Raw genomic sequence first — 57,671 nt, forward strand, 5'->3', positions numbered from 1 at the left:
CAGGGTCTTCTGGTGACCTCCATCGATTTTTGAGGTCTGCGACCCCATTGATACCGCCTTGGGGTATCGCCGTATAAAAACGGATGGTGTTCAATACTTCATTGCCTTCAACCCCTTGCAACGCTATGCTCAAATCAACGTTTTTATACTTGAACGATGTGGAAAAGCCATAGGTGAAGTCTGGCTGGTAGTCTCCGATGACCTGTCTATCATCATCATTGATACGACCATCTCCGTTGACATCTTCAAACCTAAAGTCACCGGGCCGGGAAGTACCGCTATCGGTAGACAAGTGTTGGTTGATTTCATCTTCAGTATTGTATATGCCTTCTACCTTAAGTCCGTAATACGACCCTATCGGCCTACCGATTTCTGTAATGAAGGCAAGGCCCCTTCCACCATTTGCAAAAATGGGATCCCCTTCAGGCCCGAGTTCCAATACTTCATTCTTATTGGTCGAAAAGTTGAAAGAAGATTGCCATTCAAAGTCTCCGAAATCTTTCTGGAGCCCCAACGTAAATTCAAAGCCCTTGTTTTCTACCCTGCCAATGTTCTGCAACTGGTTGGTAAACCCAGAGACACTGGGCACATTTACATTTAACAAAAGGTCTGATGTCTCGCTTCGATAATAGTCGGCTTCCAATGTGACAAAATTGTTGAAGAGACTTGCATTTAAACCAATGTCAAATGTCTCCGTACGCTCCCAACTCAAATCGTTGTTAGCCGATGTAGTCTGGCTCAACCCGCCAACTATATTATTATTGCCGGTGACGTAACTTGCTTGATCCAAAAGCCCTATGGAGCCATAGTTGGGAATTTGGAAGTTACCCGTCACACCGTAACTCGCCCTTAATTTCAGTTCGTTAATGGTCTTGTTTTCCCTTAAAAAGTTCTCTTGTGAAAGTCTCCACCCGAGTGAGGCCGATGGAAAGGTTCCCCATTTATTGCCGCTTCCAAATCTAGACGAACCATCACTTCGAACGGTAACCGTTGCAAAATATTTATTGTCATAGGCGTATTGGGCCCTGAACAAAACTGAAAGCAACGACCATTCTTCCTCAAAGGTTTCAGAAGCCGTGATGCTGGCCGCACTAATAGTGGGCACCAAATCATTGGCAAAGCCCCTTCCTTCAGAATTTGTCAACTTGATACTTTCCATTTGCGCCGTATAACCTCCCAATAGGTTAAGGCTATGTTTGCCAAAAAGATTATTGTACGTCAAGGTGTTTTCAATAAGCCAGTTTGTCGAGCTTGTCGATACCGAAACGGCATCGGGGCTGAACCGTAAAAAGAATGGGGTGGCTTCTAAGGCCAAGGGGCGATAAAAATCCCTCCTGCTCTCATTTGATTCCGCCCCCGCGGTGATCCTGTAGGTAAGGTTGGGCAAGAATTCGAAATCAAGAAAACCATTCCCCAAAATTCTAGTGGTGACTTGTTCATCACTGATCTGATCGGCAATTGCCACTGGGTTCCCCACAAATTCTGACGAAACGTTTCTACTTAAAAAAGTCCAATCAAGAATTCCAATGTTGAACGTATCATCAGGATTTCTCACAGGAAAGATAGGAGCTTGTGCCAAAGCTGAGGCAACTACCCCTTCGTTAAAGATAAATCCGGCGGTATTGACCAAATCTTGATTGATTCTTGATGGGTTCAAACGAATGCCGTACTTGATCTTTTCCGATAGATTGCCATTAATGTTCAATCTTCCCGAAAAACGTTCAAATTCAGACCCTATCACAATACCTTCTTGTTTGTTGTAATTCAATGATGAAAAATAGCTTGCTTTTGAAGACCCCCCTTGTATGGTCAAGGTATAATTCTGGTTCAGGGCGTTTCTGAAGATCTCATCTTGCCAGTCTGTATCGGTAAGCCCTTCAACACCTTGCAAGTAGGGCTCAAGTTCTTCGGGAATCCTTAATTGGGGCTGCCCATTGGCCAATCGTGTGGCATTGTCATCGGTAATGCTGGCGCCTGGCACCAAATCTAAATAGGCATTGTTCTTGGCATCTGCGTGCAATTCAGCAAATTCATAGGCATTCAGCAAGTCGATTTTGTTTATGACCGAACTAAAACCGGCCCTTGTGGTCAATGACACACTGGGGTCACCCGACTTGCCCCGCTTTGTCGTTATGATCACCACGCCATTAGAACCCCTGGATCCGTATATGGCGGCAGCGGCAGCATCCTTTAAGACCTCGATCGATTCAATATCCTCTTGGTTGATCGAAGCCAGCGGATTTGTGGGTTGTTCCAAAACTCCATTTCGAGAACCACCGATCAAGGTTTGGGTATTCGTCTCGTCTGAGAGCGGCACACCGTCAACCACAAAGAGTGGATTGTTGCCAGCCGTTATGGAGGAAGCCCCCCTTACCCTTATATTTAAGTTTCCGCCGGGTTCACCCGTGGTCTGTCTTACGAGCACCCCTGCCAACTTACCGGCTATGGCCTCAGTAAAATTGGTCGTTGTCTCGTTTTGAATGGCCTCGGCCTTCAAGGACGCCACTGAAGTCGTGACATCTGATTTTCGCTGGGTACCGTACCCCACGACCACCACTTCATCCAGCTTCGAGGCGTCTTGGCTCAATCGAACATAAAGATCGGTTTGATTTCCAACGACGATCTCTTCGGTGGTATAGCCAATATACGTAATCGTCAAAACAGCTTCTGGCCCCGATATCCTAATCTCAAAATTGCCATCAAAATCGGTAGTCGTACCATTTGCGGTACCTTTTTCAACAATGGAAGCACCAGGCAATGGGACATCATTTTTATCGACGACCACACCTCTTACGCCAATGGTCTGAGCATTGACCAAATAAGCAAAAACCATTAAAAGGTAGGTTAAACCTAGAGTCTTGTCTTTCATTTCATAAAGTTTAAAATTTAATTTTAGAACAAACGTTTGCGCAAAAAAGTTTAAAAAAATCGCTTGATTCTTTGGTCAAACGTTTGTGCAAATTAGTTTAAATTTTGTACTTTCCAAAAAAAATTGCGGTTTAACTTTATTTTTTTCCCGTTTTAAATCAAAAAAAGTATAGATAAAAGCTAATATCTTTTTCATTAACCCCCATTACATTCAATGAGTAAAAAAGCTTCCACCATTCAATCGATCGCAGATGAACTGGGCGTCTCAGTTTCAACAGTTTCCAGGGTTCTCAACGGGGTCGGCAAAAAATATCGAATCAGTGAAAAAACCATTGATGCGGTACATGAAATGGCCATTAAACTAAATTATGTGCCCAATAACATTGCCAAAAGCCTTCGGCTTAAAAAGTCGTCGACCATTGGCCTTGTCATACCCGATATATCGAACCCATGGTTTGCAAAAATTGCCTCTAAAATCGAAAAAGAGACCCGAAACAAAGGCTACAACATTTTTTTGTGCAATAGTGATGATGATATTGAAATTGAAAAACGATCTCTCTCATTGCTCCAGAACTGGATGGTCGATGGTATCATTATCGTACCGATCGGTCTAGAACATGAACATATTCTAAAAGTATCAAAGGAAGGGACCCCAGTGGTGGTCATCGACCGTTTTTTTGAGAATGTAGATTTGCCCTATGTTTCCACAAATGACTTTGAGGGTGCCTATAAAGCTACCGAGCATCTAATCAAAAATGGCCATAGACGGATTGCCTGCCTACAAGGTATCATCGGCACCTCATCAAACAACCAAAGGGTCGGCGGCTATATCAAGGCCCTATCTGACCACGGCATTGCATTGGATGAGAATTTGATCATGGGCTCAGATTTTGGTTTTGATAATGGCTATACCCACGCCAAGCATATCATCAAGGACATTTCAAAAAATAAGATTACCGCAATCTTTTCTACAGGTAATCAAATTACCCTTGGCGTGCTCAAGGCATTCAAAGAAAAAAAAGTGAAAATACCAGGGCAAATATCCCTTGTTTCCTATGATGAAGAAGCCTATTCAGAACTTTTGTACACCCCTTTGTCAACAATCTCGCACTTAGAGGATGAAGATTTGGGCATTTTGGCGCTAAAACTCCTTTTTGATGAAATTAGCATTATATCATCGGCCGATACTCCAAAGGGAATATTGTTGCCTACCCAATTGATCAAAAGGGAATCTGTATTGAACATTTCAAAAAAAGTTCAATAAAAGACAAACAGATCTTGAAAGCGGTTCTACCTACTACAGTATTATTGTTTGGTTATAGTTGAGTTTACCGTTTCATCTGTTAAGGTTTCTGACACTTTTATTTCATCCGCATTCACAATCTCGGTAACCGTTAATCTGTCTAAACTGAAATGAACATTTGACGCATCTCTCAGGGCTTGGGCAGCATATTCAGCCGTGATATCGCGCTGCGGGTCTGCGAACATCTCATAGCCCACCATGAACTTTTTCACCGTCGCAGAGCGTAGAAGCGGAGGATAGAATGACATGTGAAAGTGCCATTCTTCATGTTCACTACCATCTGTCGGGGCTTGATGTATGCCCGAGGAATAGGGAAAGGAGGTCAGGAACAGATTGTCATATCTTGTCGTGATCTCTTTTATTATCTTGGCAAAATTCTTTTTTTCATCAGTTGACAGTTGACCGATGTTTTGATAGTGTTTTTTGGGGATTATCATTACCTCATAAGGCCATATCGCCCAAAAGGGCACCAAAGCCAAAAAATCTTTGTTTTCTACAACGATCCGCTCCTTTTTGTCCAATTCCTGTAACAGATAATCTTGAAGCAAGCTTCCGCCGGTTTTGTCCCAATATGATTTTTGTTGCCTCGTTTTTTTTTCTGCTTCACGCGGTATCGAAGACTGGGCCCATATCTGCCCATGCGGATGCGGGTTGCTGCATCCCATCATACCTCCCTTGTTCTCAAATATCTGTACATGGTTGATGTCTTCAATGGCCCCAAGGCCCAGGTACTCTTTTTGCCAAAGATCGATCACTTTTTCAATGGCCATGACATCCATCAAAGGCAGCGTCAGCGAATGGTCTGACGAGAAACAGATTACCTTGCAAATGCCCTTTTCACTTTTTGCCCTGAGCAGACCATCATTATATTCGGCCTTTTTGGTATCTGACAAGAGTGCCGAGAAATCATTGATGAAACTATAGGTCGATTCATAATTGGGATTCTTGACCCCGCTGGCCCGAACATTGTTGGGGCAGAGGTAACAGTGCTCGTCGTATTTCGTTCTGTCTAGTTGAGGTCGTTTTTCTTGTTTTCCCTGCCAAGGTCGTTTGGTTCGGTGTGGTGAGACCAATACCCACTCACCCGTCAGTATGTTATAACGTCTATGTGGAACGGTATTGATGTTCATTTTCAAAATTTCTTGAGAATATGGGTTCCATTGCTAAGCGAGGTCTGAAATGCAGAAAGTTCTATACCAAATCGTTCTTGGTAGGCCTTGGTCGCTTTTTCAACAAACGAGGCCATGCCATCTCCCTGTACAATGTTTAGGGTACAACCTCCAAAACCACCGCCTATCATACGCGCACCCAATACGCCCTCGTGCTCTTTGGCCAAGGCTACCAGAAAATCAAGCTCGACACAACTTACTTCATAATCTTCGCTCAACCCCCTATGGGTCTCAAACATCAATCGCCCCACTTCTTTCAGGTCATTTTTTTTCAAAGCATTTACCGCTTTGAGCACCCTTTCATTTTCTGAGACCACATAAGAGCACCTATTGTAAAGCAAAGGCCCCATTTCTTGCTTGCAATGCTCGAGCATCTCACTTGTCACGTGCCGAAGCGAGCTTTCTACTTGAAAGTGTTTTTGAACGATGGCAAGCCCTTCTTCACATTGCCTGCGTCTTGTGTTGTATTCGCCTGTGGCCAAATTGTGCGAAACATTGGTATTGAGCAGCAATAGCTTATAGGGTTCAATGTTCATCGATATATAATCAAAATCCAAGGTCTTGCAATCCAACAACATCACATGATCTTTTTTGCCCATTACCGAAGCAAACTGGTCCATAATGCCACATTTTGTGCCAACGAAATTATGCTCGGCCCGTTGTGAAAGTTTAATGATATCCCACTTTTCGAGCCCCAATTGAAAAAGCTCGTTGAGGCCAAAGGCCAGTCCGCACTCAAGGGCGGCAGATGAACTTATACCAGAACCCACGGGAACAAGGCTTTCTATATGACAGTGGAATCCCTTGACCTTATCGGTTTTCAATTTTATTTCATGAAGCACGCCGAGAATATAATTGTGCCATCCCTCGGTACTTTTCGAAATATGGTCTAAATCGATCACAAGTGTCTCATCATAGTCCATGCTCTGTACCGTACACCTATTTCGGGAACCGTTGCGGGAAAAACTGAAAATTATGGTCTTGTCGATCGCGGCCGGCAGTACATAGCCCTCGTTATAATCAGTGTGCTCGCCGATCAAGTTGATTCGGCCAGGTGAAGCTACTTGTAGATGTAAATCAAAAGAAAATCCTGATTTTTGTGTTTTAGTAATAGTTTTCTTATTCTTCAAGTCTTATTGATTGTTTTTCAAATATAATAAATGTAAATTATACATTTAAAATTATGGTGCCAAATAAAAAACCAACGATTGCCTTCCCGCCCAACGATTTTTATCGTCAAGACCACAAAATGTACGTAGCCACAGACTGTATAGTCTTCGGTTATGATTCAAATGATCTGAAACTACTTCTTTTTCAGCGAAAACTAAGTCCTTTCAAAGGAGAATGGTCGTTGATAGGCACCTTCGTGCACTTAGACGAAAGCATAGCCGTGGCGGCTGAAAGAGTACTTGAGCAGACCACTGGACTGACCGATATCTTCATGGAGCAAACCTTGGCCTACGGTGATGTCAAACGAGATCCGGGCTATAGATGTATTTCGATAGCCAAATATGCGCTTATCAGGCTTGATGAACACGATAAAAAGTCTGTGGAACAATATGGTGCCAAATGGTTTTCACTTGATGACCTGCCCCCAATGATACTCGATCACCAACAAATGATAAACGATGCTTTGGACATGCTCAAGGAAAAGGCAAAAAAGCAACCGGTGGGCTTTGAACTGCTACCCAAAAAATTTACACTGCCACAGCTTCAGCGACTCTATGAACTGATCTATCAAAAAGAGATCGACTCAAGAAACTTCAGAAAAAAAGTTTTGTCGCTCAACATTCTCATAAAATTGGAGGAAAAAGACAAATCAAACTCAAAAAAGGGAGCCTTTCTGTATAAGTTCAACAGTAGAAAATACAACCAATATTTTACGAACGGATTTAATTTTGATACCTGATGAAAACACATTCGAAAACGCTGATGATGATGGTGGCTTTGGTACCGATCTGCATTTTGTTGCTGTCGTGCCATGGAAAGACCGGGGAGAAAGATGACCTACAGGCCATAAAGCAGCTTTTAAGCATGCAAGAAGAAGCATGGTCAAACAACGATATTGACCGTTTTATGGAAGCCTATCAGCAATCAGACTCCATCACCTATTTTGGCAGTAGTGGTATACGAAGAGGATATCAGGCAATGCTCAACAGCTATAAGGAAAGATACCCCACCAAGGCCCATACCGGTACGTTGAAATTTACATTGCACGATATTTCAAAAATAAGCGAGGACGCCTATTGGGTGATGGGCGAATATCACTTGACCCGCGATGTCGGCGACACCAACGGCACTTTTATGATCGTATTGAAGCGCATCAACGGTGAGTGGAAAATTGTAGGGGATTCTTCATGTTGACATGGGCCTGTTCACGTACTTGAAAACTTGGCCCCCAACTATTTCTTGTTCGCTTTGATATAATTGTTGACCCGTTCTTCGAGAATGGGCAGTGTGACGGTGCCCTGTTCGAGCAGAATAGTATGAAAGGCCCTGATGTCAAATTCACCCCCCAACGCCAACTCAGACCTTTTACGCAATTCGCGAATCTTCATCTCGCCCATTTTATATGAGATAGCTTGACCCGGCCAAGCGATATAACGGTCAATTTCGGTATTCACCTCATGTACCGACAGGGCGGTATTGCCGAGCATATACTCAACCGCCCTTTGGCGTGTCCATCCCTTTGCATGTATGCCCGTATCGACCACCAAACGGCAGGCCCGCCACATTTCATAGGTCAACTTGCCAAACTCTTCGTAAGGGGTCGTATAGATACCCATTTCACTGCCCAAAAACTCGGTATACAGTGCCCACCCCTCACCATAGGCAGACAAAAAGAGATTTTTTCTGAATTGTGGAATACTGTCTCCCAATTCCCTGTTGAGTGCCCCTTGCAGGTGATGCCCCGGTACGGCCTCGTGAGCGGTCAAAGAGGGCAATACATACAGTGGGCGACTCTTTAGTTTAAATATATTCACCAAATAGTAGCCCGGTTGGTTGTCACCGGTTGGAGGGGAATAGCGACCTCCCGTGTATTTCGGGGCTATGGCATCAGGTACCTTCTTCACGCCATAGGGTCGTCTGGGCAGGGTACTAAAGAATTTTGGAAGCTCCGCATCCAGTTTTTTGGCAATATCACGGGCACGCATCAAAAGCTCTTCTCCCGTCTCGGCATAGAACTGCTCGTCTGTTCTTAAAAACGCCAGAAAGTCATCAAATGAACCTTTGAAATCGACCCTGGCAATAATGTCTTCCATTTCGGTGCGAATACGCGCTACTTCCTTCAAGCCGATTTGATGGATATCTTCGGCCGAATATTCATCGGTTGTCGTATAATAATCAATTCTATTTTGATAAAACTCAGCCCCTCTAGGGGTTTCTGAAACCCCTATGGCCTCGCGCGTGCTGGGAAGATATTCTTCTTCAAAGAAGTGCTTGATCTTCAAAAACGAGGGCACCACGCTTTTTTCTATCGCTCTTTTGGCGGCTTGTAAGATAGAATCTTTCTGACCGCTGGTAAGTACATCAGGCAATCGCTTGAACGGCGCATAGAACTGGCTATCGCGATAATCATTAACAATGTGCTGGTGATAGGTACTCCCGTAGCCCTCAAAAATGATTTTGGGTTGTGAAATTCCCATTTCAACCCCCTTGCGCATCAGCACAAAATGCTCTTCGACAAAACGGGGTATATCATTGAGCAAATTCAAATAAACCACAGCATCTTTGCGGCTCAAAATGGGCTTGATGCGGTAATTCAAGTTCAAATGAAAGCCCTGATCGGCCTGAATGGGGTTCAAGTGCATATTGAATTCATACGCATCAACTTGGTTCTGCAATTTGAATTGTAGCAATTGCCGGGAAATTTGATCCGTCTCAGAAAGTTGCGATGTATCGATATCTGCCAAATACCCCAAGGTTTCCTTGGCAAAAAGAGCTTGTCTCTGCTTTATGCTATCTGCACTGATACCCAATGGATATTCTTTACTATCATATAACGAAAAATCACCGACCGATTGAATGACCTCTGAGAGCCTCGTAGTGGCATCGTGCCCTACCCCTTGCCGGCATGAGTGTAAGGTCAACACCACCAAAATAATAATCTGCATACGGAAAAAAAGTGTCGATGTCAATCGCATGGTTCTAGATTTTTATGATGCTCCATTCACCGTTGATCAATCGATGGATGCCCAGTGGATTTTCATTCTGCAATTCAACCGGCAGCAGTTCATCGGGCCAGTCTTGATAACTTACAGGGCGCACCCATCTTTTTATGGCATCGATGCCCACCGCCGTAAACCGGCTATCGGTTGAAGCCGGATAGGGCCCCCCATGGGTCATCGAAGGGCACACCTCGACCCCTGTGGGCACCCCATTGAAAACCAATCTACCAACCCTGTTTTTGAGGGCCTCCACTACCCCATGATAGTTTTTTGCCTCACCACCCTCAGCGATGACGGTACCTACCAGTTGGCCTTCAAGTTTTGATAGAATCCCTTCCATTTGGGAGGCATCATTGCATTGCACCACCATTGAAAAAGGTCCGAATACTTCATGGTGCAACGTAGGGTTTTCCAAAAAGGCTTTGCCCTCAACGGTAATAATGGCCTGTCGGGCATGGTTCGCCCCTGCCTCGCCATCATAATCGACCACAAGGGTCGATTCTGGTTGCGCCATGGCCTGTGACTTACCGCTCTCATACGCTTCTACAATATTGGGGTGAAGCATGCACGAAGGTTCCATCTTTACAATTGCATTGCCCAATTGTTTGATAAAGTTGGCCAGCGCATCCCCTTTGATGCCAAGTAGAAGACCGGGATTGGTACAAAACTGTCCCGAACCCAATGTAATGGCACCAGCGTAGGCCTCTGCCCACCGATCGGCCTTCTTTCGCATTGCATCAGGAAGTACCACCACCGGATTGATGCTGCCCATCTCGGCAAAAACAGGAATAGGTTCTTCGCGTTTTGCAGCGAGATCGTAAAGGGCCCTGCCCCCACGTGTACTGCCCGTAAAACCTACCCCTTTCACGCCCGTATGCTGCACCAGCCGTTTGCCCACTTCAATGCCCGAGCTGTTCAAATTTGAAAAGACCCCATTTGGCATTCCCGTTTCTTCCACGGCTTTCACAATGGCCGAAGCGACCAATTCGCCCGTACCGGCATGCATCGGATGGGATTTTACCACGACCGGGCATCCGGCGGCGAGTGCAGACGCCGTATCACCACCGGCCGTTGAAAATGCCAAGGGAAAATTGCTTGCCCCAAATACCACTATGGGGCCAATGGGAATGTTCATTTTTCGCAAATCTGGTTTTGGTACCGGGGTTCTGCTTGGTAAGGCCGTATCTATCGCTGCTTCGACCCAACTGCCCCCTTCCACCAAATCGGCGAAACTTCGCAGCTGAAAGATGGTGCGCCCCCTTTCGCCCTCAGCACGCCCTTTAGGCAAACCCGTTTCGAAACAATAGGTCTCGATAAGATCATCGCCCAAGTCAAGAATGTTGTCTGCTATGGCCCTTATAAAAGCGGCCTTTTTTGGCCCGGGCACATTGCGGTACGTCTCAAAGGCCTTTTGGGCCAAGGCCACTGCCCCGTCTATTTCGTCTTCTGAAGCCTCTACAAAAACATGCTGATTTTCAAGATTCAATTTTGGGTTGAACGTTTTGTATGTTTTGCTTCCCTTGGCTGAAAGGTTGTTTCCTACATAGTTTTTTCCAGTAATCATATCCCTCAATTTTTTAATTTCACCTTTGGTCATTTTTTATCTTTCCCCAATCAGTGAAACAACACCAATGTCTGGGCTTTTAGCAAAGGCAGCAAGCGTGTTTTACATCATTGTTCAGGTTAGCTTCCATTTACGCATGGGGCTTTACCAGCGCTTTATAATTGGGCAGTTCAGGTCTTGACCTCAGTCCCTTTTCTATAACCTCCAGTACCCTTTTCCGTTCTGCCCCTTCCAGTTTTAACCGTGGGGGTCTGACATTCTCGGTACCTATGCCCGTAGCGACCTCTGCCAGCTTAATGTTTTGCACCAATTGTGGACTTATATCAAGTTCAAGTAGAGGAAGGAACCATCGATAGATTTCCGTGGCCTCTTTCACCTTTCCTACTTTCGCCAGCTCATAAATGGCCACGGTCTCTGCCGGAAAGGCGCATACCAAGCCCGCAACCCAGCCGTCGGCCCCAAGCAGTAGGCTCTCTAACGCCAAAGGGTCGACCCCGGTCAAGATTTTAAGGCGGTCACCAAATTTGTTTCGCAACCTGCCTATATTGATGACATCGCGTGTCGACTCTTTGACCGCACCGATGTTCTTCATTTCTAAAAGCTCTTCGAACATATCGGGCGTGACCTCGATCTTATAATCGACCGGATTGTTGTAGATCATTATCGGCAGATTTGTGTTCTTCGCTATTTCCTTGAAATAGACAATCGTTTCCCTATCTGTGGCCCTGTATCGCATCGGTGGTAAGACCATCAAACCATCAGCTCCGCTTTTTTCAGCACTTTGAACCGCTTTTATCGCCAGTTTGGTAGCTTGTTCGGCAATGGTCATTATCACCGGTATTCGGCCCGATACAATGGCAGCGGTCTCTTTGATCAGTCGTTCTTTTTCGTCTTCCATAAGGGTACTGGCCTCTCCAAGAGATCCCCCCAAAACAATTCCGTGAACACCTGCATCTAGCTGTGCCTTGATGTTCTTTTGAAACATTTTTACATCTAGTTTGTCGTCTTCGGTGAACTTGGTGGTTACCGCGGGCATCACGCCTTTCCATTGAAATTTCATAGTTAATGGTTTACATTATTTGCTTTAATATGTAGGTATGATGAAACAATTCAAACATCCATTTTGTTTTTGCGCTCTTGCAACAAAGCCTTATTCTTTTTTTAACGGTACTTCACGTACTCCTGTCTTTTCTGCCCAGGCAAAATAGGCCTTTTGCAATTCTTCGACCGACTCAGGTCGCTCATCGACCAAATTGTTCAGCTCAGTGGGATCTTCCCCAAGATGGTAGAGCTCCCAAGGTTGGGCGTTGACCGCGACCAATTTCCAGTCTCCCTTTCTTACCGCTCTATGTCCCAAATGCTCCCAGAAAATATACTGATGGCCTTCACGTTGATCATTCTCCAGCAGGGGCAGCAATGATTTTCCTTCTAGGGAGGTGATTTGGTTACCGTTGTACTGTTGGGGGTAGTCGGCCTCGGCCACTTCTACCAGGGTGGCCATAATATCGACTATATGCCCTGTATCGGTATTGATACCGCCCCCTGTCTGTATCTTCTTTGGCCAGTGGGCTATCAAAGGCGTGGCCGTACCCCCTTCGTGCGTATATCGTTTATAACGCCTAAAGGGAACATTGCTCACATTGGCCCATGCTTGCCCTTGGCTTACCGACCAACCGCTTTCTTCTTTCCATACCTCGTAATTGTGCCTCTTATATTTATCCCAATTCATGCCGAACATATCGGTCTCTGCAGAACAGCCATTGTCTGACAAGAACAAGATCAATGTGTTCTCGTATTCACCGATTTGCTTTAGGTGGGCCACCAGACGACCAATGTTCTGGTCCATCCGGTCAATTTGGGCGGCATAGATGGCCCGTCTGAAATCTAGGTTCTCCCTGTCTTCGATCGACAGTGAATCCCATTTGACATTATCGGGTGGTGACAGTATGGTATGTGGCGGAACAATGCCCATTTCTTTCATTCGCCTATGCTTTTCTTCACGAAGCTTATCCCATCCCTCCATATATCTTCCCTGATACTTGGCAATATCATCATCGGGTGCTTCGAGCGGAAAATGGGGCGCATTGTACGCCATATAGAGAAAGAACGGTCGGTCACCATCTTGTGCTTCGGCCACTTCTTGGTTCAAGAAGTGTATGCCGTAATCTGTGAACACATCGGTAGTGTACCAATCTTGTTCAGGATGTAAATCGTTCTTGGGATCATCGGTTGCGGGTATGTGCAGTTTTCCGTCTAAATACACATCGCAGTTTTTCAATACCTTCCAGTAGCTGTCTACATGGATGTTGATGCCATAAAATCGGTCAAAACCACGACCTGTCGGCCATTGCTGGGATTCTTTGTGCCCTACATGCCACTTGCCCGACATCATGGTCTTATACCCCGCTTCTTTCAACACTTCGGCCAAGGTCACAGAGGTTCTGTTCAAAAATCCTTGATAAGCGCCCCCATAATCGCCATAGACCATTCGACCTACCCCAGCCTGGTGTGGATAGACACCCGTCAACAAACTTGCCCGGGTCGGGCAACATCTGGCGGCATTGTAGAAATTGGTGAACCGTATGCCTCCATAGGCCAGACTATCTATATTAGGGGTGCTGATTTCGCCCCCATAGCTTCCCAGGTCTGAATAGCCCATATCATCGGCCAGTATCAATACTATGTTTGGCCGCCCAACAAATGCCTCGTCCGATTCTTTGTTTGACGTCTTGCAAGACAGCAACAAAATTAAAACCGCAAAAAAACAAGCTCTTCCCATGAATATTCGTTTTTAATCGTTATGTTCTTCCATCCCTTTTTTAGGATATACTCTTGCCCTCCATGCCCAGTCATTCCACTCTTTTTCCATTTTATCAACAATTTCCGGGAATCGGTGCGCTAGGTCGTTCTCTTCAACCGGGTCTTCATTAAGGTCGTAAAGCTCCCAAACCCCTGAACCGGTCATTACCAGTTTTAGGTTGCCTTCACGAATTGCCTTATTATTTGCATGCTCCCAATACATTTTTCGGGCAATGGATGTCTTGTCACCCTCAAGGGCCTTCACCATACTTACCCCTTTGGCGGGTATGATATTGTTACCCTTGTATTCATGGGGGTATTCGGCTCGGGCCACTTCAAGAAGCGTGGGCATCATATCAATAAGATAAAAAGGCTGCCGAACAATTTTACCGCTCCGTTTAATTCTGGTCGGCCAATGTACGATCAATGGGGTGGCCATACCTCCCTCCAAGGTGTAATGCTTGTACTTTCGAAACGGTGTGTTTTGAAGGTTTGCCCATGACTTTCCCACGCTTTGAAAAGTTCTTTCGGGGCCCGGCATCACTTTTGGGTCATTTGATACCAAAAGAGAATCACCTTGCCGCGTATAGCTGCCCCCAAACCGATCAGTCACGAAATTGTACCATTTCATTGTGATATTTTCTGCACATCCGCCGTTATCTGAGAGCAACATGATCAAGGTATTTTCATATACCCCCATGGCCTTCAGATTGGCGACAATTTTCCCAACGGCCCTATCCATATGGTATATTTGTGCAGCATAGACCTCCATACGTCTTAATTCCCATTCTTTGTTTGTTTCATCATTCCAAGATGGCACCTCTGGGTCTCTTTGGGAAAGCCTATGGTTCGTTCTGGTGATACCAAGCCGATTCATTCTCTCGAAGCGATTTTCCCGCAGCACATCCCAGCCTTCATCAAATTTCCCTTTGAACTTGGCAATGGACGAATCTGGCGCATGAAGTGGAAAATGCGGTGCAGTAAAGGCCGTGTACATAAAAAAGGGCACATTACCGTTATTATTTCTGTGCTGGGTCAAAAATTTATTGGTTTGGGCCGCTATTTCATCCGTATAGTAAAAATTCTCTCCTGCTTCAATCAATTCATTGCCCATGAGCAAGCCATTTGGATGGAAAAAATTTGCCCCTCCATTTATCGACCCAAAAAAATTATCGAAACCACGCTGTAAAGGCCAGTTCGTAGAGTCTTTCAAACGCCCTGTCAAATGCCATTTGCCAGTCATATAGTTTTTATAACCCGCCAATTTCAATGCCTCGGCCAAGGTCACGCAATTGTTCGATATCTCACCTTGGTATCCTGGATATTTGGTGATATGACCGGTCATGCCGCCCAATCCGGTCTGATGCGGGTGCAACCCTGTCAACAATGATGCCCTGGATGGGCAGCATCTGGCGGTGTTGTAGAACTGTACGAATCGAAGCCCGCCATAGGCAAGGCTATCAATATTGGGGGTGGGTATTTCACCTCCAAAACAACCCAGGTCAGAATAGCCCATGTCATCGGCCAAAATCAAAACAATATTGGGCCTTTCAGCAGATTCGGCAAACTCTTTTTTGACCTCTTGGCAGCTGAAGAAAAACAGGGAAAAAATAAAAACTAAGGGTCTTAACTTCACATTTGTTCTTTTTTTAGATCACCGCTTGTAGGCATAAGACATTCTTATTGCCCACCAATCAAGTCTTGCTTCAACCATTTTATCGAAATTTGCCGTAATGATGCTGTACTTGCCTAAAAATTCCAGCATATGGGGCCATAAATGGTCGCCATCGCATAAACGATGTCGGATCTTTTCTTTTTGGATTCTTCCCTTTTTGCAACCGTGCAAGAATGCCATACAACCATCGATGAGCTTAACAAGGGTAATCCTGAACTGAAATCCCATAATTTAAATCAGATTTTGTTTGTCAGTATTTTTTATGGATGTCCACTTCTGGAAACTGCGAAATACGCAGCGTTGTGCAACCATATGGTATCAACTCAATTTTTTCTTCTTCTGTACCCAATTCGCGATGGGGCCAAGGCGATTCAGGAAGCTTTCCTGTATTGCCATTGTACTCTTTCCAATGCGGGACCAATTTGGCCGTGGTATAGATTGAAATAGGGGCATTCTCTAAATTCCAGGGCATGTTACTTTCTAACCCCCGTACTTCAACGGTAAAGTCATTTTCCATCAACACCCGTTTTGGTATGCCATAATTCCAAGCAGATTTGGGGTACACCTCATAAAACGTATCTTCCCACCTGTCTTTTTTGATTTCTGCCCATTCTTCATCGATTTTCAAAGCATATAGCAGTGGGCCCCTTTCTATGGCTATGGAACGTTCATACCAACGTGAGGTCGTTACCTCCATAGGAAACTGAAGTACAACGGCATCTCCCTTTTTCCAAGCTCTTCTCAAAGTAACGGTTCCATTGTTTATGGTAAATTTTTGCGTCTTACCGTTGACCAGTATTTTTGGATTTGAACACCATTGCGGTACCCTAAGCTGAAAACCAAAAGTTACCTTTTTAGCAGGATTTACCACAAATCTGATCGTATCTTCAAAAGGATAGTTTGTGGTTTCCTCTATCTCGACCTCAACACCATCGCCCACTTTGACCATAGCACTTGAAGGTGCATAAACCAAGGCCGCAATGCCATTATCGGCAGTAGCATAAAACAGGTTCTGAACCAGTTTTGGCCAACCTTGGTGCATATTGGAGACACAACACGGATACCCTGTCAAGGTACCGTACAATGTACTGCTACCACCATACTCACAATCAAAATTGCGGTACTCATGGGTCACCTTGATCTGGTTGGGCTGTTGAAAGTATTGTTTTTTTGTAAAGTTGTCATCGTGTTGTGTCGGCAGCACATTGAAGGCGATCTTTTCAAGGTAATCGGCATAGTACATATTGCCCGTTATCGGAAGCATACTTTCAAAAGAGTACATAATCTCCACCGCCGAACAAAATTCTGACCCTTGGGTGGGGTCATTGCCGTGCAGTGCCTCATCTCCCCCATACATGCCGTTGGCAAAACCATGACCAGCTTTGAGCGACTCAAGCCCTTTATAGGGCGCCATCAAATGAACCGAATCTTTACTTTGTTGGTAGAAAATCACGGGCTCTTTGAGGCCTTGGGCCACATTCACACAGTGCAAGGGTGCATACGGATTTGATTGTACCAGCATATCACCCGAAAGGGTACCGGTCCAATCATAGGTCTGCCCGTGTATCAACTTACCGAGCTCCAACAGATAAGGTTCTTTACTGATATTGTACAACCAATAAACCACCTGAAGGTTATCGCCCCCCCTTCTACCGGCCCAATACGTATACTTATCTAAAGGCGTGTTGGGCAATTCTTTCAATTGATATTTAAAATACCTATGCATCAACGTAAGTGCCCGCTCATCGTTAGTTGCCGAATAGTACTGTTGCAACACTTTCAACATTACCATTTTGGGCCACCAATCTTCACTCATCTTTTGCTGTGTGCCTTTTATGATAGGTGTATCTTCTTTGAATGGAAATGGTCCAAAATATCCGTTATCACGTTGATTTTCAATGCTCCAATCGACCCATTTCCGTACTTTCGCCTTCAGTTTTTCATCGTTCAGCAAATAGGCCAACGGTGTGAGGCCGTCAAGCCAATAGGGGCCACGTTCCCAACTATCGCCCGTACCGCCCAACCAACCGTTGTTGTCACCAGCCACTACTGAATAGACACTGTCGAGGTTGCCGGTAAGCCCATCCCTTTGTAACTCCAACATCTTCAATAGCCAACCTTTGGGCTTGATGTCGCCAATGGGCAAGACCGAATACGGTTGCGCGACGAGCGGTTCTTGGTTGGTGATATAGTGGCTGTTTCGTGGTGCCTGCGCGCGAGCCGCAAAGATTGCAACAAAGCTCAAAAGGAATATGGTTTTCTGAAATATCGCCATGCTTCTTTGGTTAATTAACTTCCCATTCGTAAAGTCCTGCCTGTGTATCACCCTGTTCAATCTCTAAGCGCAATGCCGGAGTCTTTACTTTTCTAAAGGTGATGGTACTCGGTTCTCCATCCTGATTTATAGGATAATCTTTTACTTTGACCTCTTTCCAATCACCATTGGATCTGTAATACAGTTTATATGACTTTGGAAATTTGGTGCCCACTTTTTCGTACTTCCAATAAACCGTACTTTCTGATACCGTGGTGGGTCGATCAAAAGTCATATCGATCCATTCGGTTGAATTTTTTAACGGCCAGAAATTAAAATGGGTGGCCTCAATCGAACTGGACATATCGGGTTTGTATGAATCATTGACCACGTACAAAGAGCCGGTTCTGACCGTTTTTGAAGTGGTCAACTTGGCCCTGTTGGCCTTGGTGGCAATGGGTTCTGGAAATACCGCTTGTTTTTCATTCGGAATCCATACCATCATTTCGCTTCCGCCACGGTTGGCCCATGCATAGTAAGGAATGGCCTTGAAAGGTATCTTTTCTTCCTTAAGTCCTGAAGATTCTGTTGCTTCAAAATATGTTGCCTCTCCATTGATCGTTGTTACACCGTTTAGCAAGTTCTCTTCATACTTCAATTTAAATTCTTGTGTGTCATCGATCATAATATTGCCAGCCTCTTCATTCGGTAAATCCTTACCCTCGACACAATATACAATAGGACCTACTTGAAACGCCACACGGCCTTTGTTTTCGATAATATTCGGATGTGATTCCACGACACGCAGTTCAAAGGGGAAATCTACGTCAACCTTATCGCCTTGATCCCAAGTTCGTTGCACCACGGCATAACCCTTGTCTACGGTGTATTCAACAACTTCACCATTGACCTTGATCACTGTTTTTTCTTTTAGGGGTGATTTGAAGGTATATAAATCAGATGGCACAGGACTATCTGAAGCCCAACCGGGTATTCTCATTTTTAACGCAAATGGCTTGCTTTTCTTTGGATTGACCTCAAAGCCAACATCTCCAGACCAAGGTAGATCACTGTTTTGGACCAGGGCAACCTCATTACCGCTCATTGAAATATTGGTTTTGCTGGAAATAAACAGATTCACATAGATGCTTGCATCATCATATGCATAAATATATCCTGGAACATCAGGTAAAAAACGCGAAACGTTCGATGGGCAGCATGAGGTATTGAACCATTCGCTTCTAACCGTGGTGCCCCTAGATTCTAGCCTGTTCGGATAAAAGAACTTATCACCACTTAAAGACACTCCAGAAAGTACGTTGTTGTACATAGAGCGTTCTAAAACATCGGCATATTTGGCATCGCCATGGGTAAGAAACAAACGCTGATTCCAAAAAACATTGGCAATGGCGGCACAGGTTTCGTTATAGGCCCTAAAGTTGGGCAACTCGTAATGGTCTCCAAAACCTTCGTGCCCACCAGCAGCTCCAATACCCCCGATTATGTACAGTTTGGTGTCAACAATGTCATGCCATAATTTATCCATCGCCTCCACATACGCATTATCGCCTGAGAGTGCTGCCATGTCTGCCATACCAGCGTACATGTAAACGGCCCTTACGGAATGCCCCACCGCTTTATCTTGATCGACTACTTTTTTATGGGTTTGGTTGTACGTACCCTTACCTGGCTTTTCCCCTCGCTTGTCCAAAAAGAATTTTGAAAGGTCTAAATAGCGTTTCTCGCCTGTTACTTCGTAAAGTTTTACCAGACCTATTTCAATTTCTTGATGCCCAGGAACCTCTTCCAGTTTTCCCCAGCCGAAAACCTCATCGACCAAATCGGCACTTTTTATGGCGATATTCAAAAAGCTACGCTTACCCGTTGCCCTGTAATGGGCCACAGCTGCTTCGTACATATGCCCCAAATTATAAAGCTCATGCGAGCCATCTGTTTCAACACTCACCCATTTTGGTAATTTGGCATCTCTATGTTCGTCAGATACACCGTGGATGGTCTTTACGGTAAACAAGTACCCATCGTCTTCTTGGGCTGCCGCCACATAACTGATCAAAGTGTCTAAATACTTTTCTAATTCGGGGTCTGGGTGTTGACTTAATGAATAGGCTGCACCTTCCATAACCTTAAAGACATCAGAATCGTCATAACCTCTGCGAGTGTTGAACGTACCCTCTTCAAGTCCGCCCGCAACCTTAAAATTTTTTATTCTTCCTGTTTCTTCACTTCGTTGAAAAGCAATTGGGATGGTCACTTTGCGATTGGTTTCCATCCGTTCCCTCCAAAATTCATCGGTAATCTCAACTTCGGTAAAAGCAACCGGTTTGATAGGATAAAACGACGTTTGCTTCTCTTCTTTGCAACTGCTGAGAAATGTTAGTAGAAGTGCAGCCGCAACCATCACCAACCCCAAATCTTTCTTGTTATTATTTCTTTCCATAATCAACTTTTGTTTGAATCCCTATTTTTTAATTCTTCTCGTTTTTGTCTTATCAATTTTTGAACTTCTGGCCAGTCCAAGACTCCCATTTCTTTGGTCCAATTATTATATAAATCGATCATTTCGTTTGCTACATCGCCTTCTTCAACTATCAAATTGTCTGTTTCGGTTCTATCGGTAGCTAAATCATAAAGTTCCCATGGCTGCTGATCCTTCGTTGCCCTATCCAAGACCAACTTATAATTGCCCAATCGAACGGCTTTGTTACCGTGATGTTCCCAAAAAATAGGTTCATCGTGAATAGGTGAACTTTCTATGGCAAGTGCGGGCAATATACTTTTCCCGACCATCGGTTCAATTGTATTGCCCTTGAATTCTTTAGGATACTCAGCACCCGCCAAATCTAAACAAGTGGCCATGATATCAGGGGCAAAGCCATATTGATCGATTACTTTGCCCTGTTGATTTTTATCCAAACCTTTAGGCCAATAGACTATCAATGGGGTGGCAATGCCTCCTTCATGCACCCAATGCTTATAATTTCTGAAAGGCGTGTTTGAAGCATTGGCCCAAGCCCTGCCGTATGATAAATAATAGCCCTCTTTCGTGCCCAATTGTTCCTCTTTGCCCCACCCCAACATGCCACCTTCGGCGCAGGCACCGTTATCATTCATAAACATGATAATGGTATTGTTTAACATTTGGTTTGATTTGAGGCTATCTAACAACTTACCAATATTTTGGTCCATTCTATCGATCATGGCCGCATAGATGGCCATACGATAATCCATTTCAATTTGTTTTTCAACAGACAAGGAATCCCATGGTACATTATCTTCTTTAGATAGTTTCCAGGTTTTGTCGATAAGGCCCATTTCCATCATTCGTTGGTACCTTTTTTTTCGCAACTCGTCCCATCCCGTCAAATATTTGCCCCTATATTTTTCAATATCTTCCTTAGGCGCTTGGATGGGCCAATGGGGGGCATTGTAAGCCATATATAAAAAGAAGGGACTGGTATTGTCTTGGTTTATGTATTCGATGGCCTTATCGGTAAAGGCATCGGTAGTATAAAACGATTCGTCGGTTATGCTGATGGTATCATTACCTTCGGTTATGCCCCTGGGATATTCAGGTTTAAAATAATTGGCCGCACCGGGTACCAAACCATAAAACTCATCAAAACCTCTTTGTTTGGGCCAATATTCTTTTTCTGAAATACCCAGGTGCCATTTCCCTGTCATTATCGTGCGATAGTCAGCACTTTTTAATACTTCTGCTATGGTCACCACATTTTTGCCCAAAACACCCCGGTATTCAGGAACACCCAAATCACTGGCCTCAGGGGCACCGGGAGCCTGCGTCATCAAACCGATCCCTGCCTGATAAGGATAACAGCCCGTCATCAAAGACGCCCTCGTCGGACAACACCTTGCCGTATTATAAAACTGGGTGAAACGAACCCCATTATCAGCCAGCCATTGTAGATTGGGCGTATCGATTTCACCACCATAGGGAGCAATATCGGAATAGCCCATGTCATCTGACATAATCAAAACAATATTGGGGCGTAGATCCTCTTGCTGCCGCTCTTGCTTTTTATGACATGCCGCCAATAGTAAGACCAGAAGTGCAATCGCTATTTTTATCTTCGGTGCTGTCATTTTAGTGTTGGGCTATTTCTAACCACCTTTTTATATTCAATTTTTTAATTGTCGATCTGTTGTACAATGGCTTTGGCCTTTTTGCCTACTATGCCGGGATCACTATCATCTAGCGTGGTCAGGTAATTGTACGCCTTGATATAACTCTTTCGTAAACTCTCTAGCTTTTCTGCATCGCCCAAAACCTCCAAATTCCAATGCAAGGGGTCATCACCGATGATAAGCCCTGGATTCTGCTCTCTACGCCATTGTACCAAAGTTTCTTGCAATTCTGCAATTATCGAATGGGTTTCGGGGTCGCTTGCTATGTTGGTATGGCACATGGGGTCTTTTTTCAAATCGTACAATTCAATCTCTTTGGCCACGTGATGAAACCCAACAAGCCAACGGTCGTTCATCAAAGAAGTTACCAATGTGCTTTCGATGACCACAAAGTCTTTGATCACCTCTTTATCATCGGTAAGCATGCCCAGCATGCTTTTGCCATTTGCCATGGGATGTATTTCTCCCTGGGCCAATTCCATAAACGTAGCATACAAATCGACATGAGAGGTGAAACCCTCGCGTATTCCTTGCTTTACCAACCCCGGTCTCCATACCACCATGGGCACCAGGGATTGTGTTGGAAATGATGATCCTTTGTGCAACATTTCGTTATCAAACAAGGCGCTACCATGGTCTGATGTGAATACAACGATTGTATTCTCCAATTTTCCAGTTTGCCCCAATTCAAACAATACCCTTTCTATTTGTTCATCTATAAAAGTCAAACTGGCAAAATGACCTGCTTTTACCTGTTTGCGCAGTTTCTCTTGTTCATTTTTTGGCAATGAATCATAATGCTGCATCAGGTTACCCCCATAGCCATATCTATGCCTGCTGTATTCAATTGGTTTATCGATCAGTTCACCTTCTGTAAATAGGGCATCCGGAATTTTATCCAAATCGGAATACCTATCGAAAAAACGCTTTGGGGGATTCCAAGGATTATGGGGCCCGGTGAACGAAACCCACATAAACCAGGGCTTTTCAGCTGTGATTTCTCCGCTCTTGATCGCATCAACGGCAGCCTCTCCAACAAAATAATCAGGGTGCAATTTTTCATCAGCTGGCCAAGGGTAAAAATCCTGCCCCCTTGGTCGGCCGGTTGACGAATAGGCAGCTCTCAACGCTTTACGGCTGGTTCCTTGGGCCTCGAGATACTTCTCGTAATCGTCATCGCGATAATCCCTGTCTTTTCCTTCCAAAGTGACCCGATGATCATAATAGTAATCTTCTTGAAAAGGGTGGAAATGCATTTTTCCTATACCCAGTGTGGTATAGCCGGCGCTTTGTAAGTCACGGGTCAAGAAAGGCCAATTCGGTTTTTTTACTGAAATTGCCCTGTTGTCCCATAAAGAATGTGTATGCGGGTACAAACCGGTAACTATCGATGCCCTGGCCGGCATACAAATAGGACTAACCGAGGAATGCTTTGTAAAAACGGCCCCATTGGCGATCAAATCTTGCAGCACAGGCATACGAAGTGGTCGCCCCAGATACTCTAAATCGCTTCCACGCGTATAATCTGTAGTGATAAAAAGAATATTGGGTCTTTTGTCTACCAACTGCCCATTCTTTTCATGCTTTTTTTGGATACACGACAAAAACAAGGCAATGCCCAAAAAAAGAATCGTTTTCTTAAGTGTTCTATATCGTTGCATTATATATATTGAGCATCCGGTTTTTCAACGTATCAAATTTGATTTAAAGTCCGACCCTATCGGAATACTCTTGCCACATCGCCGCCAGTTTTTCCACTTTTTCAGGGTATTGGTCTGCAAGATCGTTGGTTTCGCAACGATCTTCATTTAAGTTGTATAGCTCCCACTTTATTTCGTAGGGCATTTGTTTTCCCCATACCGCTTTCCAATCTCCCAAGACCACTGCTTTGGCCCCAAAATGGGAGAAGTAAATGGGTCTTTCGTCCAATGCTTCATTTTTAAATGTATTGACCAAACTCACACCTTCCACATCTTGAATGGCCTTACCATTAAAGGTTTTTGGGTACTCTGCACCTGTAATATCACACAAGGTCGGCATGATGTCGATCAAATGGGTTCTTTCCCTTATCCAACTTCCCGCGTTGTCTTTAATTTGGTCAGGCCAATGCACTATGAGTGGCGAGGCAACGCCACCTTCATGCGTAAAATGTTTGTAAAGTTTTAAGGGAGTGTTGCTCATATTTGCCCAAGCACTTCCATACGAAGAGTGCGTACCGTTCTGGCCAACCATATTCAGGCTATCTCCCTTGTGCAAGGTGGTAATACCTTTTCTTGAGGGGCCATCAAAACCAAAAGGCCCCCATTCAAAGCAAGCACCGTTGTCACTGGTTATCATAATGATGGTATTGTCGTATTGGCCAGTCTCTTTTAAATAGTCAACTATTTTACCAACACCCTTGTCAACATGCTCTACCATAGCGGCAAATGTTGCCATTCTTCTGGCCAGGTCACGTTTTCTGTCAATGTCTAAAGAAGTCCAAGCTGGGTTTTGCTCTCCAGAAAAATAATTGGTGACAATATCCCTGTCGGTAGGTACGATTGCCCTATCGGTTAACGACCATCTGCTTTCATTTTCAATCAGACCTACGGTTTTTAGGTTTGCATAGCGTTCTTCCCTAATTACATCCCAGCCTTTCATATAAACATCAAAATACTTGTCAATGCTTTCTTTTGGCGCTTGAACCGGAAAATGGGGCGATGAATGCCCTAGAAAAAGAAACCATGGTTCACCCTCTTTTTGTTTTGCTTGCTTTAAAAATTCCAATGCATATTCATTGAAAATATCTGTGGCATAAAACTCTCCTTCAGGTTTGTCTATTTCTTTTTTCCTGCCCTCTGGTTTGCGTATGTAGGCATTGGGATCCCATTGGTCTTGGGCATACCCCATATCATAGCCGTAAAACTCATCGAAACCTCGTTTAACTGGATCTGTTTTCTCGTGCATATGCCACTTGCCAACATAATACGTACCATAGCCCTTGGCCTTTAGCACTTCGCCCAAGGTGACGCAATCTTCTCGTAAATGCCCCAAATAGGCGGGCCCGAGGTCTTTTTTGGGCTTCTTGGTGGTAAAGTTGGCTATGCCTGCCTGGGGCGGATACAAACCGGTCATTAAAGCCGCCCTACTAGGGCAACAGCGAGCTGAGTTATATATGGTTTCATAACGCAAACCGTTATAGCCCAATCGATCTATGTTCGGGGTTTTTATTTCACCTCCATAACAGCCAAGGTCTGAATACCCCAAATCATCAAGCAGAACAAAAAGCACATTGGGACTTTGCTTTTCAACAGGTTCTTTTTTTTGCTGACAGCTGAATAAAAATGTAATAAACAGTGCCAATAGAAAATATTGTCTTCTTTTCATTGTGATTGCCCTTTTTATCAATTTAACGGTGACGCGGTTATAATTTTTTAATTCGTTGGTTTGCCTTCCAATTACCCAATCGTTCATAGCTCCATGCCATAACGAAACATATATTGCCCAAAAATGTCCGGAGAACCTACCAAATATCCCCGGACATTATATAACTAACTCAAACCAATACTTGTCTTTTATCCTCCGAAAATACCATCTAATGGGTTTTGTACGGTAATACCTCCAAAGTTCATTTCATCATCTGGAATTTGCAAAATAAAACGGTTGTCCCTTGCCGGAATTACCAACGGATCCAATGCATCTCCCCCTTCATCTGCGCCAAGCTTCACCAAATCGATCTGCCTTCTTAGAACATCCCAGTAAACAAGTCCTTCTGAATATAGTTCTTTACGTTTTTCTATCCAGATGGCTTCAATTAAATCTTCTTGAACCATTGTACTTGTTGGGGTTTCAACCGACCGAGCGTTTTGGAGTTCGTTCAATAATGTCAATGCAGGGCCCGTACTGCCTTGCTGGGCAAGGGCTTCGGCCTCAATCAAAAGCATCTCTGCGCCACGCATTACAATCATATCGCCGAGATAGTTACTACCGTCATCCCTGAATTTATCGGAGGTCCAACCCGTTTCAAGTGGCCCTCCTCCCACATCGATATACCTAAATTGATATCGAATATCAGAGGCATCAAACAGGTTTACAAAACTTTCATTGATTCGTAGGGTACCGTCACCAAAAACGGTGCCCGCAGGTCTATGGCCGTTAAAAAACCATCTTGAAAAAAGGTTGGTCGTTTGAATATTGTCATTCTCGGTTTGGCCAAAGCCCCAAATCCATTCGGCGTTTGAAGTGTCAAACCCTCCTGTGTATTCCTCTGCACTCATTAGAGGGTGGCCCGTACGAGCTGCGCTGGCATGTTGTTCAGCCTCGGCCCAATTTTCCATGGTCAGATATACTTTGGCCAATAGGCCATTGACCACATCAGAATCAATGTATTCCATACTTGGTCTATCAAAACCCGATAGTTCTGTCAAGGCCCCGTTTAGGTCGGCCAAAATCTGTGCATAGACTTCCTCTACGGTATCCCTATCTTTTTGTGGCCTATCCGCAGAAGCCCTATCTAAGTAAATGGGTACCCCAGGGGCGGTTCTGGCAATGCTATATGGGTGTTGATAGTACCTTATAAGGTGAAAATAGGCATATCCCCTCAGGGCAAGTGCCTGACCCTTTATCGCGGCCACTTGCTCGGGGGCTTCTTGGGCAAATGAATCAACGTTCAATAAAATGATATTGCAATTGTTGATCACTTGATAATAATGCGTCCAGAAACGGCTGGAAAATGTTCCTGCAGATTCGGTCCGTACCGAAGAAAAAATACTGTTTTCATAGAACGCATTCCCGATGTTTCTCACCCACAGATCGGGTGTTGCCGTTAGATTATAAATCTGCATACCGGCAATACCAAGATTCATGCCGTTGCTTTCTGTCAAAAGAAACTTATAAATCCCGTTCAAAACAACTTGGAGACCCGAAACATTTTGAAATAACTGCTCTTCTGAAACCTGTACCGTTGGTTGCTCGTCAAGATAATCTTCACAGGATAAGCTCAACGACACCAATGCTAAAATCGTAATTGTATATTTAAGCTTTTTCATTTTGATTTTTTAAAATTGAACGTTGATTCCACCATTAATTGTTTTTCTGATCCCCCAGTTATAATCACTGGTGCCGTCAAAACCTGCTATTTCTGGGTCAGTTCCCCTATCATTTGCCTTGCCCCACGTTATCAAATTGTCTCCTTGTACAAAGAGTCGAAAACTTTTTATGTTCAGAACTTTGTTGAATGCTTCAGGAAAAGTGTACCCTATATTTAAATTCCTCAGCCTAACAAAATCATTATTGTAAAGAAATTGGGAGGTTGTTCTTCTGTTATTGGGGTTATTGACAGAGGGCCTTGGAATATCGGTTATTCTGTTCTCGGGGGTCCAGTGATTGTCCCTATAGTAATCTATCAGACCAAAAGCGTTTCTCATGGCTGTATTTTCACGCCAGGCCGTATCTAACATCAAACCACCAAAACTGTAATAAAACATTACCGACAAATCAAAGCCCTTGTACTTAAAAATATTGGTGACACTACCATAAATATCTGGTATAGACGTGCCTTGATAAGCGAAATTTTCTTGTTGATTGACTTGGCTCCAGTTATTGGATACCTCTCGGCCGGTTATATTGCCCTGATCGTCAAATGTATTCACAAACCAAGTATTGTCACCGGTCTCAGGATCTACCCCGGCCCAAGTCGGTAGCCAATAATCATAAATCGATTGACCTTCTTCCCATTTGAAAACTCCCCTCAGTTCTTCTCCGGCAGGTAGTTCAATGATTTCATTTTTGAAATGGGAGGCATTGACATTCAAAGTCCAATTAAAATTTGGCCTTTTAAAAATGTCAAACCCTAAAGCAACCTCAATACCCCTGTTCTCTATCTCGCCTATATTCTCTTGAACCGAACCGATTCCGAAAGAAGGTGGCAATGAGCGGTTTGACAACAAATCAATTGACCTTGTGGTAAAGTATTCTATATTTCCCCTGATTCGGTTAAAGAACCCAAATTCAACACCTGTGTTGAATTGGGCATTCTTTTCCCAAATTAGCCCAGGTGTTGGTAGCCTGGATTCTATAGCTCCTGAATTTTCAAAGAAATTGAACCCGGTATTGTAAAGGGCTTGGTATGCATAAAGATTATCTCCATCATTACCTGTGGTACCGTAGCTAACCTTAAGTTTTAGATTATCGATCACCTTCGAATCTTTCATAAAATCTTCTTGGGATATTCTGTATGAGCCCCCAGCCGACCAAAAATAGCCCCAACGATTTTCAGATGCGAACCTTGATGATCCATCTGCCCTGAAACTTCCGTTCAAATATATCTTGTCGTTGTAATCATATGCGATTCTTGAAAAGCCACTCAACAATTTATAATTATCCTCATTTGATGAAGATGCAGGTTCAGCAGATGTGGCATCTATTTCAAATATGCCCGGTACTGCAAAGGTGGTTCCAGATCCTGACAGGTTGGCCCTATTGCGCGAATACATTTCATGGCCTAGCAATATTTCAAAATTATGGTCACCGAAAGACTTTTGATAGTTTAAAATATTATTGAATGTATAGGCTGTTCTGGAATTGCTGGCTTTAAAGGAAGACCCCAAAACCTCAATAATACCTGAAACCGGTGATATGTATCGATGCCGTTCAAAAATTTGATAGTCGGCTATAAAACTTGTTGTAAAGTTCAGGCCCTTGGCCAAATCAATGCCCAGTGCCAACTTGTTGATAAACTGATTGGTGTTATTGATATCAAAAGCATAGGAGTCGGGCTCTTCTGGGGCAATTGAAAAGTCAAAAGGATTGCTGCCACCGAAAAATCTACGACCTGAATACGAGGCGCCACCTCCTTTTTGTAGGGCCAAATTGCCAAAAACATCAGTAAAGAACTCTCCGGTCTCATGGTTGAATTCATAGGGATGTACGCCTGAAGGAATTGTTCTGATGACCCTGGTAAACTCTCCGGGGTTGTTTTGGTCTGTTCTCACATAGAACATATTGGCGTCTAAACTGATTCTATCGGCAAGTTTGGTACTTATGTTCAGCCTAGAAGACCATCTTCTAAAATCTTGATTAAAATATTGACCCTTATCATCTAAATAAGATGACCCAAAAAACAGTCGGGTATTCTCTGAAATACCAGAAGTAACATCAATGGAATATTCTTGCCGTAATTTTGGCTGGAACACGTCGTGCCAATCATAATCATATAGTAACCGAGCCTCTGGTTTTATTTGACCATTAAGCCCTACAGGTTCATCTAAATTCCAATTGCTTCTATAGATTCTATCTTGACCCAAAAAGTTTGTGTGCGGTCGGGCTTGATAAAATCTATCGGTCACCGATGCCGAGGCGTTTGCCCTTGCGGTCTGATCATCTTGTCCCCTGTTCAGATTATCATAGTAAAACCCTTCCCAAACAGCTTCATATTGATCTGCGGCATCTAATTTATTTGGCAATTTAACGGCAAAAGTAGATGTGCCCAGTGAATATCTAAAATTGACCTGGGTCTTGCCCGGTGTACCACTTTTTGTGGTAATAAGAATGACCCCTCCTGAAGCTCTAGAACCATAGAGCGAGGTAGAAGAGGCATCTTTAAGAATAGAGATACTTTCTATTTCTGTTGGTGCTATACTACTGAGCGTACCTTCAAAAGGGCTACCATTGAGTATGATGAGCGGTGAAACGTTTCCGGTCAAAGATGTAAAGCCCCTAATGTTGATCTCAGCGTCGGCACCAGGTCTACCCGCTTGCGAGATTACCTGAACACCAGGGCTGAGGCCCTGTAGCGCCTGACCTAGATTTGAAGTCGCTGATTCTTGAATTTGCTCTGTTTCAATAAAGGATGCCGAACCTGTGAAGGCGGCTTTTTTGGTCGTACCGTAAGCTACAACGACCACTTCATCCAATTGTGAAACATCTTCTTGCAGGGCAGCATTCACCGTATTTTGGTTACCGACAACAATCTCTTGTGTGGCAAAACCAATGTAAGAAAAAATCAGCGTGTCAGATGATGTGGCAATAACACTATAATTACCATCAAAATCAGTTTGCGTACCGGTAGTTGTTCCTTTTACCTGTATGGTCACCCCGGGCAATGGCTGCCCCTGGTCATCGGTGACCGTACCTGAAATTGTCTTTTCTTGTGCATAGGTACCATATGCCAATAAAAAGCACAGAACCATAGATAATGGACGTAAGCGAACAGAAAAGAACTTAAGTTTTGAAAGATTCTCCATAGTTAGGTGGTTTAATAGTTTGATTATTAAACGTAATAATTACGCTTAATAATAGCATAAAGATAATCTTTCAATTCACATACGCTTATAATTATCGCTCATTTGATAAAATTGTATCAAAATAGGATAATATTGTGCTGGCTAAGCCAATTTGTTGGTCGTTGCCAAGATTCGTTTTAGGGCACTGCCTTTCAGAATTTTGTACTTATAGGAAGCGTTATTCTTGTTTTGCCTATCACAAGAAAATGGTCAGTTTCGGGTCAAAGCTTCCTAAAATAAGTAGGGAAAAGGTAAACCAATGTACTATGCTCCATACTCTTTCAAGAGACTTCTTCAACATAGGCAAGCCATGACTTTACAGCATAGAAGGTTATAGACAGGTGCAAGAAGGTCACCATGTGGTAGAAACCAAAAAAACGATGGCCCTAGCAATATTCCATCAAAGCGGAATATTGCTTGCTATTTTTCCAACACATTGATTATAGGAAATTGCGAAATTCGCAGCGTAGTGCACCCATAGGGAATCAATGTTATTTCTTGTTTCTGTAATTCGCTCTTCGGAATCCTGTTTCTGACAGGAATCTTTCCTGCGGAATGGTTATAAAGTTTCCACTTCGACAATTGCGCTGCAGCCACATTAAGTGAGATGGGAGCGTTTTCAACATTCCAAGGCATTTCGGCCACCTTGTTCTTTTTCGTAACCGAAAAACTTTTTTTCTCAATAGCTTCATCAAGAATGCCATAGTTCCAATGGCTTTCTGGATACACTTCATAATATGAATGTGGAAATTCTTCCGAACTTTTCTCTTCCCATCGTTCTTTCATTTTCAAGGCATAGACCAAAGGCCCCCGTTCGACTCCTACAGACCTTTCGTACCAAGAGCTTGTGCGAACCTTCATGGGCAAGGTCAGTTTTACCTCATCACCATTTTCCCAAATCCTGTCCAAAACAACCACATTGTTATTCATCTGGGTTTCCGTAGGGCTATTGTTTACTGAAATATTCCAATCTTTTGCCCAGAGTGGTATTCTGAGATGAAACGGAAATTTCACGGATTCATTGGCGTTGAATTTAAAGGTAATCGTATCGTCAAAAGGATATTGTGTTTCTTCTTTGAAAGACACTTCAATACCGTCAGCCACTTTTGCCCTTACTTCCGAAGCCCCATAGACCAGTGCTGCCAGTCCATTGTCTGCCGTTGCGTACCAAAGGTTCTGGACAAACTTGGGCCACCCTTGGTGCATGTTCGTGGTACAGCAAGGGTATCCTGTCAAAACCCCATAGACAATACGGGCGTAATCATCGTTGAAAAAATTACGGATATCATCCGTTACCTGAACCTGGTTGGCCTGTTGAAAATATTGTTTCCTTAAAAAAGCATCGTCATGTTGCGTGGGCAACACGTTAAAGGCAATTTTCTCCAAATAATCGGCATAATAGACATCTCCTGTAATCGGCAATACACTTTCAAAAGAAAACATCATCTCGGTGGCCGAGCATAGTTCAGAGCCTTGGGTCGGATCATTGCCATGTAACGGTTCGTCTCCCCCATACATGCCGTTAACATATCCGTGAGATTTTTTTAGGGCGGCCAAACCTTTCTTGACCGCATCTATATATTTCTGTTCAGGATGATGTTGATAGTAGATCAAAGGTGCCTTCAGGCCTTGAGCAACATTTACACAATGCAATCGGGGAAGCGGATTTACCTTGTTGATCCTACCATCTGTAAACGCCAAGGTCCAATCATATGTCTGTTTATTGATCAACTCGGCCAAGTCTAGCAAATAGTCTTCTTGGGTACTATTATACAGCCAGTAAACCACGGCTAGGTTATCTGCTCCTCTCCTATTGCCCCAAAAGGTCCAATGGCCCAAGGGATACTCTTTCAAGGTATTCAATTGGTACTTAAAGTAACGTCGCATTAATTCCAATACCCTTTTATCTTCTGTGGCCGAATAATACTGTTGCAATACCTTTAGCATAACCATTTTGGGCCACCAATCTTCGCGATTGCCCTGCTGCACGCCCTTGATCTTGGTATACCCCTCTTCAAGGGGCCGGGGACCAAAGTACCCATCCTCTCTTTGATTTTCAATGCTCCAATCAATCCACTCTTGTGCTTTTTCTTTTAGTTCTTTATCATCTAAAATATATGCCAAGGGCACCAACCCATCTAGCCAATAAGGTCCACGCTCCCATCCATCGCCCTCGCCCCCAAGCCAACCATTCGTTGGGCCGCATACCAAACTGTAGATACTATCGAGCTTACCCGTTAATCCGTCTCTTTGCAACTTCATCATTTTGTGCAACCATCCTTTCGGTTTTATGGTCCCCAAAGGCAAATGCGTATAGGGTTGGGCAATCAAAGGTGCCTGATTCGTAATGTAATGGGCATTTCGATCTTTTATATCCTGGGCATTTATACCCATTGAAATTGCTAGCAAAACATAAATTATTTTCTTCATCACCTAGTTTTTTTCATTCGTATATTTTGACAGGGGCAACTTCATCTCCATGATAAAGGGTCTTTCCATTGTATATGATTTGGTATCCTTTTCCCATGTTGTATTTAGATCCATCCCTATCCCAAAGAACGGTCAACACTTTTCCCTGATACTGTATTCTATCCAAACAGAACCAGTTCCAATCATCGGGCACCAAGGGCTGTAGTGCGATGCTACCGTCCCATTGTGGTTTGAAACCTATCAAATCATTGATAACCAGATCACAGAAACCCGAATGGTTGTAATCTTTTCCACGTTCCTGTCCGCCCTTTTGATCGGACCAATTTCCATTTCCCCAATCTTTCAATCGGGTACGTGAAATCCAATCTCCCGTAAACGGATTCAGATTTTCGTCTATCCACATCTGCGATTCACCATTTTCCCAAGTGATCACATGTGCCGCGGCATACTGGTTCAAGAGCTTGTAATAGGCATCTTTAGCCAGGCTGCCATTGTTTTTGTAGTTATTCAGAAAATTGGAAAGGCTCTTTAATGTCTGGGTGGTGGCAAAGGGCCATGATGGGCCATTCCATTGGCATTCGTGGCCTTCATAGCTAATTTTAAAATAAGGATGCGACCGTTCTACGGTGGTCAGCCCATAGGGCGCATAAAATGCGGCGGTATCCAATACTTTGTACCAAGCCAGACTATACTTTGGATCATCGGAGGGCAGATTGAAGTACCAAGGTGTATAACCGATCAATTCGCGAATGTCTATAGGCCTGTCATTTTCGGTGTACTCACGCGGAAGCTGTGAAAAAAAATTCAAAGAATCGTTCCATAGACGATGCTCAACCAAATATTTCAGCTGGGCGGCTTTTTCATCAAAAATGTTTGCAACGCTATCACGTCCAAGACGGGAAGCCATCGTCGCAATGGCCTTTGCGTCACCGTACATATAGCTGTTTATGGTAGGTCGTGCCGCCAAGGCACTGAACTTTTCCTCGCCGTCATTGATGATCCGGCCACCGGCACTGAGTTCCATGCCATCCATATTGTCATTCTGCCAGAACAGGCGGTCGGGGGCATCACGCCGTTCGCGCTCCCATTCTTGATAATTCGAGATCAAGTGGTCAAGATGCTTTTTCAAGTAGACCGTGTCTTTGTGAACTTTAGCAAAACCGAACATGGCATCGGCCGCCCAGAAACTATATTTTCTGGTGTTATCGGCCTCTGTTAACCAGTAGTCGATATAGTCCCGTATATACACATCGTTTTTTAACCATCTGCCCTCGTAAATGTGGTAAGCGGCAGGACAATTGATCGTATTGTACTTGCCCGACCAAGAAACCTTTGGCAGAAATTCGGTGATCACAAATCCATTCGGTGTTTTTTTGAGATGCTTTCTGAACGTCCACCAACGAAAATAATAGGTCTTTTGAATAGTGGTATCTGGAACATCGACCAACGGAATGTTGGCTTTCAGAAAAGCTATGGCCGAATCATTCGGTATGTGTTGCCGATAGAGTTCATCGTCATCTTCATTGAATTTTTTGAAATAATGAACATAGTCATCGAATTGCAGAACTGAAACGGAAGACCTTTGTTCGTTGCAGGAGAATAACAACCAGAATGTTAGATATAACATGGTTACCTTTTGTACCCCCCCGTATCGCATGATTCCGTTTTTATTTTTCGTTCAATACCGCAATTACCCCACGATTGGCCTGCCGTACTGTTTCGACGTGCAGCTTGTCTACCCTTCGATCGTAGGTCATCAGTCCGTTGACCTCGCCCTCAACGTCCGTTGTCTGTGTATAGATGGCAGCCGAAAAGCCCCCGTTCACCAATTTTTTCAAAATACGGGCGTACTTGACGTATTCATCGGTCACCTCTTTGGAGTTTTTGAACTTTACATAGCCCCAGTTTTTACCTTGCTGCCAAAGGTGACCCTCTAAAGGCAGCCCGATACCACCATACTCACCCAAAACCGTCACACGATCTGCATCATACAGATAAAGGTCGGGTTCAGGATAATTATGAAGATCCAAAATATCACCTGTTTTGATATGGTTGCCCCCACTGGCCGAATTGACCAAGCGCGAGGGGTCATGGTTTTTGGTCCAAGCGGTGATTTCCTCAGTCTTGAACTGGCCCCAAGCCTCATTGAAAGGTACCCAGACCACTATACTGGGGTACGAATAAAGAAAGTCGATGATTTCTTGCCATTCGGTTCTGTAGATCTTTTCTGATTCGGGAGTTCGTTGCAACTCATTGCCATCAAACATTTTCTTGTTCTGCCATCCGTTGCTTCGGTCACCATTGGGCATATCTTGCCAAACCAACATACCAATTTCATCACAATGCCTATACCACCGCTGGGGTTCGACCTTAACATGTTTTCGAATCATATTAAAACCGTATTCTTTGGTCTTGATGATATCGTATTTCAATGCTTCATCTGTCGGAGCGGTATAAAGTCCATCGGGCCACCAGCCCTGATCCAAGGTGCCGAACTGAAAATAATCTTCATTGTTCAGCTGCATTCTCATGATTCCGTTTTCATCTTTCTTAGTGGAAATTTTGCGCATGGCGAAATAGCTCTTTACCTCATCCACGACCTGTTCATTACGTAACAATCGAACGGTCATATCATACAGAAAGGGCGATTCAGGACTCCATAATTTCTGATTTTTCATTTTTACCTCTACTTCTTCACTGGCAGAAGCCCTTGTATGTGCCACTTTGGTCTGACCATCAAACACCGTAATTTCGATGATATCACCATATAATGCCCCATGCAGATCACCCGCAACCTTTACTGCCTTCAAATCGATATCAGGAGTGGTTTTTAAAGCATTTATACGAGTATCGGGAACGGGCTCTAACCAGACAGTCTGCCAAATGCCGGTCACGGGGGTGTACCAGATACCCTTCGGATCGTTCACCTGTTTGCCCCGAGGTTGTGGACCATCACTGGTGGGATCCCAGACCCTTACGGTCAATTTCTGGTTCTCTAAGGCCAGAAATGGGGAAATATCAAAAGAAAACGGGGCATACCCCCCCGAATGGGAACCTATTTTAATATCGTTCAGCCACACATCCGCTTTCCAGTCAACTGCTCCAAAATGCAACAGAATGGATTCATCCCTCCAATCAGGAGAAACCGTAAACCTTGTTTCGTACCAAACTTCCTTGTCTGAACCGACTTGTTTCATCACTCCCGAAAGGCTGGATTCAACGGGAAAAGGAACCAAGATCTTACCATCAAATTTTTGCGGCTTTTGGCTTCCGTAATCGGTAATGGCATAATCCCAGAGTCCATTTAAGCTTTTCCAATCGGTACGTACCATAATTGGTCTCGGATATTTGGGCAGTGGACTTTCTGGATTGACTTGGGCGGCCCATGGGGTCTTTATCTTCCCACCAGCGGGTTTCCATTGTGCAGATACCGTTGAGATGACCAAAAGTGCCAGAAAAAAAAGCATTCTTTTTTCCATGTCGCTACTATTTCAGGTTATATGTTGGAAATTCTGTGATCCGCAAGGTGGTACAACCATAGGGCACCAAGACTATCTTTTCTTTTTTGATGCCTTCACCATAATCGCCGTCCCAGTAATAGCCATCCCAGAAACCGGGAAAGACAGGTGCCCCATTGACTTCCTTCCATTCGGGAACCTTCACTCCCGTCAGTCGAATCTCTAGCGGGGCATTTTCGAGATTCCATGGGTAACGGCCATCCCACTCATTTTCAATGATTTGGGCAGACTCTGGCAGCTTGTCCAATTCAGATTGAATCAGACCATAGTTCCAATCACTGGTTGCATAGACTTCATTGAACTCCCTATAAATATCGCCCCTATCTTTTTTCCGTTCTTCATGGGTCACCTTTAAGGCATAGACCAAGGGGCCCCTTTCAACGGCGGTCGAGAATTCATGCCAAATAGACGTCTTGATGGTCATGGGCATTTTCAGGGTCACCTTGTCTCCGCTCTGCCATTGTCGTTCAATAACGGCAATCTGGTTTTCGGCTGAGACCTCAACCGGGTTGCCGTTTACCAATATTTCTGCATTTTTTGACCACGAAGGGATGCGCAAATGAAAAGGAAAGCTGGCCACCCTATCAAGTGAGAACTCAAAATCAACACTTTCTTTAAAAGGAAAGCCAGTGGTTTCGGTTATTGTCAAGTTTACGCTATCGGCCACTAACAGCGAGGCTTTAGCGGGCGCATACATGAGGGCCGCCGCCCCACCGTCGGGGGTCGCGTAAAATAAGTTTTGTACGAACTTGGGCCATGATTGGTGCATGTTCGTGGTACAGCAAGGGTAGCCTGAAAGCGTACCGAACACAAAGTCGGTGCCTTTATGGGAATTGGTTTGAAACGAAGTTTCCAATCGGTCGCTCAATTCAATCTGGTTCGCGGCCTGAAAATATTGCCTTGTGGTAAAATCGTCAGAAGCCTGTGGGGGCAATGCATTATAGGCAATTCTTTCGAGTAGGTCGGCAAACTCCATATCGCCCGTTATCTTGATGATGCTCTCTAACGAGAACATTCCCTCTGAAATCGAGCAGAACTCTACCCCTTGCACCGGGTTGGTGCCATGAAGCGGTTCATCGCCCCCATACATACCCTGTGGCTGTCCGTGGTATTTCTTGATATCTTTCAATGCCTTTTTTACGGCCTCGACATAATGCTGCTCATGGCTTTTTTGATAGTAGATGACGGGCGCCTTCAACCCTTGCGCCAGATTGACCGTGTGGATGCCCCCCAACTTTGATACGGTCAAGTCATTGATCTCGGTAGAATCGAAGGGATATCTCTTCAACTTGGTGTAGTGCCAAGGTGTTGTAGGGTCATTGTAATTTTCTTTGTTGGTAAAGATGGTCGTCCAAGGGAAAGTCTGCTCTTGTATGATCTCGCCCAGGTCCAATAGAAAATCATCACCTGTAATATTGTAGAGCCAGTACACCACCTGCAGGTTATCAGCACCGCGGCGGTTCGCCCACAAGGTCAAATGGTCTAAGGGCCTATTGGGAAGCTCTTTCAACTGATACTTGAAATATTTGGTCAGCACATCGATGACCCGTTCATCACCTGTCGCATCATAATACTGCTGCAAAACTTTGAGCATCACCATTTTGGGCCACCAGTCTTTACGATTGCCCCGTTGCAATCCTCTTTCGGGCCCGGGTTCGGTTTCGAAAGGAACGGGACCGATATACCCTTCGTCAGTCTGGTTGTTCAGCGCCCACTCAACCCATGGCCGCGTCTTTTCCTTGAGCGCTTCGTCCTCTAAGATATAGGCGAGTGGCAACAGGCCATCAATCCAATACGGACCCCTTTCCCAACCATCGCCATCGCCCCCAAGCCAACCGTTTCTTGGCCCTACCACTTCGGGATAAATGCTATCGAGGTTGCCGGTCATACCGTTGGCCATATACTTTAGTTGCTCTTTCAGCCAGCCCTCGGGCTTGATACTCCCCAAAGGAAGCTCTAGATAGGCCATTGGTTTTAAAGGACTGCGATTCTGCAAATAAAGAGTGGCCGATTCCAAATCATCTGTTCGACCATCGGTTTCTTTGGTATTGTTGCAGGAGAGCGATAAGAGCAGGCACAATGAAATTAGGGAAATAACTTTCATTACTAATTGTATGTTTGGTTTTTTAATGGCCGTGTTTCGGTCCAGGATTAATAAATGTACAAAATACGTTTAATATTGCAAAAAAAACATACCCATAGCCTTGTTCACCGTACTTAAATTGGAAACTATGTGAATGGTATACTTGTTTTACCGTGCTTCGTAGGCAAAGATCTTCACCCCTTCATTGTTTCTGCTCACGATTACGAATTTAGTACCGTTGGGTCCACGCAGCACTTTGATGTCCCTGGATTCGCCATCTACCACAAAGCCCGACACCGCATGGGGCAATTCTTTGAAATTTCCATCTTGGTCAGAAGATAAATACGTTCCATAGGTGGCATCAGACCGACCCATCGCCGGATGGTTGCCAAAAAAGTTGCCCACGACCAACACATCGACATGACCATCATCATCAAAATCATTGGAAACAAAGCCATTGATTGCTGAAAATTGCACCACTTCGGGCAAGGAGCGCAGTTTGTATTGTTCCTCTTTTTTAATGAGGTATGAGGAAGCCAATATCTGTACCTGTGCATGGTATCCTTTTTTTAACTGTTCTTCGGGAAATATCTCGGAAAAAGAACTGTTGGCAAATTTTTCATAGGTGCGATAGGTCCGTTTGATGTTAACAATCTGATCTGCCAAAAGATCCAGACCAGCATATGGCCACCGTTTTTCATTTTTATAATAGGAGATGATGGGATCTGTGCTGAGGTTGCCATCAAAATCATGTATATAGATGTCAATGGGCTGCTCGATGGAAGCTTGTAAGTTCGAGTTCAGGCCAAGATTGCCCAACAGCACTTCTTTTTGGCCGTCGCCGTTCAAATCGGCCAAGTCTACAGTATTCCACCAACCAGCGGTGTTCTCAAGTTGTTTTCGCTCAATAGTGCCCCCATTAAAGCTATAGATGGTGACAGGCATCCATTCGCCCACGATGAGCAGTTCTTTTTGGCCTTCGTTCCATACGGCGTCGGTAACCATACCGATACTTCCGCGATGTTCGAGCAATGAAATAGAGGCATCGACAAATTTGCCATTGCCCCGATTCAGAAAAAACTTGCTTGCCGCCGGAAGCCCATATTTGGTCGGATATGCCCGATTGCCAACAAATAAATCCACCAGACCATCTTCATTCATGTCAAAAGGCACGGCACAAGATCCATTGAATTCGGTGTTTGGCATTTGGTATTCTTCGATATACGAAAAATGACCATTGCCATTATTGGTATAGAGCCTGTCGTTTAGCACTTCGCCCTTGAACACCTGACCCCCACCACTGACCACATATAGATCCAGGTCACCATCAGAATCGGCATCAAAAAAAGTGGCCCCTGTATCTTCATGCACCCAATGTTCGTCAAAAATCGGGGTCTCCTTTTTTGAAAAAATCGTGCTGCCACCATTGTTCTGTATGTACAAAGCGCCTGCCTGACCTTTGGCACCTCCGATATAGAAATCATCCAACCCATCATTGTTAACATCGCCCACGGCCATTTTCGGACCTTCAGTGGACAAGGTACGGGGAATCAATTTCTCGACATGGAAATTGGTAAAGACATCTTCTTGATGCACAAAATCAATGCCCGAAGATTCGCCCATGTCTGTGAGTATGGTAGTTTTTTCCTTTTCAGATCGGGGAGTGACGGGTGAAGCGTCTTTCCATGACAGTTGCAGCTTGTCATTGGTTTCAACATTGGCCAAGGTCTGTTGGCGTCCATCGGGCCAAAGTACCTTGAGTGAATCTAGGTTTTGAGCAGTTCCCAATCCGAAATGAACAGTGTTCGAATGCTTGCTGGACAACCACCCACTGGTCGGCTTGTTTTCTTGCATTTGCTGCCTTCCATTCACAAAAACCACAATGCGTGTTCCGATGCCCCATTTGTTTTTTGGGCTTCCGTTCAGTTGCACCAAAAGATACCTTGCACTGTCTTTTTTCGAAGTGTTGTTCTCATAGACCGTGGCCCTTTCGTTTAAATTATTGGTTACGATATCCAAATCACCATCGTTGTCTAGATCCAACACAAGGGCACCGTTTGAAAAACCCTTTTTGTCCAATCCCCACTCTGCTGCCCTATTGGTGAATTTGCCGGTTTCATTGGCAAAAGCATAATTTACCGCTGAACCTTCGGGCATTTTTTGTAGACCCTCCATAGGCGACAGACTGTCCATTTCAATTTCATTTGCCGTATAGTTGGTAAAGTCAAGGTCATTGGGCCTTCTCGGAATGCCATTGGTAATATATAGGTCTTTAAGCCCATTATTGTCTAAATCCCCGAAAATCGCCCCCCAGCTCCAATCGGTCGCCTCCAATCCTTTCAACTGCGCGATCTCACTGAACACCACCTTAGCCGGATCGAGCAATTTACCCCGGTTCAGCTGCAACATGTTTCGGGAATATTGATAGTGATAGCCAAAATCGAGCTTATAGTTGAAAATGTCATATGGATCAACACCTGCCGATCGTTTCAGAACCACTTCATCTTCTGGCTTCATGTCTAAAGTGAAGATATCCATCCATCCATCGTTGTTGATATCGGCGATATCAGCCCCCATGGTGAACGTACTGTTGTGTCTGGTCGAAAAGGTAATCGCCTCCTCAAAAGTACCGTCACCCTTGTTGTAATACAGATAGTCATTTTCATGAAAGTCATTGCCCACATAAATGTCGGGCCAAGTATCGTTATTGATATCGGCAATGGTAACCGAAAGTCCATACCCCATTGGGCCACTATAAATGCCCGATGCTTCGGTGACATCATCGAAACGACCGTTTGTGTTCAGAAAAAAACGATCGCCGGCAAGGGTGTCTTTTGTTTTTCTTATTTCGGCACGTTTGTATGAATCAGGGGTATGTACGGCGTGGTTCAGCAGAAAAAGGTCTAGGTCGCCATCTTTATCGGCATCAAAAAAAGCGGCTTGTTGTGAAAAAGTGGCCAAATCAAGGCCATGTTCGGCCGCACTCTCTATAAAAGTGAGGTTTCCCCTGTTTATATAAAGTCGGTTTTTTCCGGTCAAGGGGTTATGACCGTTCACCTCACAAACATAGATGTCAAGAAGACCATCGGCATTGATATCTACCATAGTGGCCCCCGTGGTCCATTTATGTGTTCCCTCGCCACCACCGACCAGGGCCTTTTCGGTAATGTCTTCGAAATTCAACCCGCCCTTATTCAAATAAAGCCTGTCAAGCCCTTGGTTAGAAGTAAAATAGAGATCCAGCAGGCCATCGTTGTTGATATCGCCAGCGGCAATACCGCCTCCATTGTAGAAATACAGATAGTCGATTATATTGAAACTGTCAGTCTCTTTGATGTTGTTTTCAAACTGAATTCCGGTACTGCGGGCACTGCGTTCGGTAAAACGGGTTTCATGGTCATTGCCACATGAGTTAAGAAGCAGAAAAAATCCGATAATCGTAGTAAGGTAAGCCCCTATTCTATTGTTCAATTTCATCGTATTGCAACTTTTTCATCTGTCCCGAATTCAAAAATCTGGGGAGTATCATTGTTTCTTGCTACCAATAGCCGTTTTTTGCCTGCTATGCCCACTAGTTTTAAATCCCTTATTTCACCATCCAATACCAATCCGGTCTTCTTTAAGGGAATTACCTCAAAATCTCCCTTACCGTCTCCCTTCAAAAAAACACCAAAAGCCGCATCATACCTACCCACTTCGGGCTTTGCCTTATAGAGGTTGCCCCCCAATACAATGTCTTTGTGCCCATCGCCATCAAAATCGTATATCTCAACCGCATAGATCGGGGTAAGTTGCGTCTGCCAAGGCAAGGGTCTCACTTCATAGGCCGTATTGCCCTTACTAAGCAAAACAACACTTTCAAGATGCGTCACATGGTGCACAATCGAAGTTTTCAGTACTTCTTCGGAGAACAGATCATAAATGGTTTTACCTTTATAATCCTCATACTTCAGAATTTGTTTTTTCAAATCGGGAAGTTGTGCCGTCAAATCATGCCTCAGGGCCGTGGGATACTGCTTTTCACCGTTGTATTGGCAAATCAACTGCTCGATATCACCATTGGCATCGAAGTCGTTGATATAACAGCTCAGTGGTTTTTCTTCACTTGCCCTAAATCTTGAGTTGAGGCCATGGTTGCCCACAACGAAATCAGGAAACCCATCGTTGTTCAAATCTGCGGTTTCAACCACATTCCACCAGCCCGAAGTGGTTGACAAACCTGAGCCCGCAGATATGTCGACAAATTCATTTTCACGGTTTTCAAAAAGTTTGATGCCCATCCATTCGCCTACCACTATGAGATCATCATCTTGATCTTGATCAACATCTACCCAAAGGGCATCAGTGACCATTCCTATATTCTCCAATGCTTTGGCGAGTTCTAATGTAGCATTTGTAAAACTTCCCTGTCCGCCATTCTGCAGCAAAAAACTGCTCACCGGCACCCCATAGGCATTATTGTTCATTCGAGTACCCACAAAAAGATCTATATCGCCATCTTTATCAAAATCTGTAGCGGCAACTGTCGAGGTGTGCTGGGGAGTGGTCACGGGGAGCGACTGGCCCGAGTTGCTGAAAACCCCTCTGCCGTCATTGGTATACAAACGGTCGACGAGCGCAAAAGAGGCGCTTCCGAACTCACTGCTGCCGCTTGTCACATATAGATCTTGGTCTCCATCTCCATCCGCATCAAAAAACAAGCACTCCACATCTTCAGATGCCTTATCCTTTTCGAAAGCCTCTTGCCTTGAAAGTGAAAAGCCCTGCCCATTGCCCAAAAACAATAGTCCGGATTGATCTTTGGCCCCTCCGATGTATAGGTCATCTTGACCATCGTTGTCTACATCGGCAATAGCGACCCTTGGCCCTTGGGTCGAATTCATATGATAGATCAGGGCTTCTTTGTCAAAATCAACGAAGACGCTTTCTTGATGCTTGAAAGAGGCTGTTTCATCTACCATGATTTCTTGAAAAATAGGTGTATTGGGCGCCTTTATGGCCTGTACTTTTTTTGACGCATCCTTTTCATGAAGTTCGAGCAACTGGTTGACCTTGACTTCGGTGAGCACCGTTTGTGCACCATAGGGCCAATCGACCAACAACGAATCGATTGTTTGATATTCGCCCAGCCCGAAATGGAGAATATGATCTACAGAAGACTGAAAACCACGGTTGGGATGCTGCTCTTGATAAAAGACTTTTTCGCCTATTTTCAGGGTAATTTGGGCCCCAAGGGCATTTACATTTTCTTTATCGCCAACCAATTTGATTTTCAGGTAATTTGCTGTTCCCAGCCCATCTGTTCCATTTCGATAGACAGACAAAGGTTGGTTAACATTATTGACAACCAAATCGAGATCTCCATCATTGTCTAAATCGCCATAGGCAGCACCACTGGAACTTCCTTCCAAATTCAATCCCCATTGATCTGAAACATCTTCAAACCGCAAATTTGATTTACCTGAATAGGCATAGTTGGAAATATGCTCTGAGGGAATAAGATCTATCAATTGTTTATAATCAACCCCCTCTTCTTTAATCACCATACGGGCTACTTCTTCATTCGCGATGAACTGAATGAAGTCTTGATCCAAGATGTCTTGATAGATACCGTTTGTGATATAAACATCTTTGGTGCCACTATTATCAAAATCGGCCAACAAAACACTCCAGCTCCAATCGGTGGCCTCGACCCCTGAGTATCGGGCCACTTCGCTGAACCTTATTCCATCGGCGTCAATGTCGCCCAGGTTCAATTGCAGGGTGTTTCGCGTAAACTGATGGTAATAATCATTTTTGAGATTGTGCCGGTATTTATCCCAATTCTCAAACGTCATACTAGTTTTGAAGCGGTCATTGGTCTGTGGCAGCATATCGTTCACAAATATTTCAGGATAACCATCACCGGTCAAATCTGCGGCATCAACCCCCATCGAGGTAAGACTGGTGGCCTTTATTTTATCGGTCAAACTTTCACTGAACGTGCCATCACCATTGTTCATGTAGAGATAATCGCGCTCAAAAAAATCGTTGGCGACATATAAATCTTGCCAACCGTCACGATTGAAGTCTGCCACCGCCACTCCCAGACCAAAACCGATGATACTGCCATAAATACCAGCTTCTTCGGCCACATCAGAAAAAGTGCCATCATTATTACGGTACAACTTGTCGCCTCCCAAAGAATCTCTTATCGGACGTTCATTTTGCTGTAAATTGAAGCTTCCGATTGAACGATATGAATTGTTCAATTGGTACATATCGAGGTCGCCATCTTTATCGTAGTCAAAAAAAACGGCATGGGTCGAAAAGCCGCGATCTGCAAGACCCATCTCTTCGGCCCTGTCTGTGAATGTACCATCGCCATTGTTGATGAAGAATTCATTCTGTTTGTTGTCACCGGCAACATCGCCCGAATTGCAAACATAGATATCAAGCCAGCCATCGGCATTGATATCGACCATCGCCACCCCGGTTGACCAAGCCCGTTTGCCAGCGACACCTGCTTTTTCGGTCATATCTTCAAATACCAGATTGCCTTTGTTGATGAACAGCTTGTTCGTTTCCATATTGGCGGTCAAGTAGATATCTAAAAGGCCATCATTGTTCACATCGCCCAAACCGACACCTGCGCCGTTATAAAAATTTCGGTATTTGTATATATTGAAATCATTGGTTGATTTCAACTCATTTGAAAACGATATGCGGGTATGTGTTTCGGGCAATAATTCGAACAAAGTGCCCTCAAACGGTTTCTTATCCTCTCCACACCCGAACAGTAGGGAAAAGAGTGCGACTACCAACAGATATTTACCCAGCTTGTCCATCACTCGAACATATTATCTAAATTTTCGAAGACGATTTCCACTTTTTGATCATCAAAAGATCGATACAGCAAAATCTTTCGGTTACCGTCAACCTTGACATAGGCATACGGCCAATGCCCTTCAGGATGTTCTATTTTCATAAATTGACGACCCCCATATCGTTTTTCAAAAATTTCTTTTATCTCTTCTTGCAACTTCGCTGCGGTCAAGTCTTTTGCAAATGGTGACCATCTACGGTATTTCATATATCCCTTGATCATTTGAATGGTAGGATATTTTTCGTCAGGGAAAAAGACAAAATCAACAGGTGAACTGTATACATCATCGTAATGTACTATCACCTCGACATTCATGGCATTTTGAAAGAAAATACCTTTTTGGTTCATCTCAAAGCCATACTCATAAAACTCGGTCATCGGCATATCGAAGTAAAGCCCGTGAAAGAGACTGTCAAATCTGACTTTTCTTGCCAATTCTTCGGCCACCACTTCATTATACGTCTGCCTTTGGGCACAGGCCAGAATCAGTATTGTGAACATTGAAACCACCCAAAAAATCTTATTGCTGCTTCCCATCTTCATACTTAAAAATTTTTGGGCCATCATTATTTCGAGCCACCAATATCGACTTCTTGTCATTTGATGACCCCAGTAGTTTCATATCGCGTATTTCACCTGATACATAAAACCCGCTTTCGGAATAAGACAACGGTTCGAATACCCTATTTTTCCCGCCTTTCAAAAACATACCGCAACTGCCTGCCTGTATACCCAACTGGGGTTTGATACGAAATAGGTTTCCACCAAGCAAAATATCGGTAATACCATCTGCATCCATATCATCAAGAAAAATTGCGTAGTTCGAGGTCAATTGTGCCTCGATCGGCAAGGCCACCATTTCAAAACTGTTTTTGTTGTTCCAAAACACCATTGACTCTAAATAATTGGCTTTCAACGTAATGCCCTGTTCCAATTTCTCTTCTGTGAAAACATCCTGTACCGTGGCATTGGCATAATCACTATGCTTTACAAAACTTTTTGACAAATAGGGCATTTGTGAGGTAATGTCTTTTTTTGTAGGAATGGGATACAATTTGCCCTCTTCATACTTGCACAGTACATGATCTATGGCCCCGTTATTGTCAAAATCATTGATGAACAGTGTCAGAGGCTTATCAACGGAAGCTTTATAAAAATTGTTCAGGCCAAAATTGGCCGCCACGATGTCTTCATACCCATCATTGTCCAAATCTTTTACCGCAACCGCATTCCAAAGGCCATGGGTCTTGCCCAAACCGAGCTCAGCGGTTTTTTCAATAAAGTTGCCTTGTTGGTTTTCGAAAAGTTTGATGGGCATGAATTCACCAACCACAACAAGATCTTGATCCCCATCGCGATCAAAATCAAACCAAGCGGCATCTGTTACCATGCCCACATCGATGAGGCCCGCAGCCCTTATTTGGGTTTCGTCGGTGAAATTTCCCTTGCCATCATTGACCAATAAGAAGCTGCTCGGGGGCACACCGTATGAGAGTGGCACTGCCCGAGTTCCGACAAAAAGATCGAGATCGCCGTCATTATCAATATCGGATGGAAAAATGCAGGACGTATCAGCGAGATTACCATTGGGAATCATCTGTGACGATTTCCCAAAATTTCCAGAACCGTCGTTGATATATATTCTATTGGCCAATGCAAAGGAGCTTGAGGGATATTCATATCCTGCCGCCGCCACCAATAGGTCTTGATCACCATCATTATCAATATCTGCAAAAACGGCGTTCACATCTTCGGCTTGGGCATCCTTTTCAAAAAGCGATTGGTTCGTCAAGCGAAAGTCGCCTTCTGGGGCGCTTTCGAACATTTGGCCGGGCTGCCCCTTGGCGCCACAGATAAAAAAATCACTTTTACCATCATTGTTGACATCGGCGACGGCAACCGAAGGTCCTTCGGTTGCAATGGAACTGTATCGTAAGTTGTCTCGGTCAAAATCCAAGTACTTATTTTCACTATGCTCAAAATCTATGTCATACAACGCAGTAACATCGTTCAAAAGAACTGGCATCGGTTCCATTTGAAGATACTCCCCTCCCTCTTTATGTTGCGCTTCAGACTGACTGATGGTCAAAAATTGGTTCGCATCTATGTTGCGAAATTTAGAAACACCGCCTGAGGGCCAGACCACCTGAATGGAATCGATTTTTTGATAATGGGCCAAGCCAAAGTGCAGGCGATTGTCCATGGTTGACATGGTGCCCCGAACAGGATACGCCTCTTGAAACCATATTTTTCCGTCGGCATAGAGTGTTACCTGACTTCCTGTGGCTTGGCTATTCGCTTTGTCACCCTGAAGCGTTATGGTCAGATGGTTCCGTAATCCGTTCGTTTGGTTTTCATAAATGAACGGACTGTCGTTCAAGTTGTTGACGATCAAATCGAGATCTCCATCATTATCTAAATCGCCGAAGGCCGCGCCTGTTGAGAACGAAGGGGTGCCCAAACCCCAGTTTTCGGCCACATCGACAAACTTTAAATTTTCATTCTGGTTTTGATACAGATAATTTGAAACCTTTGCGGAAGGAATGTTATCGACCAGTTCTTTAATGACTGCCCCTTTTTCTTCATACATCTGACGCAATTTATCGGCATTGTTATAAAAATCGATATAATCTTGGTCCAAGAGGTCTTTTACGATGCCATTGGTAATGTAAATTTCTTTATGCGCATCGTTGTTCAAATCGAGTATATGAACTCCCCAACTCCATTCTGTGGCAGCAGTACCCGTCAATCGTGAAATTTCACTGAAAGCGACCATTTCATCGCCTGAAACTTTACCTTGGTTCAGTTGCAGGGTATTTCTGGGAAACTGCTTATGGTAACCATTTCTGATTCTCAGTTGGTAGGTATTCCAATCATCAAAAAGCACTTTGGTTTTGACCCTTTCATTGCCATCGGGAAGCATTTCTGTGACAAAGATGTCTTGCCACCCATCATTGTTCAGGTCTGCTATATCGACCCCCATCGAACCTTGGCTTATTTCTGCCATTGAAGTCTCTATCGCTTCGGTAAAAGTGCCGTTCTTATTGTTGTAGTACAAATAGTCTTTTTCAAAAAAGTCATTGGCGATGTAAATATCGGGCCAGCCATCTTTGTTGATGTCTCCCACTGACGCACCCAAACCAAAGCCTATTGCACTGCCGTAGATACCTGCCTCGACCGTGACATCCACAAATCGTCCCCCTACGTTTTTATAGAGTTTATTGCCCCCATGGGGGTCATAGATTTGACGTAATCCTTTTTTTGCATTCAACACCACTTCAGAAGGGTTTATGGAATTGTTCAGCAGGTACATATCCAAATCCCCATCCCTATCATAATCAAAAAAAGTGGCATTTACAGAAAACCCTAAATCGTCAATGCCCCACTCATGGGCCTTATCCACAAAAATTGGAAAACCATTTGCATCAGGTTTTCCACTGTTTATATACAGATTGTTCCTTCTGTTTTCACTGTTGGGCCTGCCGCTTTTGCACACATAGATATCTAACCAACCGTCATGGTTAATGTCAACGACACTGACACCCGTACTCCATGATCCCCGGCTGGCCACACCGGCAACTTCGGTAGCATCGACAAACTGAAAACCGCCCTTGTTCACGTAGAGTTTATTATCGACTTGATTACCGCAGAAGAAGACGTCAAGGTGACCATCGTTGTTAAAATCGCCCATGCCCACGCCGGCACCATTGTAAAAGCTTTTGTATAGATAGATGTTAAAGTCTTCTGAGTAGCTCAATTGGTTCTCAAAGCCAATTCCTGTTTCTTTGGCATCCAATAGCAAGAAAACTTGATCATCATATGATTGTTCTTTGGTATTGCACCCATTTAAGGCGGAACCCAAACACACTATCAACAATATCTTTCTTATTGCGCCCAATTCAGAATTTATCAATGGCAAAGAGGGACCTAAGTCCCTCTTTTAAAATTAAAAAAACTAACTCAAACAATATAAAAACTACAACTTATTAATAGCCAGGGTTTTGAACAAGGTTTACGTTTGATTGCAACTGTAATTGGGGAATCGGATAGAACCTCTTAAAAAGCTCTCCAGGATTTGCTTCCTTTAAAAACCATGCATCTTCCCAATGTCCAAAACGGATGGTAATGGGCCGTGCGTGGTTTTCCATGGCCAGTTCTTTTTTCAGCTCCCAATACAAATCATCTTCACTAAGAACAGTCAATGCATCCAAACCAGCACGAGCCCTTACTTGGTTGACCAAATTCAATGCCTCTGCACTACCGTTATCTTGCCGCCATAGGCCTTCGGCACGCATCAATAGTACATGGGCGAAACGATAAATAGCAAAATCATTGGAATAATTACGTTGACCTGAATTCAGTTCAATCTCATATTTTCCATATCGTGCCCCTTCTCGATAGTATGCAATGCCCCTTGCCGATGTCAATGAAATCTCAGGGGTAATGAAAATATTGCAATCAATCGGTTTTTCTTCCAATTCCTCGGGCAGGGCTCTATTAAAATCTTCCGTACAGTCTACCAATTCAAACTCGGGCTGAGGGTTGTTATAAAAGAAACCATCGGTATCGGTCCAAATGGGTTGGGCTTCTCCAGTATATTGCTGGCCTACGATAAACATGCCTCTACGCTTGTCGTTTTCATCAAAGGCATTGTAAAAATCTTCTTGAATGCTAAACCCACCCCATGGTTGACCTACCAACCCGTATGTGGGTCTTGCCGATTGGTTAAGCGCACCTGACCAAATTACAAGTCCCCTGGCATTGTTCTTATCATAGGGCACCACGAAAATATTCTCATTTGAATCTTCATTTTCAACCCTGAAATTTTTGAAATATCCTGATTCCAAAGAATAAGCCCCGCTATTGATGACCTCATTCGCAGCACCCGCCGCTTCTTGATAGTGAGGGCCCGCATCAAATCGCTCTGCATTGATGTACAAATCGGCAAGCAAGGTATACGCGGCCCACTTGTTCATTTTGCCATAGGTTTCTATATTTTTCTCCTCTCGCAAATTGGGGATACTCTCTATCAGTTCTTGTTCAATAAATGTAAAAACTTCAGATGGGGAAGACTGAGATGGAGCCGCATCGGCTTCAGCAAATTCTGTCTCGATGGGAACATTGCCAAACAGATCCAGCAGTTTGAAATAATAAAAGGCCCTAAGTGCCCTTAGTTCTGAGATAATAGGGGCATCTTCACCTACATTGGCCTCAAAAATCTCAATCAATCGATTGCACGAGGCCACGCCCCCAAACCACTTGGTCCACTCTCCATTGACAAAATCACGTTCGTTGAACTCGTGTCGCATCAAACGCGGCCAGAGTCCGCCATCGTTCCATCCACCATTGGTCCTAATAGGACATGTTGATTGATCTGTTGTTATATCTTGTTCTTCAAAAAGACCCCAATACCCGTACAACGGGGTATAGGCAGCTGCAGCTGCAGCTGCTAATTGAACATCTGTTTGATAAAAACTTTCGGGCGTAATTTCTGAATGCACCTCTGCTTCTAAATCACTGCAGGAGTGGTAAAGGAAACCCGTAAGCAACAAGCTGATAATTAGTAAAGTTTTCGTTCTCATATCGTACAATTTTTTTGCTTAGAAAGTTGCATTAATGCCTATGTTAAATGAGCGGGTGGGAAAATAGTCTCCCAAACGGTCGTACCCCGGAGCCAATATGCCGGTATTCCCTTCAAATCTTGGTTCGGGATCGGCACCGGAATAGTCTGTAATGGTAATCAGATTGTTCCCTGAGGCATAAAACCTCAGCTTCGTCAAAGGACCAAGATTTTTAGTGTCCATATTATAGCCCAGGGTAATATTGTCCAATCTTAAAAAAGATGCGTTTTCAACATACTCGGTATGCCATGCGCTATCATCAGCGCTATCGGGGTTGAAAAAACCTCCGGTTATGTACCTAAACTGGGTGGCCCTTACAGGGTGACCCAACTTAGCCGCTGGCAAATTGGCAAGTTCATGGCCAAAAACACCCCTCCATAGAAAATTCAAATCGAAATTTTTATAGGTAAACGTATTGGTGAAGCTCAAACTAAAATCGGGTAGTCCGTTGCCCGCTACCACAAAATCATCTGCCGAAGCATCATTTGCCAATATCTCCTCTCCATCGGCACTGAGAACCAATGCACGCCCCTCGTCATTAAATCCAACGAATCGTGGGGCCATGATATTACCGATAACATCTCCTTCCCTAACCCTTGTCCCGAGAAGATTGTTGAAGCCCGGGGTTCCAAGATTCTCTATTAAAAACTCAGAGTTTTCCAAATTGTTGAACCGTACCAGTTTTGTTTCGTTGGTATCAAAAATTACCCCGAAGTCCCAAGTAAACTCATCATTTCTGAAGATTCCGAAATTGACCTGCGCTTCAAACCCATTGGTTTCGAGCTCTCCTAAATTTATCAAGGTTCTGGGAAACAAGTTAGGTGGGCTGGGAACATCGATTTCGTTCAACAAATCGGAGGTGGTTCTATTGAAATAATCAAAAGACCCATATACTCTTCCAGAGAAAATCGAAAAGTCCAATCCTATGTTCAGTTCTCCCTTTTCTTCCCATTTTAAATCTGGATTTGGATTGGAGGTTGGCTCAACTGCAGGAATGAATTCACTATTTACGAAACCTAAATTATTGGGGTCTGACCCAAGGGTTTCCAAAAAAGCATATCGCTGTACCGGGGTATTACCCGTTAAACCGTAGCCAGCCCTAAATTTTAGAATCTCCACTTTGTCAAATTCGAATAACTTGTCTAAATTAACACTACCACTTACTGCCCAGAAGTTACCCCATCTATTGTTGTCACCAAATCTTGATGAAGCTTCCCTTCTGAAACTTGCCGCTAAATTATAGGTGTCTTTATAGTTGAAGTTTGCCCTGGCGAAATAAGAGGTCAATAAGCTTTCAGACTTAAAGGAATCTAGTGCCGCCACGGTACCATCTGGATTGAAGAGACCTAGACCCAAACCCAAATCGTTCCAAAGCACCCCATCGGTTATAAAATCTGTATTGGTAGCATAAAATTCTTCATAAAACTGCTCCTGATAGCCATACCCTACAAGTACATTATAATTTAAGTCGCCGGATGAATCGGCATAAGATGCGGTAAACTCGTAGAGCTGGTCACTCTCATCTGAAGTAAATCTTTCAGCTCTACCCCCAGCTTGTTCACCTCCTGGCAACCCCCTGTCACCACCTGTTATTGATCCTGAATTGCTATAAAACCCCTCCAATCTGCTGGTCACCTGATAAGAGTAATTGGCAGAGAGCGTAAGATTATTGATAACTTCAAAATCTGCTTTAAAGTTGGTCAACGTGCGTTTATCCATCCTTTCCCTGGTATTCAAATCCAACATGGCGACCGGATTGAACACATTTTGTTCTTCCGTTTCGAAATATCCGCCAAATCTGTTTGGATCTCGGCCGAGTTCGGCCTCAGTCCTGTTTTCAAACACGGGTGCGGTAGGATTCCATAATAAGGCCTGCCTCAATACGCCCTCATTCTCAAGATCGGAATTCGTTCGCGTAAACGACATAATACCGGTTAGCCGTAATCTATCATCAAAAAGATTCTGTGAAATATTCAGACGGGTATTAAAGACATTGATATCTTGCCCTCGAATGATTCCTTCAATATCACGATAGTTCATCGAGGCCCTATAGGAAGTACCATTGGAATTGTTCGAAAAAGCCACGTTGTAAACGTTTGTAACACCGGTACGGGTGGTCTCATCAAACCAATCTGTCCTCGTTCCAAAATCAACGCTGTTTGCCGCCCTGAACTCTTCAAAGCTGGCTGTTTGCGGGGTATTGGCAATAGATTCCAGTACTGCATAGGCATTGATATCAAGTTGTGCCTTTTGTTGGGTAGTTCCAGATTTTGTCGTAATAATGATCACTCCTGAACTCCCCCTAGTACCATAAATAGCACCCGCTGAAGCATCTTTTAAAACATCGATTGATGCGATATCATTTGGATCAACATTGTTCAAGCTCCCCCCAATTACCCCATCTATTACGATCAAGGGCTCAGTATTGGCTCCGAAAGTAGTTAAACCGCGAAGCCTAATTGTAGCTTCTTGAGTTGGGCTGCCTCCTGGTCTTGAAACGGTCAATCCCGCCACTTTTCCTGCCAGTAATTGTTCTGGGGTGTTAATGTTTCCCCGGTTAAAGCTTTCTTCTTTAACGCTGATAATAGCACTGGTTACTTCCTTTTGCTTCAAAGTTCCATAACCAATAACCACCACTTCATCAAGTTTGGCCACATCTTCTTGCATGACAACATCAATGGTGTCTTGATTACCTACCGCAATTTCCTGCGTTGTGAAACCAATGTACGAGAAGATCAATGTGGCTGAAGATGGTGCAGAAACGCTATAATTTCCATCAAAATCAGACTGTGTGCCGGTTGCGGTTCCTTTTACAACAATACTTACCCCAGGCAAAGGTTGACCTTGACCATCGGTAACCGTACCTGAAACGGTGTTTCCCTGTCCAAATCCAGATTGAGAAAAAACAAAACATAGCAGTGCCAAAAAAAACAATCTAAAGGGTGGACATTTTAGTTTTAGTGAGTAGCTCTCCATAGACTTTAGAGTTTAGAATAGTTTGTTTACTTTTATAAACGTAATAATTACATTTATTAAATATGAAACTAACAATTAAAAGTAGATTGGCAAAAAATTAATATTCAGAATGATAAAATAGTACAAGAATTGAATAATATTGTACCATATTCGCAATTATCGAGATTACGGCAGCATTTTCTTTTTAAGAAATTTCGGTATTATAATGAGGCGAGATTATTAATAAAATCGCCGATTTTGACAACTAAACAACCCTTATGAAAGTTTATCCATTCATAATTCCCAAACCCCCCAACAAGAGGTTGATAGTGGAGGTCGATCGTGGAAAAGCTTTTTTTGACAAACTGCACCAACATGAAGAGATTCAACTAAGCCATATAATACAAGGAAGGGGTAAACTCTTTGTGGTTGACAGTGTACACCCGTTTCAAGAAGGTGATACTTTTGCCATTGGCAGTAAAAGTGCCCATCTTTTTCAAAGCCTGGATGCTCTGAACGATAGCCACATGGTTTCGGTATTCTTTACAAAAAACTCTTTCGGTGATGGTTTTTTTGAGATTCCTGAACTTAAGCGGGTCCATCCATTTTTTGATATGGCATCACGTAGCTTCCGTTTAGAAACCAATAAAGCATCTGTTGGCGAAATGATGTCGAAACTGCCCCATTCGAACAATTTTGCTAAATTTTTGAGCTTTCTAAAAATCCTAAAAAAAATCTGCGCTTCAAAAATCGATCCCTTGACCGATTTTGTGCTTGACAGAACCTTATCGAATAACGAAGGTCAGCGATTACAGACAGTCTTTGATTATGTGACCAAAAACTTTCAAAGCGAAATCCGCCTCGTCGAGGCTGCCAGCTTGGTACATATGACGCCCAATGCGTTCTGTAGGTTTTTCAAACAACGTACCAATAAAACTTTTTTCCAATTTCTTATCGAATTAAGGATAGAACATGCCCGACAACTTTTGATAGATCGAAAAGATTTGAACATTGCTCAAATATCCCGAAGATCAGGTTTTAACTCAATCACAAACTTCAATCGAAAATTTAAGGAAAGTACTGGTCTTACCCCTTCGAAATACTACCAAAAAATGAACCGGGAGTTACCTATATTTTGAATTTCCGTTTCTAAATCTTAAAAACAAAACCGTTCAGGGTTTTTTGTCCACTAGAAATTTATAGATACATGTAGAGGAGTACTCTTCTTCTGGCTTCAATAGTGTAGTTGGAAAGTTTTGGTTGTTCGGCGTATCGGGAAAATGTTGTGTCTCCAAACAAAATGCCCCTCTGAAGATATAAGGTTTTCCCTTTTTCCCAATGATGGTCCCATCCAAAAAATTACCTCCGTAGAACTGTAATCCAGGCTCATCGGTGTAGACCTCCATTATTCTACCACTCGTGGGTTCGATTACCTTAGCTGCCAAAACAAGTCCCTTGTTGTTTTTAGGGCTTTCACCCAAGACAAAATTATGGTCATAGCCGTTGCCAAACGTCAATTGCCCATTTTTGACCTCGAGGTCTTGACCAATGGGTTTCGGTTTTCTGAAGTCAAAAGGTGTGCCCTCGACCATTTCAAGTTTGCCTATCGGAATCAATCCTTCATCTACTGGGGTATAACGGTCAGCATTGATGTAGAGCAAATGGTCATTAATGGTACCCTCGCCCTCGCCTTTGAGGTTAAAAAAGGAATGATGCGTAAGGTTTACATGGGTAGCCTTATCGGTCGTCGCCTTGTAAGTAATCTCAAGTTCATTATCATCTGTTAGATGGTAATGCACCGTAACATCTAAATTGCCGGGATAACCTTCTTCCATATCAGGAGAAACTCTTTTGAACTCAATTTCATTTTCGGTGACCTTTTTTACATCCCACACAACATCATTGAATCCCTTGTCCCCACCATGTAAGTGATTCTCTCCATTATTGGTTGCCAATTGATAAGACTTTCCATCAATTGAGAATTTGCCCTTGGCAATTCTATTTCCATACCTGCCGATCGTTGCCCCAAAATATTTTTCTTTGGAATCAATATACTCTTGCAGCGTATTGAACCCTAAGACTATATCTTCCATATTTCCATTTCTATCCGGCACAAAAAGAGAAATCAGTCTTTGACCGTAATCGGTAAATATGGCTTCTACCCCATTGTTGTTTCTAAGAACATACAAGTTGGTTTCTTTGTCATTGATGATATTTTTAAACTCAGATAACAATACACTACTATTCTTGGTCAAGACTGTTTCTTTTGATTTCTCCAAACTTGAAGCTTCAGCTTTAGATTCTTTATTATTCTTACAAGCCAATAACGTCATTACTAACAATAAGGTAAAAAATAAGGGCAAGATTTTATTGGTATGCATTTGTATATGAATTAAAATGTATGCCATAAAAGTATTAATATAAAGTTATAAAGTCGAGAAAGAAAAATTTGAATCTCAAAACTTCTACCGAAGAAACACGCAAATTTTGAAAACAAAACTTAGCATTAGGGTAATGAAAAAACCTCCAAAGATTGGAGGTTTTTCTGTTTAGTGTTCTTGGTTTAATGGCTGACCAACCAATCCTTCAAGGGACGCCACACAAGTTCAGGGGCGTCGTCGGCCATAAAAAGGTCAGCATGGCCATAATCCAAGATTCGCGGCCCATCAGGAAATTTGGTCACAATCTCAACACTTACATCGGTACTCCCCAAAAGTGTGGTGGAAAATACCGCATCATTGCCATACCCCCCTTGGGCACCTAGATATAATACCGGCACTTTGATTTCACCTAGTTCAGCAATCGTATTTTCACGGTTTTCCGGGCAAACCCGCTTGAAGCCCTCCGCGGCGCTATATGTCGGCATGTATGGCGCCAAAGATACCAACAGTTTAAACCATCGCTCCTCCTGGGTATATGCAAGCCCTGATGGTATTTGCCCATCGAATTCGCCTCCTAGAAAATGCCAATCGGGCCCATTGGGCTGTGGTCCCCCAGCGGCCGCCAAAGCAAACTGATAATTGCTCAGTCCGGGCGCAAATGGGGAATCACCTTCGGGATTTTCAAGAGCCGCTTGACCCACGGTAACAAAACCAACACCATTTGCATTTTGATATTCCCCGTTCGCATGTGCTGCTTCCGACATTTGAGACAAGGAGCAACTACCGGCGGCAAAAGGGCTATCGTTTTGCTCGTAAACCAATACAAAGTCAGTTGGGATTATACCTTTGATATCCCTCAAAATACGATGCTGCTTCGTTTCCTTAATGGCGGCATTATAGGTCAATCCCGCACCATAGCTAAAACCCAACAGGTTCATCTTCCCGAAACCTTGTCTGGTCAATCCTCGAACCAATCTCGCAATCGCCATGGATTTCAACACATGTCCCGCGTCTTTCGTGATTCCCCAATTCTGAAAGAAAGAAAAATCAGTGGTTTCAATTGGCACCAAGGTCCAACCCAGGTCAATACCCCAAACATCGATGTCGTTCGAAGCCAGATAAAAGGGAGAAGAATTGGTTGCATCAGGAGTTTCCACTCCGGGACGTAGAAAAATATCATCGAAATCCTGTGACGAACCATGAATCATAAATACATTTCCTTTGGTTCTAATGGGTCTATACTTTCGTGATTCCCGCACTACTCTATGGATGCGAACAACATCGTAAGGTCCATTGCCCATACGTACCATTATCTGATAATGCGCGATATCCGCAGAAAGAGCGGACCTAGCAATCTTCGTAATGCGACAACTTCTTCTGCCTTTACTGGCTTTTTCATCTTTGCCCGCATTTAAGGAGATACTTGAACCTGTTTTGTTACTGATTGCAATTTGTTCACCGTCGAATCCGGCCAACGAAAAGAAGGAACCGTCAGAATTACTTAGGTTCTGCTTTTTTTGGACATTATTATCTTCAAAAAATATCAAATCCCCTTCAGCGGCCTCCTGTAATGCCTCATTTAAACCCTCTTG

General features: G+C 43.8%; 32 protein-coding genes (2 of these 32 cut by a window edge). 4 read left to right on the forward strand and 28 right to left on the reverse strand.

Annotation, left to right across the window (positions count from 1 at the left end):
- Positions 1-2,869, reverse strand: the 5' portion of a protein-coding gene (locus L0P89_RS01060; RefSeq protein ID WP_235266554.1) for a SusC/RagA family TonB-linked outer membrane protein. Its footprint begins 323 nt before the window's first position; the window shows 2,869 of its 3,192 coding nt (coding positions 1-2,869); its start codon is at positions 2,867-2,869; the stop codon falls past the left edge of the window.
- Between the two features lie 213 nt (positions 2,870-3,082).
- On the opposite strand from L0P89_RS01060, the gene L0P89_RS01065 reads away from it, so the two are divergent.
- Complete coding sequence (locus tag L0P89_RS01065; protein WP_235266555.1) at positions 3,083-4,132, forward strand: LacI family DNA-binding transcriptional regulator; 1,050 nt, start codon at positions 3,083-3,085, stop codon at positions 4,130-4,132.
- Between the two features lie 41 nt (positions 4,133-4,173).
- Here the strand turns inward: L0P89_RS01065 and L0P89_RS01070 are convergent, their stop codons facing one another.
- Together L0P89_RS01070 and galK are read right to left on the reverse strand one after the other, a co-directional pair.
- Entirely contained in the window at positions 4,174-5,301 is a 1,128-nt protein-coding gene (locus L0P89_RS01070) for a UDP-glucose--hexose-1-phosphate uridylyltransferase (RefSeq protein WP_409557557.1), read from the reverse strand.
- Between the two features lie 2 nt (positions 5,302-5,303).
- A complete protein-coding gene (gene galK, locus L0P89_RS01075) occupies positions 5,304-6,470 on the reverse strand; it encodes a galactokinase (RefSeq protein WP_235266557.1) in 1,167 nt (388 codons plus the stop codon).
- A gap of 119 nt (positions 6,471-6,589) precedes the next feature.
- On the opposite strand from galK, the gene L0P89_RS01080 reads away from it, so the two are divergent.
- Positions 6,590-7,249 carry an NrtR DNA-binding winged helix domain-containing protein gene (locus tag L0P89_RS01080; protein WP_235266558.1) on the forward strand — a complete coding sequence of 220 codons (660 nt, stop codon included), beginning with the start codon at positions 6,590-6,592 and terminating at the stop codon, positions 7,247-7,249.
- Positions 7,249-7,704 carry a YybH family protein gene (locus L0P89_RS01085; RefSeq protein WP_235266559.1) on the forward strand — a complete coding sequence of 152 codons (456 nt, stop codon included), beginning with the start codon at positions 7,249-7,251 and terminating at the stop codon, positions 7,702-7,704. The genes L0P89_RS01080 and L0P89_RS01085 overlap by 1 nt, the downstream gene beginning before the upstream one ends.
- Positions 7,705-7,742: 38 nt before the next feature.
- Here the strand turns inward: L0P89_RS01085 and L0P89_RS01090 are convergent, their stop codons facing one another.
- The 23 genes from L0P89_RS01090 to L0P89_RS01200 form a co-directional block, all read right to left on the reverse strand.
- A complete protein-coding gene (locus tag L0P89_RS01090) occupies positions 7,743-9,485 on the reverse strand; it encodes a DUF885 family protein (protein ID WP_235266560.1) in 1,743 nt (580 codons plus the stop codon).
- Between the two features lie 4 nt (positions 9,486-9,489).
- Positions 9,490-11,073, reverse strand: coding sequence for an aldehyde dehydrogenase (NADP(+)) (locus tag L0P89_RS01095; RefSeq protein WP_235267971.1), 1,584 nt, complete (start codon positions 11,071-11,073; stop codon positions 9,490-9,492).
- 130 nt (positions 11,074-11,203) lie between these two features.
- Positions 11,204-12,133, reverse strand: a complete 930-nt coding sequence (locus L0P89_RS01100; protein WP_235266561.1) for a dihydrodipicolinate synthase family protein — start codon at positions 12,131-12,133, stop codon at positions 11,204-11,206.
- 90 nt (positions 12,134-12,223) lie between these two features.
- Positions 12,224-13,852, reverse strand: coding sequence for an arylsulfatase (locus tag L0P89_RS01105; protein ID WP_235266562.1), 1,629 nt, complete (start codon positions 13,850-13,852; stop codon positions 12,224-12,226).
- A gap of 12 nt (positions 13,853-13,864) precedes the next feature.
- Positions 13,865-15,508: an arylsulfatase gene (locus tag L0P89_RS01110; RefSeq protein ID WP_235266563.1), complete on the reverse strand. Its 1,644-nt coding sequence runs from the start codon at positions 15,506-15,508 to the stop codon at positions 13,865-13,867.
- An 18-nt stretch (positions 15,509-15,526) separates the two neighbouring features.
- Complete coding sequence (locus L0P89_RS01115) at positions 15,527-15,775, reverse strand: hypothetical protein (protein WP_235266564.1); 249 nt, start codon at positions 15,773-15,775, stop codon at positions 15,527-15,529.
- Between the two features lie 22 nt (positions 15,776-15,797).
- A complete protein-coding gene (locus L0P89_RS01120) occupies positions 15,798-17,822 on the reverse strand; it encodes a beta-L-arabinofuranosidase domain-containing protein (protein ID WP_235266565.1) in 2,025 nt (674 codons plus the stop codon).
- Positions 17,823-17,832: 10 nt separating this feature from the next.
- Entirely contained in the window at positions 17,833-20,259 is a 2,427-nt protein-coding gene (locus L0P89_RS01125; protein ID WP_235266566.1) for a beta-L-arabinofuranosidase domain-containing protein, read from the reverse strand.
- 2 nt (positions 20,260-20,261) lie between these two features.
- Complete coding sequence (locus L0P89_RS01130; protein WP_235266567.1) at positions 20,262-21,923, reverse strand: arylsulfatase; 1,662 nt, start codon at positions 21,921-21,923, stop codon at positions 20,262-20,264.
- A gap of 44 nt (positions 21,924-21,967) precedes the next feature.
- Positions 21,968-23,626, reverse strand: coding sequence for a sulfatase (locus L0P89_RS01135; protein WP_235266568.1), 1,659 nt, complete (start codon positions 23,624-23,626; stop codon positions 21,968-21,970).
- A gap of 43 nt (positions 23,627-23,669) precedes the next feature.
- Positions 23,670-25,331, reverse strand: a complete 1,662-nt coding sequence (locus tag L0P89_RS01140) for an arylsulfatase (protein WP_235266569.1) — start codon at positions 25,329-25,331, stop codon at positions 23,670-23,672.
- 188 nt (positions 25,332-25,519) lie between these two features.
- Positions 25,520-26,992 carry a RagB/SusD family nutrient uptake outer membrane protein gene (locus L0P89_RS01145; protein WP_235266570.1) on the reverse strand — a complete coding sequence of 491 codons (1,473 nt, stop codon included), beginning with the start codon at positions 26,990-26,992 and terminating at the stop codon, positions 25,520-25,522.
- A gap of 9 nt (positions 26,993-27,001) precedes the next feature.
- On the reverse strand, positions 27,002-30,187 hold the full coding sequence (locus L0P89_RS01150) for a SusC/RagA family TonB-linked outer membrane protein (RefSeq protein ID WP_235266571.1): 3,186 nt from the start codon (positions 30,185-30,187) through the stop codon (positions 27,002-27,004).
- A 459-nt stretch (positions 30,188-30,646) separates the two neighbouring features.
- A complete protein-coding gene (locus L0P89_RS01155; RefSeq protein ID WP_235266572.1) occupies positions 30,647-32,656 on the reverse strand; it encodes a beta-L-arabinofuranosidase domain-containing protein in 2,010 nt (669 codons plus the stop codon).
- Positions 32,657-32,669: 13 nt separating this feature from the next.
- Entirely contained in the window at positions 32,670-34,283 is a 1,614-nt protein-coding gene (locus tag L0P89_RS01160; RefSeq protein ID WP_235266573.1) for an MGH1-like glycoside hydrolase domain-containing protein, read from the reverse strand.
- 40 nt (positions 34,284-34,323) lie between these two features.
- Positions 34,324-36,135 carry a glycoside hydrolase family 2 protein gene (locus L0P89_RS01165; RefSeq protein ID WP_235266574.1) on the reverse strand — a complete coding sequence of 604 codons (1,812 nt, stop codon included), beginning with the start codon at positions 36,133-36,135 and terminating at the stop codon, positions 34,324-34,326.
- A 7-nt stretch (positions 36,136-36,142) separates the two neighbouring features.
- Positions 36,143-38,278: a beta-L-arabinofuranosidase domain-containing protein gene (locus L0P89_RS01170; RefSeq protein ID WP_235266575.1), complete on the reverse strand. Its 2,136-nt coding sequence runs from the start codon at positions 38,276-38,278 to the stop codon at positions 36,143-36,145.
- Positions 38,279-38,425: 147 nt separating this feature from the next.
- On the reverse strand, positions 38,426-41,734 hold the full coding sequence (locus L0P89_RS01175; protein WP_235266576.1) for a VCBS repeat-containing protein: 3,309 nt from the start codon (positions 41,732-41,734) through the stop codon (positions 38,426-38,428).
- A complete protein-coding gene (locus L0P89_RS01180) occupies positions 41,731-45,084 on the reverse strand; it encodes a VCBS repeat-containing protein (protein WP_235266577.1) in 3,354 nt (1,117 codons plus the stop codon). The genes L0P89_RS01175 and L0P89_RS01180 overlap by 4 nt, the downstream gene beginning before the upstream one ends.
- Positions 45,084-45,665 (reverse strand): hypothetical protein, encoded by a 582-nt coding sequence (locus tag L0P89_RS01185; RefSeq protein WP_235266578.1) that lies wholly within the window; start codon positions 45,663-45,665, stop codon positions 45,084-45,086. Before L0P89_RS01185 ends, L0P89_RS01180 begins: the two co-directional genes overlap by 1 nt.
- Positions 45,643-49,020: a VCBS repeat-containing protein gene (locus tag L0P89_RS01190; protein ID WP_235266579.1), complete on the reverse strand. Its 3,378-nt coding sequence runs from the start codon at positions 49,018-49,020 to the stop codon at positions 45,643-45,645. The genes L0P89_RS01185 and L0P89_RS01190 overlap by 23 nt, the downstream gene beginning before the upstream one ends.
- An 88-nt stretch (positions 49,021-49,108) precedes the next feature.
- The gene (locus L0P89_RS01195) at positions 49,109-50,704 is read right to left on the reverse strand and encodes a RagB/SusD family nutrient uptake outer membrane protein (RefSeq protein WP_235266580.1); all 1,596 of its coding nucleotides are present in this window, start codon (positions 50,702-50,704) and stop codon (positions 49,109-49,111) included.
- A gap of 18 nt (positions 50,705-50,722) precedes the next feature.
- Positions 50,723-53,719 carry a SusC/RagA family TonB-linked outer membrane protein gene (locus L0P89_RS01200; protein ID WP_235266581.1) on the reverse strand — a complete coding sequence of 999 codons (2,997 nt, stop codon included), beginning with the start codon at positions 53,717-53,719 and terminating at the stop codon, positions 50,723-50,725.
- A gap of 257 nt (positions 53,720-53,976) precedes the next feature.
- On the opposite strand from L0P89_RS01200, the gene L0P89_RS01205 reads away from it, so the two are divergent.
- Positions 53,977-54,837 carry an AraC family transcriptional regulator gene (locus L0P89_RS01205; protein WP_235266582.1) on the forward strand — a complete coding sequence of 287 codons (861 nt, stop codon included), beginning with the start codon at positions 53,977-53,979 and terminating at the stop codon, positions 54,835-54,837.
- Positions 54,838-54,870: 33 nt separating this feature from the next.
- Here the strand turns inward: L0P89_RS01205 and L0P89_RS01210 are convergent, their stop codons facing one another.
- Positions 54,871-55,953: an aldose epimerase family protein gene (locus L0P89_RS01210; RefSeq protein ID WP_313790938.1), complete on the reverse strand. Its 1,083-nt coding sequence runs from the start codon at positions 55,951-55,953 to the stop codon at positions 54,871-54,873.
- Between the two features lie 308 nt (positions 55,954-56,261).
- Positions 56,262-57,671: the 3' portion of a hypothetical protein gene (locus L0P89_RS01215; RefSeq protein WP_235266584.1), read on the reverse strand. Its footprint extends 192 nt past the window's final position; only the last 1,410 of its 1,602 coding nucleotides appear in the window; its start codon lies off the right edge, out of view; it ends in the stop codon at positions 56,262-56,264.

It is taken from the genome of Muricauda sp. SCSIO 65647, assembly GCF_021534965.1.
Classification (GTDB): domain Bacteria; phylum Bacteroidota; class Bacteroidia; order Flavobacteriales; family Flavobacteriaceae; genus Flagellimonas_A.

Coding starts and splice junctions, on each gene's coding strand:
- L0P89_RS01130 (WP_235266567.1), bottom strand. CDS start 21,923: ATGACAGCACCGAAGATAAAAATAGCGATTGCACTTCTGGTCTTACTA.
- L0P89_RS01205 (WP_235266582.1), top strand. CDS start 53,977: ATGAAAGTTTATCCATTCATAATTCCCAAACCCCCCAACAAGAGGTTG.
- L0P89_RS01175 (WP_235266576.1), bottom strand. CDS start 41,734: ATGAAATTGAACAATAGAATAGGGGCTTACCTTACTACGATTATCGGA.
- L0P89_RS01185 (WP_235266578.1), bottom strand. CDS start 45,665: ATGAAGATGGGAAGCAGCAATAAGATTTTTTGGGTGGTTTCAATGTTC.
- L0P89_RS01155 (WP_235266572.1), bottom strand. CDS start 32,656: ATGAAGAAAATAATTTATGTTTTGCTAGCAATTTCAATGGGTATAAAT.
- L0P89_RS01065 (WP_235266555.1), top strand. CDS start 3,083: ATGAGTAAAAAAGCTTCCACCATTCAATCGATCGCAGATGAACTGGGC.
- L0P89_RS01180 (WP_235266577.1), bottom strand. CDS start 45,084: ATGGACAAGCTGGGTAAATATCTGTTGGTAGTCGCACTCTTTTCCCTA.
- L0P89_RS01150 (WP_235266571.1), bottom strand. CDS start 30,187: ATGGAGAATCTTTCAAAACTTAAGTTCTTTTCTGTTCGCTTACGTCCA.
- L0P89_RS01170 (WP_235266575.1), bottom strand. CDS start 38,278: ATGAAAGTTATTTCCCTAATTTCATTGTGCCTGCTCTTATCGCTCTCC.
- L0P89_RS01095 (WP_235267971.1), bottom strand. CDS start 11,073: ATGATTACTGGAAAAAACTATGTAGGAAACAACCTTTCAGCCAAGGGA.
- L0P89_RS01070 (WP_409557557.1), bottom strand. CDS start 5,301: ATGAACATCAATACCGTTCCACATAGACGTTATAACATACTGACGGGT.
- L0P89_RS01080 (WP_235266558.1), top strand. CDS start 6,590: ATGTACGTAGCCACAGACTGTATAGTCTTCGGTTATGATTCAAATGAT.
- L0P89_RS01085 (WP_235266559.1), top strand. CDS start 7,249: ATGAAAACACATTCGAAAACGCTGATGATGATGGTGGCTTTGGTACCG.
- L0P89_RS01200 (WP_235266581.1), bottom strand. CDS start 53,719: ATGGAGAGCTACTCACTAAAACTAAAATGTCCACCCTTTAGATTGTTT.
- L0P89_RS01160 (WP_235266573.1), bottom strand. CDS start 34,283: ATGTTATATCTAACATTCTGGTTGTTATTCTCCTGCAACGAACAAAGG.
- L0P89_RS01135 (WP_235266568.1), bottom strand. CDS start 23,626: ATGCAACGATATAGAACACTTAAGAAAACGATTCTTTTTTTGGGCATT.
- L0P89_RS01120 (WP_235266565.1), bottom strand. CDS start 17,822: ATGGCGATATTTCAGAAAACCATATTCCTTTTGAGCTTTGTTGCAATC.
- L0P89_RS01115 (WP_235266564.1), bottom strand. CDS start 15,775: ATGGGATTTCAGTTCAGGATTACCCTTGTTAAGCTCATCGATGGTTGT.
- L0P89_RS01125 (WP_235266566.1), bottom strand. CDS start 20,259: ATGGAAAGAAATAATAACAAGAAAGATTTGGGGTTGGTGATGGTTGCG.
- L0P89_RS01145 (WP_235266570.1), bottom strand. CDS start 26,992: ATGAAAAAGCTTAAATATACAATTACGATTTTAGCATTGGTGTCGTTG.
- L0P89_RS01140 (WP_235266569.1), bottom strand. CDS start 25,331: ATGAAAAGAAGACAATATTTTCTATTGGCACTGTTTATTACATTTTTA.
- L0P89_RS01165 (WP_235266574.1), bottom strand. CDS start 36,135: ATGGAAAAAAGAATGCTTTTTTTTCTGGCACTTTTGGTCATCTCAACG.
- L0P89_RS01090 (WP_235266560.1), bottom strand. CDS start 9,485: ATGCGATTGACATCGACACTTTTTTTCCGTATGCAGATTATTATTTTG.
- L0P89_RS01100 (WP_235266561.1), bottom strand. CDS start 12,133: ATGAAATTTCAATGGAAAGGCGTGATGCCCGCGGTAACCACCAAGTTC.
- L0P89_RS01105 (WP_235266562.1), bottom strand. CDS start 13,852: ATGGGAAGAGCTTGTTTTTTTGCGGTTTTAATTTTGTTGCTGTCTTGC.
- L0P89_RS01195 (WP_235266580.1), bottom strand. CDS start 50,704: ATGAGAACGAAAACTTTACTAATTATCAGCTTGTTGCTTACGGGTTTC.